Annotated in this window: 52 protein-coding genes, 1 pseudogene and 2 riboswitches (2 of these 55 cut by a window edge); of the genes and pseudogenes, 45 read left to right on the top strand and 8 right to left on the bottom strand. The window is 27.7% G+C overall.

Going from position 1 to position 57,671, the window contains the following annotated elements:
* From IR151_RS07235 to IR151_RS07320, 18 genes are all read left to right on the top strand, one after another.
* Positions 1–901: the 3' portion of a FecCD family ABC transporter permease gene (locus IR151_RS07235; RefSeq protein ID WP_413926636.1), read on the top strand. 110 nt of this gene lie to the left of the window's left edge; only the last 901 of its 1,011 coding nucleotides appear in the window; the start codon falls outside the window, past its left edge; the stop codon is at positions 899–901.
* 1 nt (position 902) lies between these two features.
* Positions 903–1,682, top strand: coding sequence for an ABC transporter ATP-binding protein (locus tag IR151_RS07240; protein WP_227433848.1), 780 nt, complete (start codon positions 903–905; stop codon positions 1,680–1,682).
* A gap of 19 nt (positions 1,683–1,701) precedes the next feature.
* Positions 1,702–2,790, top strand: a complete 1,089-nt coding sequence (locus IR151_RS07245) for an ABC transporter substrate-binding protein (RefSeq protein WP_227433849.1) — start codon at positions 1,702–1,704, stop codon at positions 2,788–2,790.
* A gap of 118 nt (positions 2,791–2,908) precedes the next feature.
* On the top strand, positions 2,909–3,604 hold the full coding sequence (locus tag IR151_RS07250; protein WP_227433850.1) for a GTP-binding protein: 696 nt from the start codon (positions 2,909–2,911) through the stop codon (positions 3,602–3,604).
* Entirely contained in the window at positions 3,594–4,649 is a 1,056-nt protein-coding gene (locus tag IR151_RS07255; protein ID WP_227433851.1) for an ATP-binding cassette domain-containing protein, read from the top strand. Before IR151_RS07250 ends, IR151_RS07255 begins: the two co-directional genes overlap by 11 nt.
* Positions 4,627–5,400 carry a Rossmann-like domain-containing protein gene (locus IR151_RS07260; protein WP_227433852.1) on the top strand — a complete coding sequence of 258 codons (774 nt, stop codon included), beginning with the start codon at positions 4,627–4,629 and terminating at the stop codon, positions 5,398–5,400. The genes IR151_RS07255 and IR151_RS07260 overlap by 23 nt, the downstream gene beginning before the upstream one ends.
* Positions 5,401–5,402: 2 nt before the next feature.
* Entirely contained in the window at positions 5,403–6,101 is a 699-nt protein-coding gene (locus IR151_RS07265; RefSeq protein WP_227433853.1) for a methyltransferase, read from the top strand.
* Between the two features lie 111 nt (positions 6,102–6,212).
* A riboswitch (cobalamin riboswitch) is annotated at positions 6,213–6,327 on the top strand.
* Between the two features lie 161 nt (positions 6,328–6,488).
* A complete protein-coding gene (locus tag IR151_RS07270) occupies positions 6,489–8,069 on the top strand; it encodes an ABC transporter substrate-binding protein (protein WP_227433854.1) in 1,581 nt (526 codons plus the stop codon).
* Complete coding sequence (locus IR151_RS20435; protein WP_227433855.1) at positions 8,069–9,016, top strand: ABC transporter permease; 948 nt, start codon at positions 8,069–8,071, stop codon at positions 9,014–9,016. Before IR151_RS07270 ends, IR151_RS20435 begins: the two co-directional genes overlap by 1 nt.
* A 1-nt stretch (position 9,017) precedes the next feature.
* Positions 9,018–9,854 carry an ABC transporter permease gene (locus IR151_RS07280; RefSeq protein ID WP_227433856.1) on the top strand — a complete coding sequence of 279 codons (837 nt, stop codon included), beginning with the start codon at positions 9,018–9,020 and terminating at the stop codon, positions 9,852–9,854.
* A gap of 14 nt (positions 9,855–9,868) precedes the next feature.
* A complete protein-coding gene (locus IR151_RS07285; RefSeq protein ID WP_227433857.1) occupies positions 9,869–10,819 on the top strand; it encodes an ABC transporter ATP-binding protein in 951 nt (316 codons plus the stop codon).
* Positions 10,803–11,567 carry an ATP-binding cassette domain-containing protein gene (locus IR151_RS07290; RefSeq protein ID WP_227433858.1) on the top strand — a complete coding sequence of 255 codons (765 nt, stop codon included), beginning with the start codon at positions 10,803–10,805 and terminating at the stop codon, positions 11,565–11,567. The genes IR151_RS07285 and IR151_RS07290 overlap by 17 nt, the downstream gene beginning before the upstream one ends.
* A 107-nt stretch (positions 11,568–11,674) precedes the next feature.
* On the top strand, positions 11,675–12,496 hold the full coding sequence (locus IR151_RS07295) for a class I SAM-dependent methyltransferase (protein ID WP_227433859.1): 822 nt from the start codon (positions 11,675–11,677) through the stop codon (positions 12,494–12,496).
* A gap of 119 nt (positions 12,497–12,615) precedes the next feature.
* Positions 12,616–12,795: riboswitch (Lysine riboswitch) on the top strand.
* A 148-nt stretch (positions 12,796–12,943) separates the two neighbouring features.
* A complete protein-coding gene (locus IR151_RS07300) occupies positions 12,944–14,335 on the top strand; it encodes a YfcC family protein (protein WP_227433860.1) in 1,392 nt (463 codons plus the stop codon).
* A gap of 13 nt (positions 14,336–14,348) precedes the next feature.
* On the top strand, positions 14,349–15,536 hold the full coding sequence (locus IR151_RS07305) for a M20 family metallopeptidase (RefSeq protein ID WP_227433861.1): 1,188 nt from the start codon (positions 14,349–14,351) through the stop codon (positions 15,534–15,536).
* 276 nt (positions 15,537–15,812) lie between these two features.
* The gene (locus IR151_RS07310) at positions 15,813–17,822 is read left to right on the top strand and encodes a sigma-54 interaction domain-containing protein (RefSeq protein ID WP_227433862.1); all 2,010 of its coding nucleotides are present in this window, start codon (positions 15,813–15,815) and stop codon (positions 17,820–17,822) included.
* Between the two features lie 245 nt (positions 17,823–18,067).
* Positions 18,068–18,820, top strand: a complete 753-nt coding sequence (locus IR151_RS07315) for a gamma-glutamyl-gamma-aminobutyrate hydrolase family protein (RefSeq protein WP_255606356.1) — start codon at positions 18,068–18,070, stop codon at positions 18,818–18,820.
* Between the two features lie 38 nt (positions 18,821–18,858).
* On the top strand, positions 18,859–20,178 hold the full coding sequence (locus tag IR151_RS07320) for an APC family permease (RefSeq protein ID WP_227433864.1): 1,320 nt from the start codon (positions 18,859–18,861) through the stop codon (positions 20,176–20,178).
* A 218-nt stretch (positions 20,179–20,396) separates the two neighbouring features.
* On the opposite strand, the gene IR151_RS07325 is transcribed toward IR151_RS07320, so the two are convergent.
* Entirely contained in the window at positions 20,397–21,152 is a 756-nt protein-coding gene (locus IR151_RS07325; protein WP_227433865.1) for a class I SAM-dependent methyltransferase, read from the bottom strand.
* Between the two features lie 179 nt (positions 21,153–21,331).
* Here IR151_RS07325 and IR151_RS07330 point away from each other — a divergent pair, with 179 nt between their 5' ends.
* From IR151_RS07330 to gatY, 5 genes are all read left to right on the top strand, one after another.
* Positions 21,332–22,480, top strand: a complete 1,149-nt coding sequence (locus tag IR151_RS07330) for a glycerate kinase (protein WP_227433866.1) — start codon at positions 21,332–21,334, stop codon at positions 22,478–22,480.
* 337 nt (positions 22,481–22,817) lie between these two features.
* On the top strand, positions 22,818–23,570 hold the full coding sequence (locus tag IR151_RS07335; protein ID WP_227433867.1) for a MurR/RpiR family transcriptional regulator: 753 nt from the start codon (positions 22,818–22,820) through the stop codon (positions 23,568–23,570).
* A 102-nt stretch (positions 23,571–23,672) separates the two neighbouring features.
* Positions 23,673–24,593 carry a 1-phosphofructokinase gene (locus IR151_RS07340; protein ID WP_227433868.1) on the top strand — a complete coding sequence of 307 codons (921 nt, stop codon included), beginning with the start codon at positions 23,673–23,675 and terminating at the stop codon, positions 24,591–24,593.
* Between the two features lie 2 nt (positions 24,594–24,595).
* Positions 24,596–26,536 (top strand): PTS fructose transporter subunit IIABC, encoded by a 1,941-nt coding sequence (locus IR151_RS07345; RefSeq protein WP_227433869.1) that lies wholly within the window; start codon positions 24,596–24,598, stop codon positions 26,534–26,536.
* A gap of 19 nt (positions 26,537–26,555) precedes the next feature.
* On the top strand, positions 26,556–27,425 hold the full coding sequence (gatY, locus tag IR151_RS07350; RefSeq protein ID WP_227433870.1) for a tagatose-bisphosphate aldolase subunit GatY: 870 nt from the start codon (positions 26,556–26,558) through the stop codon (positions 27,423–27,425).
* Positions 27,426–27,629: 204 nt separating this feature from the next.
* Here gatY and IR151_RS20440 read toward each other — a convergent pair.
* A pseudogene (locus IR151_RS20440) lies at positions 27,630–28,194 on the bottom strand (CD3073 family putative ECF transporter S component).
* A gap of 165 nt (positions 28,195–28,359) precedes the next feature.
* Here IR151_RS20440 and IR151_RS07365 point away from each other — a divergent pair.
* The 4 genes from IR151_RS07365 (at position 28,360) to IR151_RS07380 (ending at position 30,504) form a co-directional block, all read left to right on the top strand.
* On the top strand, positions 28,360–28,881 hold the full coding sequence (locus IR151_RS07365; protein ID WP_227433872.1) for a CD3072 family TudS-related putative desulfidase: 522 nt from the start codon (positions 28,360–28,362) through the stop codon (positions 28,879–28,881).
* Between the two features lie 432 nt (positions 28,882–29,313).
* Positions 29,314–29,976 carry an ABC transporter ATP-binding protein gene (locus IR151_RS07370; RefSeq protein ID WP_227433873.1) on the top strand — a complete coding sequence of 221 codons (663 nt, stop codon included), beginning with the start codon at positions 29,314–29,316 and terminating at the stop codon, positions 29,974–29,976.
* Positions 29,977–29,984: 8 nt separating this feature from the next.
* Positions 29,985–30,185: a hypothetical protein gene (locus IR151_RS07375; RefSeq protein WP_227433874.1), complete on the top strand. Its 201-nt coding sequence runs from the start codon at positions 29,985–29,987 to the stop codon at positions 30,183–30,185.
* Positions 30,169–30,504 (top strand): hypothetical protein, encoded by a 336-nt coding sequence (locus tag IR151_RS07380; protein ID WP_227433875.1) that lies wholly within the window; start codon positions 30,169–30,171, stop codon positions 30,502–30,504. The genes IR151_RS07375 and IR151_RS07380 overlap by 17 nt, the downstream gene beginning before the upstream one ends.
* A 183-nt stretch (positions 30,505–30,687) precedes the next feature.
* Here IR151_RS07380 and IR151_RS07385 read toward each other — a convergent pair whose 3' ends face one another.
* From IR151_RS07385 to IR151_RS07395, 3 genes are all read right to left on the bottom strand, one after another.
* The gene (locus IR151_RS07385) at positions 30,688–32,418 is read right to left on the bottom strand and encodes an alkyl sulfatase dimerization domain-containing protein (RefSeq protein WP_227433876.1); all 1,731 of its coding nucleotides are present in this window, start codon (positions 32,416–32,418) and stop codon (positions 30,688–30,690) included.
* A gap of 86 nt (positions 32,419–32,504) precedes the next feature.
* Positions 32,505–32,765, bottom strand: a complete 261-nt coding sequence (locus tag IR151_RS07390) for a DUF1254 domain-containing protein (RefSeq protein ID WP_227433877.1) — start codon at positions 32,763–32,765, stop codon at positions 32,505–32,507.
* 14 nt (positions 32,766–32,779) lie between these two features.
* Positions 32,780–33,553, bottom strand: coding sequence for a sulfite exporter TauE/SafE family protein (locus IR151_RS07395; protein WP_227433878.1), 774 nt, complete (start codon positions 33,551–33,553; stop codon positions 32,780–32,782).
* Positions 33,554–34,087: 534 nt separating this feature from the next.
* On the opposite strand from IR151_RS07395, the gene IR151_RS07400 reads away from it, so the two are divergent.
* The 7 genes from IR151_RS07400 (at position 34,088) to IR151_RS07430 (ending at position 41,239) form a co-directional block, all read left to right on the top strand.
* Positions 34,088–35,287, top strand: a complete 1,200-nt coding sequence (locus tag IR151_RS07400) for a S41 family peptidase (protein ID WP_227433879.1) — start codon at positions 34,088–34,090, stop codon at positions 35,285–35,287.
* A 327-nt stretch (positions 35,288–35,614) separates the two neighbouring features.
* On the top strand, positions 35,615–36,076 hold the full coding sequence (locus tag IR151_RS07405) for a helix-turn-helix domain-containing protein (protein WP_227433880.1): 462 nt from the start codon (positions 35,615–35,617) through the stop codon (positions 36,074–36,076).
* Positions 36,077–36,096: 20 nt separating this feature from the next.
* Positions 36,097–36,453: a DUF4180 domain-containing protein gene (locus IR151_RS07410; RefSeq protein ID WP_227433881.1), complete on the top strand. Its 357-nt coding sequence runs from the start codon at positions 36,097–36,099 to the stop codon at positions 36,451–36,453.
* 280 nt (positions 36,454–36,733) lie between these two features.
* On the top strand, positions 36,734–37,486 hold the full coding sequence (locus IR151_RS07415) for an ABC transporter ATP-binding protein (RefSeq protein ID WP_227433882.1): 753 nt from the start codon (positions 36,734–36,736) through the stop codon (positions 37,484–37,486).
* Positions 37,487–39,394, top strand: coding sequence for an FtsX-like permease family protein (locus IR151_RS07420; protein ID WP_227433883.1), 1,908 nt, complete (start codon positions 37,487–37,489; stop codon positions 39,392–39,394). It abuts the gene before it with no gap.
* 151 nt (positions 39,395–39,545) lie between these two features.
* Complete coding sequence (locus IR151_RS07425) at positions 39,546–40,220, top strand: response regulator transcription factor (RefSeq protein WP_227433884.1); 675 nt, start codon at positions 39,546–39,548, stop codon at positions 40,218–40,220.
* Positions 40,220–41,239: a sensor histidine kinase gene (locus tag IR151_RS07430; protein ID WP_227433885.1), complete on the top strand. Its 1,020-nt coding sequence runs from the start codon at positions 40,220–40,222 to the stop codon at positions 41,237–41,239. Before IR151_RS07425 ends, IR151_RS07430 begins: the two co-directional genes overlap by 1 nt.
* Positions 41,240–41,367: 128 nt before the next feature.
* Here the strand turns inward: IR151_RS07430 and IR151_RS07435 are convergent, their stop codons facing one another.
* Positions 41,368–42,342, bottom strand: a complete 975-nt coding sequence (locus IR151_RS07435; RefSeq protein WP_227433886.1) for an aromatic acid exporter family protein — start codon at positions 42,340–42,342, stop codon at positions 41,368–41,370.
* Positions 42,343–42,997: 655 nt separating this feature from the next.
* Here IR151_RS07435 and pepI point away from each other — a divergent pair.
* The 6 genes from pepI to IR151_RS07465 all read left to right on the top strand — a co-directional run bounded on the left by pepI (position 42,998) and on the right by IR151_RS07465 (position 52,127).
* Positions 42,998–43,879, top strand: coding sequence for a proline iminopeptidase (gene pepI / locus IR151_RS07440; RefSeq protein WP_227433887.1), 882 nt, complete (start codon positions 42,998–43,000; stop codon positions 43,877–43,879).
* Between the two features lie 397 nt (positions 43,880–44,276).
* The gene (locus IR151_RS07445) at positions 44,277–45,080 is read left to right on the top strand and encodes a hypothetical protein (RefSeq protein WP_227433888.1); all 804 of its coding nucleotides are present in this window, start codon (positions 44,277–44,279) and stop codon (positions 45,078–45,080) included.
* 12 nt (positions 45,081–45,092) lie between these two features.
* Positions 45,093–46,223 carry an AAA family ATPase gene (locus tag IR151_RS07450; protein WP_227433889.1) on the top strand — a complete coding sequence of 377 codons (1,131 nt, stop codon included), beginning with the start codon at positions 45,093–45,095 and terminating at the stop codon, positions 46,221–46,223.
* Positions 46,224–46,226: 3 nt separating this feature from the next.
* A complete protein-coding gene (locus IR151_RS07455; protein WP_227433890.1) occupies positions 46,227–47,636 on the top strand; it encodes a VWA-like domain-containing protein in 1,410 nt (469 codons plus the stop codon).
* 232 nt (positions 47,637–47,868) lie between these two features.
* Complete coding sequence (locus IR151_RS07460; protein WP_227433891.1) at positions 47,869–48,366, top strand: CarD family transcriptional regulator; 498 nt, start codon at positions 47,869–47,871, stop codon at positions 48,364–48,366.
* Between the two features lie 2,405 nt (positions 48,367–50,771).
* Positions 50,772–52,127, top strand: coding sequence for a peptide MFS transporter (locus IR151_RS07465; RefSeq protein WP_227433892.1), 1,356 nt, complete (start codon positions 50,772–50,774; stop codon positions 52,125–52,127).
* A 204-nt stretch (positions 52,128–52,331) separates the two neighbouring features.
* On the opposite strand, the gene IR151_RS07470 is transcribed toward IR151_RS07465, so the two are convergent.
* Both IR151_RS07470 and IR151_RS07475 read right to left on the bottom strand, forming a co-directional pair.
* A complete protein-coding gene (locus tag IR151_RS07470) occupies positions 52,332–53,213 on the bottom strand; it encodes a PhzF family phenazine biosynthesis protein (protein WP_227433893.1) in 882 nt (293 codons plus the stop codon).
* Positions 53,206–53,952, bottom strand: a complete 747-nt coding sequence (locus IR151_RS07475) for a TrmB family transcriptional regulator (RefSeq protein WP_227433894.1) — start codon at positions 53,950–53,952, stop codon at positions 53,206–53,208. The genes IR151_RS07470 and IR151_RS07475 overlap by 8 nt, the downstream gene beginning before the upstream one ends.
* 369 nt (positions 53,953–54,321) lie before the next feature.
* Here IR151_RS07475 and trxA point away from each other — a divergent pair, with 369 nt between their 5' ends.
* The 5 genes from trxA to IR151_RS07495 form a co-directional block, all read left to right on the top strand.
* Positions 54,322–54,639 carry a thioredoxin gene (trxA, locus tag IR151_RS07480; protein WP_227433895.1) on the top strand — a complete coding sequence of 106 codons (318 nt, stop codon included), beginning with the start codon at positions 54,322–54,324 and terminating at the stop codon, positions 54,637–54,639.
* A 170-nt stretch (positions 54,640–54,809) separates the two neighbouring features.
* Positions 54,810–54,935 (top strand): hypothetical protein, encoded by a 126-nt coding sequence (locus tag IR151_RS20165; RefSeq protein ID WP_255621538.1) that lies wholly within the window; start codon positions 54,810–54,812, stop codon positions 54,933–54,935.
* 704 nt (positions 54,936–55,639) lie between these two features.
* Positions 55,640–56,311 (top strand): response regulator transcription factor, encoded by a 672-nt coding sequence (locus IR151_RS07485; protein WP_227433896.1) that lies wholly within the window; start codon positions 55,640–55,642, stop codon positions 56,309–56,311.
* A complete protein-coding gene (locus IR151_RS07490; protein WP_227433897.1) occupies positions 56,299–57,363 on the top strand; it encodes a sensor histidine kinase in 1,065 nt (354 codons plus the stop codon). The genes IR151_RS07485 and IR151_RS07490 overlap by 13 nt, the downstream gene beginning before the upstream one ends.
* 57 nt (positions 57,364–57,420) lie before the next feature.
* Positions 57,421–57,671: the 5' portion of an FtsX-like permease family protein gene (locus tag IR151_RS07495; RefSeq protein ID WP_227433898.1), read on the top strand. 1,120 nt of this gene lie beyond the right edge of the window; the window shows 251 of its 1,371 coding nt (coding positions 1–251); the start codon lies at positions 57,421–57,423; its stop codon lies off the right edge, out of view.

Here is a 57,671-nt window from a genome sequence, read left to right on the forward strand (position 1 = left end):
TCAAGTATTTGGAATTTTAGTTTCGAAAATATGTAATATAGATAAGTTTTGGACAGATAGCATGGAAACTATATTTTTAAATGTTAGATTACCAAGAATAGTACTTGCATGTTTAGTAGGTGGGGCATTGGCAGCTGCAGGAGCATCATATCAATATATTTTTTTAAATCCTATGGCATCACCAGATATACTAGGGGCATCATCAGGAGCAGCATTTGGAGCTGCTTTAGCATTATTTCTTTATAAAAGCGGTAGAGAGGTTACAGTTAGTGCATTCATCTTTAGTTTAATTACTGTAATTTTAGTCTATTTAATAAGTGAAAGAACAAAGGGAAGTAAAGTGTTAGGCTTAATTTTATCTGGTATTATGGTAAGTTCATTATTTTCTTCAGGTACATCTTTTATAAAACTTGTAGCAGACCCTAATGACCAGTTACCTGCAATTACATATTGGTTAATGGGAAGTTTATCAGGTGCTAAAATATCTGACATAAAATTTGCAATTATTCCTATGTTAATAGGTATAGTACCTCTAATACTTATTAGCTGGCAAATAAACATATTGACTGTAGGAGAAGATGAGGCAAGAACGATGGGGATAAATACAAAGTGTATAAGATTTATTACTATTATATGTGCTACACTTTTAACTTCTGCAAGCGTTGCTGTAAGTGGAATGATAGGTTGGGTTGGTCTTGTAATACCACATTTATCTAGAAGATTAGTTGGAAATAATTTTGTTTATTTATTGCCAACATCAGCTATGTTTGGAGCATCGTTTTTGTTGTTAGTTGATAATGTATCTAGAAATTTATGGACTAGTGAGATACCTATAGGTATATTAACATCGTTTATTGGTGTACCATTTTTCATATATCTGATTACGAAAAGAGGGGATTAATATGATTTTAGAAGTTAAAGATCTCAGTTATTTTTATAAAAATCAAAATGTACTTAATCAAATATCCTTTAATGTTGAAGGTAGTCAGTTACTATGTATATTAGGACCTAATGGTGCAGGGAAAAGTACTATGTTTAAGTGTATACTTCAGTTATTAAAAGGATATAAAGGTGAAATATTATTGGATGGAAAAAACTTGAAGGATTACAAAATTAAGAATCTAGCAAGAAAAATAGCTTATATCCCTCAGTCTCATAATCCTGTATTTAGTTATTCTGTTGTTGAAATGGTATTGATGGGAACAACATCACAAATTTCACCTATGTCTAAACCTACTAAAAAACAAATGGAAATAGTTGAAGAATCTTTAGACAAAATAGGAATTTCTTATTTAAAAGATAGGAATTTTATAAATTTAAGTGGAGGAGAAAGACAATTAGTACTTATTGCAAGAGCTTTAGCTCAAAATGCAAAGATACTTATTATGGACGAGCCAACCTCTGATTTAGATTATGGTAATCAAATTAGAGTATTAAATACAGTAAAAGAATTAACAAGGGATGGATATATAATAATTCAGTCAACACATAATCCAGACCAAGCCTTTTTGTATGCAGACAAGGTTTTAGCTTTATACAATCATGAAATATTAGCTTTTGGTGTGCCTAAGTACATAATTAATTCTGGCCTAATTAAAAAATTATATAACATAGATGTAGAATTAAACAGCTTATATGATGATAAAATTAGAGTCTGCATACCAAAAAGTGTAACTATATAATTTACTTAAGGGGGATAAAATGAAAAAGAAATTATTATCATTGTTATTGGTACTAACTTTAGTAATAACATCTTTAGTTGGATGTACATCGTCAAATGGTGATGCTAAAGAAAAAAAAGAGGATAAAAATGCATCTAAAACAATAATGTTTACTGATTCAGTAGGTAGAAAAGTTGAGATTCCAGCAAATATTGAAAAAATAGCACCTTCAGGAAGTTTAGCACAAATCGTACTATTTTCAGTAGCACCAGATAAGCTAGTTGGACTATCAGGAGATTGGACAGAGGATTCAAAAGACTATGTGGATAAAAAGTATACTAGTCTTCCTGTTTTTGGTCAATTTTATGGTAAGGGAGATTTAAATATGGAAGCCCTTGCAGCAGCAGGACCACAAGTAATTATCGATATAGGTGAGAAGAAAGGTAGCATGAAAGAAGATTTAGATTCTATACAAGAACAAACAGGTATACCAACTATATTTATAGAAGCTACAACTGCTAATATGTCAGAATGTTACACTAAGCTAGGAGAAATCTTAAATGTAGAAGATAATGCAAAAGTATTAGCTGATTACTGTAAAACTACTTATGATACAACTGTAGAAACGATGAAGAAAATAGGTGATAAGAATAAAGTAAACTTTGCTTATTGCGTAGGAGACACAGGAACAAATATAATCGCAGAAGGGTCTTTCCACTCTGAGATTATTAATATACTTGCAAATAATGTTGCAAAGCTCAATGACCCATCAAGTAAAGGCAATGGAAATGAAGTATCGTTAGAACAATTATATTTATGGAATCCAGATGTAATAGTGTTTGCACCACAGAGTATATATAGTAAAGTAGGAAGTCAAGCTGAATGGCAAAAAATAAGTGCTATATCTAGTGGTAAATACTATGAAGCACCAAGTACGCCATATAATTGGATGGGATTCCCTCCATCTGTAAATAGATATATGGGTATGATTTGGCTATCTGAAATACTTTATCCAGAGCATTTTAATTATGATTTAAAAGAAAAAACAAAAGAATTTTATAAGTTATTTTATCATGTTGATTTAAGTGATGAACAATATAGCAAATTAACTAAAAACGCTATTAAATAATATATAGATATAAAGTTACTAAATAATGTGTAGGCATAAAGTTATTAAATAATATATAGACATAAATTAAAAGAAAGTAGGATTTTACCTACTTTCTTTCGTAAAAAGGGGAATTGATATGAAACTAATTACAGTAGCAGGGCCACCATCATCCGGAAAAACATCTGTTATTCTTCATCTAATTAAAGCTATGGAGGCAGAAGAAAATAAGGTTGGAGTAGTAAAGTTTGACTGTCTTACATCTTTTGACCAGATTAGATATGAAGAGAATAATATACCTGTTCAAATTGGACTATCTGGTAAAATTTGTCCAGACCATTTTTTTATAAGTAATATTGAAGATGCACTTTATTGGTCTAAAAAATTAAACTTAGATATTTTAATTACTGAAAGTGCAGGGCTTTGTAATCGTTGCTCACCCTATATAAAAACTATACCAGCAGTTTGTGTAATAGATAATTTATCAGGGATAAATACACCTAGAAAAATAGGACCAATGCTAAAATATGCTGATATTGTTGTAATTACAAAAGGAGACATAGTATCACAAGCAGAAAGGGAGGTATTTTCCTTTAATGTACGTCAAGTAAACTCAAAAGCTAAGATAATATTTATAAATGGAATCACAGGACAAGGAGTATTTTTACTTAAGAAATATTTAAGTGATATAAAAGAAATAACCACGCTTAGGGAAAAACAATTACGTTTTACAACACCAGCATCAGTGTGTTCTTACTGTACTGGAGAGACTAGAATTGGAGAATCTTATCAAATGGGAATGATAAAGAAAATGGAGTTTGACTATGAAATATGATAATTATGAAAATTTACTAAACATGTCTATAAAAGAGATAAAAGAAAACTACTCTATGGCCTTTGATTTTTTCTTAAATTACAATCTAAGTAATGTAGATGATTCAATTACTTTTAATAATCTAATAGAATCTTTAGATGAGGAATTTTATATAACTTTTGGGATAGAAAAAGAAGAGTTATACATTAAATTGGTGGAGTTTTTAAAAGAATTTGGCCAAGATGAAAAGAGTTTAAATATAGAAAGCATTACTATTAATGGTGGGTACAATAAGCTAAAAGAAAAAGAAGCTATCTCATTGAAAATAAAGACTGGAGAAATTATAAGTATTGTTGGACCTACAGGTTCAGGAAAAAGTAGACTGTTAGAGGATATTGAATGTTTAGCCCAGAGAGACACTCCTACTAACAGACAAATATTAATAAATGAAAGTATTCCAAGTGATGAAACTCGTTTTGTTATGGATGGAAAGCTAGTAGCTCAACTTTCACAAAATATGAATTTTGTAATGGATTTAACAGTAGAAGAATTTTTACAAATGCACTCTAAAAGTCGTTTCTGTGAAAATCAAGACGATATAGTAAAAAAATGTTTTTATTGTGCTAATAAACTAGCTGGAGAAAAATTTGAATTAACCACAAAGATAACCCAATTATCAGGAGGTCAATCAAGGGCTCTTATGATATCGGATACTGCATATATGAGTTCTTCACCAATAGTTTTAATTGATGAAATTGAAAATGCAGGTATAGATAGAAAGGAAGCTCTAAGACTATTATCTAAAAAGGAAAAAATAATTTTGATTTCAACACATGACCCTATATTAGCTTTAAACGCTAATAAAAGAATAGTTATTAAAAATGGTGGAATTTCAAAGGTAATATCTACAACAGATGAAGAAATAGAAAGTATTAAATACATAGAAAGCTTAGATAATATTTTACTAGATATTAGGCACAAGGTTAGAAAAGGTGAAGTCTTAAATAGAAAAGAAATAGAAAGTATTGTACAGGAGGAGGTAAATGACTTTGTGGGAACTTTATGATGATTTAATAGAAGGAATTCCTAAGGAGATAATAGTTGAAGATATAGCTGTTGGGCAACATAATATTTTAGTAAGAAGTAGTGTAGGTAGTGGTATAGGTTTTGTATATAGTGAAGATGGGCGTCCTCCAGAGTTTGTAAAATCTTTTAAAGGAAAATCTTTATATGAAATAGCTGGATGTATTAAGTCTTGGAATATCACAGAATCAGGAATTGGCTTGGCTGCAATAAATTCTTATTATAATTCTGTAAAAGTTTCAAAAGAAAATAATATAAAGTTAAATGAAAACAATTTTATAGAAGATAGAATTAATGACCCTTTTATTTCATACCAGAATATGATAAGGGGAAAAAAGGTAGCGGTTATAGGTCATTTTCACTATTTAGAACAACTATTTGCACCTGTTTGTGATTTATCCATAATAGAAAGTGAAGATATATATGGTGATTATCCAGAGACTTCAGCACCATATATCTTACCTGAACAGGACTTTGTAGTTATATCTTGTTACACATTAAGTACAAAAACTTTTCCTTGGTATTTAGAATTAAGCAAAAATGCTTATGTGGTATTGGTAGGTCCAGCAACTCCAATGGCACCTATATTATTTAAGTATGGAGTAAATGATTTATCAGGATTTGTAATTAAAGAACATGATAAAGTAATGAGCATAATAAGTGGAAATGAGAGAAATAGTATGTTTTACAGTACAGGTCAGAAAGTAAATTTAAAAGACAGTGGGGAAATTTAAATATGAGAATGAATTGGAATGATACTACAATAAAATCTTTTGTTGATGCAAGTGAATATACTGGTTTTCACAAGATATTAGCTAAAGAAATAATTCCGTACATCAAAGATAGCCAAACTTTTTGTGATGTAGGTTGTGGATTAGGTTTAATAGATATGTATTTAAGCAAAGAACTGAAAGATATAACTTGTATTGATATAAACCAAAATGCTATAAATTATTTAGAAAAATCAATAAAAGACAATAATATAAGCAATATTAGGTGTATGGTAAAAGATTTTAAAGATATAAATACAAAATTTGATACTATACTAATTTCTTTTTTTTCATATGAGAATATAGAATTTTTTACTGGGCATTGTGATAGATTAATTGCAATTGTTAATGATAAGTCCAAAACTCATATTCCAGTATCTAAGAAAAGAATGGATGTGGTGGAAAGACATAGTTCAAAAAATTTAAAAGTATTATTAGATGAAAAGAAACTTAGATATGAATTAATACCATTAAGTCTTGAATTTGGACAGACATTTACTTGTGAAGATGACATAGTTAGGTATGCTAAGTCTTATGATGAAGGCGGAGAGTATGAAACTATATACAATCATATTATGAAAAATATAGTTAAGGGAGATAAAGTAGCTTATTACCTTCCATATGAAAAAAATATATCTGTTTTTATAATAGACTTTAATAGATAGATAATTGTAAATTTTAATTTTGCATATAGTGCTATATTTTGATTTAAGTTGACAATTTATATAAGATTGCATACAATTAAACTAAGAATTGAATAAACGTATTTAAAGAGTAGGGAAGTTGGTGAAAATCCAACACGAACCCATCACTGTAAGCATGGATAAATTCTGCATAGCCAAAAGATGTTATTTAGAAAGGCTGAGAAAATGAAATGTAAGTCAGATACCTACATTAAATATTAGTAAATAAATTTAGGGGGGAGCAACTAGATTTATTGTCTTGTATATGGAATTTAGAATTTAAAGTATACATATTAAAATGGGATGTTATAGCATTATTTGCTATAACTTTTTTTATGCTCATATTTCTAAATAAGGGGGAAATGTATTATGAGGAAGATTTCAAAAGGGAAGCTGAGTAGTATAATTTTAGCAATTATGCTGATGTTATCATTGCTAACAGGGTGTAGTAAGCCAGAGGAAAATAATGATGTTAGTAAGATGAATAATGAAAAGGAAGTAGTTTTAGCAGCAGCTAGAGATTTGGCACCAGGTGAACAAGATGCTTATTACACAAGTTCTATACTCTATGTTTGGGAACCGTTAATAGGGTTGGGTGATGATGGAAAACCAAAGGCAGAACTTGCAGAAAAATGGTCAAATTCAGGTGATTATAAAGAATGGACATTTACAATAAAGAAGGGTGTAAAATTCCATGATGGTGTAGATTTGAATGCAGATTCAGTAGTAAAAAATTTTGAACGTTATATGAATATGAAAACGAAATCTTCACCTTTTTATTCGTTTGATATAGAAAAGACATATCCTAATTTACAAAGTGTGGATAAAGTTTCTGACTATGAAGTTAAACTTACTTTCAGTAAACCAATATCAACTTTAATATACAACATGGCTAGATTTGGAAGTGCTATGTATAGTCCAGAGTGTTTTGATGTAAAAACTGGAGACTTTACTAAGTATGCACAAGGAACTGGTCCATTTAAGATAAAAGAACGAGAAAAAGAACAATTTGTTTTGTTAGAGAGAAATCAAGACTATTATGGAGATAAAAGTAAAGTTAAAAATGTAAGAGTAAATGTAATTAAAGATGCACAAACTCGTTACACAGCACTTAAATCAGAGGAAATTATGGGTGTTATGGATTTAGGGGCTATTACTCCAGAGTTAGCTAGTGAGCTAATAAAGGATGAAAACTTTGAGATTAAAACATCTCCATCAACAATAACTCAATTTGTATCTACAAACGGTACTAGGGCACCATTTAATAATGTTAAGATAAAAGAAGCACTAAGCTTGTTGGTGGATAGAGAAACTATAGTAAATAAATTTTATGGAGGATATGGAACTCCGACTATGAATATATTGAACCAAGGTTCACCTTTTGCTAAGGAAATTAAACCTGTTTATGATGCAGAAAAAGCAAAAAAAATTATAAAGAATGAGTTAAAAGGGGAAACAAAAGAGTTAGAGTTTATAATACCATCTTATGGTGTAGACCGTTATCCATACAAAACTGTAGCAGAGTATATACAATCTGTATTAAGTGAAGTTGGATTAAACTCTAAAATAACTATACTTGATGGTGCTGCTTTTAAGGAAGCACAAAAAGCAGGAAATTATGACATAGCACTTCACACTCAAGGGCTTCCAAATGCAGAACCATTTTCTATATTTGATAGTTATATGAGAAGCACAGGGTCAAGTAATATAGCTTATTCATTGGGCTATAAAAATGAAAGAGCAGATGAATTAATAGGTCAATTAGAAAAAACAATGGATTTAGATGAAAGAAGTAAAATATATAATGAGCTTCAAGATATATCAGCAGAACATCCATCAGCTATACCATTATTTGAAGATGTTAACTTAATTGCCTATAATAAAAAAATAACTGGATACAAACCTACATTATATGGGACTACATTAGCAAATATGGAGTGGAGTAAGTAGTGAAAACACCATTTAAATATTTAATTAGAAGGATATTGATGACTATCCCTATTTTGATAGGAATAACTTTTCTAGGATTTATATTAGGGGTTATAGCACCTGGTGACCCAGCAGTTGAATATTTAAGCATGGATGGTATTTCTGCTCCTACAGATGAAGAAATAGAAAGAGTTAGAGAAGAATTAGGGTTAAATGATAATATTATAGTTCAGTATATTAATTGGACTAAAAAAGCTATGACTGGAGATTTAGGACTTTCCTATATCAAAAAGACATCTATTACAGAAGAGATATTAAGAAGGTTACCAATAACCTTCTCTTTATCTTTAATGGCTATGTTTTTTGTTATAGTGTTATCTATACCATTAGCTATAATCATGGCTTTAAAAAAGGATTCAGCGATAGATAAGATTGGCACTTTTGTATTTTTACTTATGATATCTATTCCAGGGTTTTGGTTAGCTATTATTATGTTAAGTATATTTTGTGAGAATCTTAGATGGCTACCTACGAGTGGGTATGGTACGATTAAACATTTAATAATGCCTGGATTTGTTTTAGCAGCTGGGACTATAGGAACTGTAGCAAGGTTAAATAGAGCAACTTTAATAGAAAGTATAGGACAAAACTATATAACAGTGGCAAAAGCTAAGGGTCTGTCAAATAAAATAGTTATTTTTAAGTATGCTTTTTTAAATTCATTAATGCCCATTGTAACAGTTCTGGGAAACTATTTTGGTGCTATTTTAGGAGGCTCCACAGTGGTTGAGGTTATTTTTAGTATTCCAGGTATGGGAAGTTATGTAATACAAGGAATAATGAGTAGAGATTATCCAGTGGTACAAGGATATGTGCTATTTACAGGGATTATATTTATAGTGTTTAATTTAATTGTAGACATATGTTACCTATTTCTTAATCCTAAAATGAGGGTGGGAGGTAAATGAGATGGATAAATTTAAAGAAATGTTATTTATACATAAACTAGCTTTTTTAGTGCTAATAATTATGATACTTGTTGCAATATTTGCACCAGAGTTAGCTCCATATGACCCTAATAAAGTACAAATGGATGATAGATTAATGGGAATTTCTAGAGAACATATACTTGGCACAGATACTCTAGGCAGAGATATTTTAAGTAGGATATTATATGGAGCCAGAGTATCAATATCTTTAGCTTTTTTAGCAACATTATTAACAATGCTATTTGGTAGTTTTGTGGGTATAATAGCAGGATATTGTGGTGGGATAGTAGATACGATAATACAGTCAATTGTAAATATATTTCAAGGTCTTCCAAGTCTTAGCTTTATGATTGCTCTTGCTGGAGTTCTTGGGCCAGGTATAAAAAGTTTATTAATTGCAATAGTATTCACTTCTTGGGCTGGTTTTTCAAGAATAGTTAGAGGAGAGGTATTAAAGGTAAAAGAAGAAAAATATGTTGAAGGTGCAAGAGCACTAGGGGCTAGTCATATTTATATAATTTTGCACTATATAATTCCAAATATATTTGCTCCTTTTATAGTACTATTTGCAATAAGGGTAGGAAAAAGTGTACTTTCTATGGCATCGTTAAGTTTTTTAGGTCTAGGAATACAACCACCACAAGCAGATTGGGGTGTTATGATAAATGATGCTAAGACTCATTTTAGAAGCTATCCAAATCTATTATTAGCACCTGGGTTTAGTATATTATTATTGTGTTGCAGTATAAATTTAATTGGAGATGCACTAAGGGATATGTTTGATGAAAAAAGCAACACTTTAAGCCAATATCTTTAGAAGGAATAAAAACTATGAATAGAGATATAAGTATAAAAGATTTAAAAATTCATTTTAATACTAAGGAAGGAAAAGTAAGAGCTGTAGATGGAGTATCTAGAACCTTTCAAAGTAGTAAAATTACAGGAATTATTGGAGAAACTGGAAGTGGAAAATCGGTACTAGGACTAGGGATTTTGAACCTTGTATCTAATAACTCAACTGTTTCAGGCAGTGTCTTATATGAAGAAAAAGATTTGCTAAAAATTAAAGAAAATGAAATTAGAGAAATCAGAGGGAAAAAAATAGCGTTAATACCCCAAAATCCATCAAGTTCTTTTAATCCAATATTGAAAATAGGAAGTCATATGAATGAACTTTTTTATTATCATAGAAAAGAAAAAAAGAATTCTTGTAAGAGTAAAAGTTTGGAGATATTAAAAAAATTTTTTTTCTCAAATAGTGAGTTGGTTTATAATTCGTATGGATTTCAGTTAAGTGGAGGTATGAGTCAGAGAGCATTAGCAGCTATAGGGACAGCACTAAAACCTAACTGGGTAATTGCAGATGAACCAACTAAAGGGTTGGATGCAATAATAAGAAAGCAAGTATATGAAGTATTTTATGATTTAAGAAGTAATATGGGTGTTAGCATGATACTTATAACTCATGATTTAATGCTAGCTAAAAAGCTTTGTGATGAAGTTGTAGTTATGTATGCAGGTAAAATCATAGAAGAGGGTACAAAAAATAGTATCTTTAATAATCCACTACATCCTTATACGAGAGGTTTAATTGATTCACAGCCAAATAAAAAATTAATACCCATTGAAGGGATAGCGCCAAGTCTAACAAACTTACCAAAAGGATGTAGATTTTCTCCGAGATGCAAGGTTGCAAAAAAAACATGTATTGATTATGAACCAAGACTATTTGATGTTAATGGTTCAAAAGTGAGGTGTTTTCTTTATGATAAGAGTTTATAACCTTTATAAGGAGTTTAAAAGCGGAATAATCAATAAAAAGATAGTTAAGGCGGTAGATGATGTATCTTTTGAAATCAAAGAGGGAAAAACCTTAGGTCTTGTAGGAGAAAGTGGATGCGGAAAATCAACTTTATCAAGGCTTATTTTAAGACTTATTAAATGTGACAGAGGTAAAATTTATTTTAATGGTAGAGATATCAGTAATTATGATTTTTCTCAAATGAGGGATTTAAGAAAAGAGATGCAGATAATATTTCAACATCCAGATTCTGCCCTAAGCCCTAAAAAAACTATATATGGCAGCCTTGTGGAACCATTAAAAATTCATAAACTCTACGAAAAGAATAAAGCAAGAGAATACATAATGGAATATTTAAGTTTTGTTGGGCTTAGTGAGGAAATTTTAAATAGATACCCACATCAAGTAAGTGGAGGACAAATACAAAGAGTTGCTTTAGCTAGAGTGCTTTTATTAAATCCTAAATTTATGATATTAGATGAACCTACATCAATGCTAGATGTATCTGTGCAAGCTCAAGTTATACAGGTTTTGAAGAAAGCTCAAAAACAGTTTAATATAACCTATTTATTTATATCTCATGATATAGACTTAGTAAAAGAAGTTAGTGATGAGGTTGCAGTCATGTTAAATGGCAAGATAGTTGAAATTATAGATGCTAAGGAATTGTATAAAAGTGCAAAGCATGCTTATACCAAAGAGCTTGTTGAGAATTTCACTAATTTTTAAAATATAGTAATCAATTGTTTAATCAATCATTACATTAGTAAGAGTAGTTTTTTGAGTATAGAAAATTACAAATCTCGCCCTAATATTTTTAGAAAGGAAAAGTAATTATGTACTATAAAGATATAGATTTTGAGAAAAAATGGCATGAGTATATTGAAAGTAAAGAAGGATATGCAAGAGAAAGAGCTTTTGATGATGAAGCGGAAAGAAAGTTTTTTAAAAAATTATCTCATAAATATGATGATAGACCAACGCTTTATGATTATTCAAAAGAAGTATTTAATTTTGTAGATAAGTTAATAGATGAAGGAAAAAATCTTATAGAAATTGGTGCAGGTACCGGAAAATTTACTATTCCACTTTCTAAGAAATGTAAAGGTATAATTGCTAATGATTTTTCAATAGATATGCTTAATGTGCTTGAAGGAAAGGCTAGGGAACATAATATAACTAATATAGATACAATACAAGGAAAATGGGAAGAGATTAATGTTGGGCATAGTGATTATATTTTATCTGTGAATTCTCTTTATCGAATTTGGGATATTAAAGATGCTTTGAGTAAGATGGATAAGCTAGCTAAAGAAAAAGTGATTATAGTGAGAACTATTCAAAAACCATTATTTAATGATTTGTATATGGATTTAGGTGATAAAGATAGAACTTGTCCAGATTATATATACATTCCAAATATACTACATTCTTTAAATATATGTGCAGATATAAAGTTTATTGATGTAGAAAATGAAATTGAATTCGATAGTGTAGAGGATATACTTTTTAAAATGGAAACAGAATTAAATAAAAAGATTAACTTTAGCGATATGTTGGATAAGTATATAGACAATATAATAGAAAAAAGAGAAAACAAATATATTTTTAAACATAAAACTAAAGTTGTAATTATATACTGGAATAGTATAAGCTAGATTTGTTAATATTATGGAAGCATATAAACTCTTCTGAAAATATTTACAATCTCGACATATTATGCTACAATTATTTAGAATAAATAAAATTTAATAAGAATTACCTCATCTAATAAAAAGATTGAGGTAGAGGTCGCATTTACTAAGATTAATATTGAAGAGGTCGGAAGCCAATGAAGCAATATAAAAGGAGTAAGTGCCGAAGTGCTAGTGTCCAAATCTAGTGCTGGGGCTGTATTTAATAAGTACAGTACTGTCATCAAAATTATCCCGAATTTTGATGGAGAGCTATCTTAACTAAGATAAAGGGAAGATGTAGGTATATTGTATTTAGCGCATTCAGCTCAACATGTATCCATGTTGAGCTTTTTTACATCTATATAAAATAGGATAGAAAAGGAAAGCAATAATAAAATATTTTAATTTTAAAAGTGGGGGAGATTAAAAATGAGCAGTTTAAAAAAGAAAAAGTTTACTATGCCACAGACACTTACTATAATATTTTTACTAATAGTAGTAATGGCAGTTCTTACTTGGATAGTACCAAGTGGAAATTTTGAAAGGGTAGATATAGATGGAAGGTCGGTTGTTGTAGCTGGAACTTATGAAAAAGCAGCATCAAATCCACAAGGAATTACTGATGTATTTACAGCACCTATAAATGGATTTATAGATGCAGCTGAAGTAGTTGGATTTGTTTTGATAGTTGGAGGAGCTTTTGGAATAGTTAACAAAACAGGAGCTATAGAAGCTGTTATAGCTCATACTGTAAATAAAATGAAAAGATTCCAATTCTTAATAATACCTATATCAATGATTCTATTTGGATTAGGTGGAACAACATTTGGAATGAGTGAAGAAACACTACCTTTTTATATGATATTTATTCCACTCATGACCAGTATGGGATATGATTCATTAACAGCAGTGGCTACAGTATTTATAGGAGCAACAGCTGGATTTGGAGCAGCTACTACTAATCCTTTCTCTGTAGGAATAGCACAAGCATTGTCACAAATAACACCAGGTTCTGGGATAGAGTTGAGAGTTGTTATGTTTATAATATATATGGCTATATCTATAGGATTTGTTATGATGTATGCCAATAAAGTTAAAAAAGACCCTAAGAAGTCTTTAGTACATGGTATATCATTGAATCAAGAATCAATGGCTAATACTGATACAAACATAAAAGAATTTACAAAAAGAGAAGCTATGGTAATAGCAATTTTCACAATAGGTATGGCAATTATGATATATGGAGTTTTAAAGCTAGGATGGTACATAACTGAAATTGCAATGATATTTACAGCTATAGGTATAATATCAGGAATAGCATCAGGGCTTAAACAAGATGACATAGTTAATTCATTTATAAGTGGAGCAGGAGATTTAATGACAGCAGGGCTATGTATAGCATTTGCACGTGGAATAGTAATAATAGCAGAAAATGGATTTATAATAGATACAATTTTAAATTCTGCCGCAAATTTATTAAATGGACTTCCAAAGACTATATTTATAAATTTAACTTTCTTAATAGAAGGTTTAATAGCATTTTTTATACCATCTGCATCAGGACTTGCATCACTTACAATACCTGTACTTGCTCCACTTGGAGATTTAGTAGATGTATCTAGACAAATGATAGTTACAGCTTATCAATTTGGTATAGGTGTAACTAACTTAATAACACCTACATCAGGTGTTTTAATGGGAGCACTAGCAGTAGCTAATATTCCTTGGTCAAAGTGGGTTAGATTTGTAATGCCTTTAATGGTAGTATTAACAATTACTGTAATGGTGTTTTTAACAATAGGATTATTTGTTGGATTCTAATAGGAGGTATATTATGATTGAAAGTATAAAGAAAAGAGCTTATGAGATAGAGAATGAACTGGGAAAAGAAATTGAAGAAGTATGTGATTTTATATTTAACAATCCAGAACTAGGAGAAGAAGAATATATATCATCAAAGTACTTGGTAGATAAAATGAAGGAATATGGATTTGATACAACTTATCCATACTGTAATATGGATACTGCTTTTAGAGCAGAACTAGGGGATAATGATGGTCCAACTATAGCATTTTTAGCTGAGTATGACGCATTGCCTGGATATGGAGAAAATAAAGAACCAGGTCATGCTTGTGGGCATAACTGGATTGCTGCATCTACATTAGGAGCTTGTATAGTACTAAGTAAGTTAAAAGAAAATTTTAAAGGAAAAATTGTACTAATAGGAACACCAGCTGAAGAAACAACAGGAGGAAAGTGTGATTTAGTTAAGGCAGGAGCTTTTGATGATGTTGATGTAAGTTATCAGATGCATATAGAAGCTTTTAATAACATAAACTGCAAGGCTTTGGCAATAGATTCAATAGAGTTTAGTTTTGAAGGGGTATCAGCACATGCAGCTAGCCATCCTCATATGGGTGTTAATGCATTAGATGCAGTACAACTTACTTTTGCAGGAATAAATGCACTAAGACAGCATGTAAAATCAGATGTTAGAATACATGGGATAGTTTCAAATGGAGGAGAAGCTCCAAACATAGTTCCAGAAAAAGCTGCCTGTGAATTTTTCGTAAGAGCTGCTGAAAGAAGTTATTTAGATGAAGTAACTAAAAAGGTTATAAACTGTGCAAAAGGTGCAGAGTTAATGACAGGAGCTAAACTTTCTTATAGATACTTTGAAAATTCTTTTGACAATATAATAAATAATAAGGTGCTTCAGAATATAACAAAGAATAATCTAATTGAGGCAGGTATAACAGATATATTAGAAGGAAAAGAAGGTCCAGTAGGTTCTACAGACATAGGAAACGTAAGCCAAGTTTGTCCTACTATGTATACGGAAATAGCTCTAGACATAAATCCAATGGTATATGTTCATGAAAAAGAGTTTCTAAATTATGCAAATTCTGAGGAAGCTTATGATAAACTTCACAAAGCAGTAAAGGCAATGGTAGGATGTGCATTAGAAATTTACCTAGAAGATGGGCTACTTGATGAGATTAAGAAAAATCATTTGAATTAATTTAAATTAAAAATAAGATAAAAAGGTATTACCAGAAAGTTGGTAATACCTTTTTATTTTTTGATAGGAGTCATGTTTTTGTAGATTCTATAGCTAAAGTTATATTATTTATCTAATCTTAATCATATAATAATATTTCTAGTTTAAGGTTAAATAAAAAATAAGAAATCTATCAATTTGGCATAACTTTTGCTTTATATAAGTTAAAAGATTTTGAACTATATTAGAACTATTAAAATTTTATATAATATAAACAAAAGAAAGGATAGATTTATAATGAAAACAATAGCAGTAGTAACTGATGGATTATCTAAATTAGAGTGTTTTTTAAATAAAAACCTAAAGCTGATATTTAAAGATAAAGTAATAATAAAAAACTATTATTTAAATAGAATAACAGAAGAAGAATCGATAAAAGATGACATAATATTAGTAATGATAGATGATAGAGTATTGAAAATAAAAAAATATGTAAAAGATGTCTCAAAGATAATAATTATAAATAGAACTATAAAGCAAAAGGATATATACAAGTTATTTTCATTACCAGAAGGAATAGATGTATTAGTAGTAAATGATAATAAGCACACTGTATTAGAAACAATATCTAATTTATACAATATAGGAATAAATCACTTAAATTTCATACCATATAATCCTAATGAAGAATATAGAAATATTAAGATAGCTGTAACACCAGGAGAAGCAGATTTAGTTCCAAAATATATTGAAGAAGTTATTGATTTAGGGCATAGGTATATTGATAGTTCAACATTTATTCAAATAATAGCAAAACTCAAACTGGATGATAAGGAAATTACTGAGAGGCTAATTAAGTATACAGATGAAGTGATTAGTTTATATTCAGGAATAAATACTAAATATAAAGAACTTACTATAAAAGCAGATGAATTGAATTCTATAATAAACTTATCAAACCTAGGTATGGCAATGATATCAGAGAAGGAAAATGTAATTATTTGTAATAATAGCTTGAGTGATATACTAGATATTAAAAATGATATTATAGGAAAAAATATAGATGAATTAGAGAATGAAAATATTAAAAAGATTTTTAGATTAAGTAAGGCACATGATGAAGTTATAAAGTTTAATAATAAATATTTAAATGTAAATAAGTATAATATAGAAAGTTTTGGAAGGGTGACTGGATATTATTTTTGTATTCAAGAAATAACTTACATAAGGAAATTGGAACAAAACCTATCAAAGAAGCTTAGAGAAAAGGGACAAGTTGCTAGGTATACCTTTGATGACATAAAAACAGTATCAGTAAAAATGGAAAGAACTAAAGAGCTAGGTATGAAAATAGCGGAATCTGATTATACAGTTCTTATAACTGGAGAAAGTGGAACAGGAAAAGAACTTATGGCTCAGTCTATTCATAATGCATCACCAAGGCATAGTCAGCCATTTATAGCGATAAACTGTGCAGCTATGCCAGAAAACCTACTTGAAAGTGAACTTTTTGGATATGAAGAAGGTGCTTTTACAGGTGCTTTAAGAGGAGGGAAAAAAGGTTTATTTGAGCAAGCTAATAATGGAACTATATTTTTAGATGAAATAGGAGACATGCCCATATATTTACAAAGCAAATTACTTAGAGTATTACAAGAAAATCAAGTCATGAGAGTTGGGGGGGAAAATGTAATAGACACTGATGTAAGAGTAATTGCAGCTACAAATAAAAATTTATTAGAAATGATAAAAAAAGATAGGTTCAGAGCTGATTTATATTATAGGATAAATGTATTGCCTATAAACATACCACCTTTAAGAGAGAGAAAAGAAGATATAGAAGTTATGCTAAAGCATTTTATGAAAAGGAAGAGGGAAATTAGTCAAGATGTTAAAGACATTATTAATTCATATGAATGGCCAGGGAATATAAGAGAATTAAAAAATACAGCTATGTATATTAACATTATGAGTTCTGAACATGTTATTTTAATTAATGACTTACCTCATAATTTACTAAATATAACTGAAGACTATAGTAAAGAAATAAGTACATTAAAAGATAGAACATCTATAGAAAAAGTAAGATTAGTAATGGAATGCTTAAAAAATGCCAATAACCTTAATAAAAACATAGGTAGAAATGGTATTGTTAATTCAATAAATGAATTAGGTTATAGTATAACAGAAGGTGAGGTAAGGGGAATACTTAATATACTTAAAGAACTAGATTTGATAATATGTGAATCAGGTAGAAAGGGAAGTGAGTTAAATAGAAGAGGAAAAAATATATTAAATAGTATTTAATAGGTTAATAAAAAGGAAAGTATGAATGCCTATTTTGCCTATTAATTAGAATTAACACTATTCAAAAAGTCGAATTAAATAGGATTAAAATAAAATATAAATCAATAGAGTGATTTATATAACTGATTCCTTAGAAAAAGTATTTTAAAAATAAATTAGAATTTTTAAACAATTAAAATATTGGTATGCTACTTGCTCTTTAAGAGAGAAGTAGCATTTTTTATTGTTCATAAATAATTTAAGGGGTGAAGAAAGTGATTAAAAAGAAATATCCAGTAATAGGAATATCAGGAAACTTATTAATTGATGAAGGGGGGATGTTTCCTGGTTATGAAAGGGCTTATGTAAATAATGACTATATACAGTCAGTAGCTATGTGTAAAGCTATACCATATATTGTACCAATTGTATATGATGATGAGATTATAAAGGAACAAGTATCAAATATAGATGGACTTATACTATCAGGAGGACAAGATGTAAATCCTCTTATATGGAAGGAGGAACCTCATAATAAGCTAGGTGCAATATCACCTAAAAGAGATGTTTTTGATATGAAGTTATTAAAGTATGCTTTAGATATGAAAAAACCAGTGTTAGGTATATGTAGAGGTGAACAAATTATAAATGTAGCTGAGGGAGGGAGTTTATATCAAGATTTATCTTTAATTGAAGGAGCTTACATAAAACATAATCAGCAACATTTATCTAATATACCTACACATACAGCACAGATAAAAGAGGGTACAAAGTTGTATGAAATATTAGGAGAACAAGAAATCCTAGTTAATAGTTTCCATCATTTAGTTGTCAATAAGGTAGCTCCAGGATATATTGTTTCAGCTACTGCTAAAGATGGTTTAATTGAAGCTATAGAAAAGGATGGGAATGAGTTTGTAATAGGCATACAATGGCATCCAGAAATGATGACTAAGGATTGTGATAATATGAAAAAAATATTTATGGCGATAGTTAAAGAAGCATCTAAAGAAAAATAATTATAACTATATTTTAAGTTGAGTTTGGAGGAATAACAATGAAAAAAAGTGTTAAGTTAGGTTTCTGGAGTATTGTATTATTAGGGATTAATGCAATAATAGGGTCAGGTATATTTGGCTTACCTGGAGATGCATATACAAGTATAGGTCCAGCGAGTATCTTAGTATTAGTTTTTTGTATGTTTTTAGCTGTCTCTATTGCTTTATGTTTTGCTGAAGCAGGGAGTTGGTTTGATACTGATGGAGGGCCGTATCTTTATGCAAAAGAGGCCTTTGGAGATTTTATTGGGTTTGAAGTTGGATTTATGAAGTGGATAGTTAGTATGATTGCTTGGGCAACTATGGCAAACTTTTTTGCAGTCACACTATCATCTATATGGCCTCAAGCAGCAGAGCCACTTATTAAAAATATAATAATTGGTATATTAGTTGGAGGGCTTGGGCTTATAAATTTTATGGGAATGAAGCAATCTAAGCATTTAAACAATATAATGACTATAGGAAAATTATTACCAATAGTTTTATTTATAGCTGTAGGTTTATTTTTTATAAAAGGCTCTAATTTTACGCCATTTATAATAATACAAAAAGGTCAAAGTACATCATCAGCTTTTGTAGCAGTATCAATAACTTTATTTTATGCTTTTACGGGGTTTGAATCTTTAGCTGTTGCAGCAAAAGATATGGAAAATCCTAAGAAAAATGTACCTAAGGCATTAGTAATGGTAATGTTTGTAGTATCAGTAATATATATGCTTATATTGGGGATAAGTATAGGTGTATTGGGAGATGGATTAAGAGGGTCAGCGACTCCTGTTGCAGATGCCGCTATTAAAATGTTAGGTCCTATAGGTGGATATATAATTACAATAGGGACTATAGTATCTGTTGGAGGAATAAATATTGCATCATCTATATTTACACCAAGGTCTGCGGCTGCTTTGGTCGAGCAAGGATTAATGCCTAAGTCTATAAGAAAAACTAATAAAAATGGAGCTCCATATATAGCAATTATAGTTTCTGTTATAGGAACTTTATTAATAGCATGGTCAGGGTCATTTACAACACTATCTCAAATAAGTGTTGTATCTAGATTTATTCAATATATTCCTACCTGTCTAGCTGTATTAATATTAAGGAAGAAGTATGCTGGTAAAGACATAAACTTTAGGATACCTGGAGGAGCGATTATACCAATATTTGCAGTAGCTATAAGTATAGTATTATTGATAAAAGCAGGTATTGATGAACCAATGAAGATAGTTTGGGGACTAGGTGGTATGGTAATTGTAGTTCCTATATATTTCTATATGACTAATGTATATTCAAAAAAATATAATGATATTGAAGTCAAGTAATTCTTATAATTATTAGAGAATAAAATTATAAAGATTGTAATAAATTTTCTATCTATAAATTGGATGTATAAATATAATCGTGTGTAGTTTTTGGAATTTTATCTCTAGTATTGAAATTCACAAAGGGCTATATTTATAGATATTTTATAAGGATTCTTTTAAATTTATGATAAGTGGTATAGCATTTTGGTGTTATACCGCTTTTTGTATAAATAGTTTTATTTTTTTACTGCTCTAGTTGCGTAAAATGATGGAATATTAAATTCATGAAGATTACCAGAACCATTTGTATCTTGATAAATATCTGTTAAAATAAATTCTGCTTGTAGTTGTCCACCTATTTGTTCTTCAATTGTATGAGAAAATTGAATTCCCCAATCATTTTGGATTGATTCATCATATATATTTTTATTTTTTAAAGGATTAAATGGAAGCCTATATTGGAATTCTGTTCCTTCTTCATTAAATACAAAATTGATGCCATTATCAAGTCCAGATAAAAGTATGCCACCTTTTTTTAGTATACGATAACACTCTTTCCAAATTGGTAATACATCTTCTACATAACAATTAGAAACTGGATGAAATATTAAGTCAAAACTTTCATCTTTAAAAGGTAGTGGCTTTGCCATGTCAGCTTGTACAAGTTCAATAGAATACTTTTCCCTTTCTGCAACCTTTTTTTCACTTAATAATTGTGAAGTTGAATAATCTAAAACTGTACATTGAGCTCCCAATGTAGTGAAAATTGGCATTTGTTGTCCGCCTCCAGACGCTAATCCTAGTATTTTTGTATTTTTCATATCACAGAACCAATTTTTCGGAACGGGTTTAGTGGGTGTCAGTACAACGGACCAATCTCCAGCTTTGGCTCGTTCAAAAACTTCATGACTGATAGGTTGTCCCCATTCCCAGCCTTCTTTATTCCATTTATCAAAGGTCTTTGAGTTTATTTCTGTATATTTAGATTCCATAGTTTTATCCTCCTAAATTATGATTTGACAACTTGCTAATTATGATAAAGTATAGCATATTTCTAGTAAGAGCTGGATGTAAACAAGAAACTGTATGTACAAAGAAAGGAGTAGAGTATAAAATAGAATGTAAATTAAAACTTATAAATTTTTATTTTTAAAATAAGGAGTAGATAAATATGAAAATATTAATTTCTATAGATTCTTTGAAAGGCAGTTTATCTTCAATTGAGGCAGCAAATGCAATAAAAAAGGGGATATTAAAAGTTGAAAAAGATGCAAAAGTAAAGATATTGCCACTTGCAGATGGTGGGGAAGGAACAGTAGACGCTTTAGTACAAGGTATGAATGGTGAAAAAGAAACTATAGAAGTCACTGGACCAATAATTACGAAAGTAAATGCGACATATGGATTATTAAAAAGTACAAATACAGCAATAATAGAAATGGCTCAAGCATCAGGATTAACATTAGTTCCAACTGAACTTAGAAATCCTTTAAGCACCACAACTTACGGTGTTGGAGAAATAATAAAAGAAGCAATAAATAAAGGCTATAGAAATTTTATAGTTGGAATAGGTGGAAGTGCTACTAATGATGCTGGGGTAGGTATGCTTCAAGCTTTAGGATTTGAGTTTTATGATGAAAACAACAACTTAGTAGGGTTAGGTGGAAAAGTTTTAAATGAAATAAGACATATAAAAATAGATAATAGGTTAAAAGAATTAGATAAATGTAGCTTTAAAATAGCTTGTGATGTGAATAATCCACTGTTTGGTAAAAATGGAGCAGCGTACATATATGGACCTCAAAAAGGTGCAACACCAAAAATAATTGAAGAGTTAGATAATGGCCTTAGAAATTTTGCTAAGATAGTTAAAAGTGATTTAGATAAAGACATAGCCAATATAGAAGGTACTGGAGCAGCAGGTGGATTAGGTTTTGCATTTTTAGCGTTTTTAAATTCAAAATTAGAATCTGGAGTAAAAATAATATTAGAAGAAATTAAAATAGAGAACGAGTTAAAATGTGCAGACTTTGTAATAACTGGAGAAGGTAAATTGGATAATCAAACAGCTATGGGCAAAGCACCAATAGGAGTTGCAAAGATGGCTAAAAAAAATGGGGCAAAAGTAATAGGTTTGGCTGGAGCAACGACAGAAGATGCAGTTAAGTGTAATGAAGAAGGGATAGATGCTTATTTTTCTATAGTAAATAGGGCTATGACCATAGAAGAAGCAATGGATAAGGAAACGGCAAGTAATAATATGACTGCCACAACAGTACAAATATTTAATCTTATAAAGGTATTAAAAAGTACTAAATAAAAAGACTGACATAGCTAGGGTTTGATATTGAAATAAGTCCTTTAGAGGATATATTAATCCATATTGAAAATAATTTTAAATATTCATAATAAGCTACTTGCAGGCTAAAAAATTTGTAATTACTCAATCTTAGTGATTAAGTAATTACTTTTTTATTGCAAAATAACATAGTAATTACAGAATAAATTAAAGTACAAAATTATAATATTATAAATTTATACTTATAGACATTGACTAAATCATGATTGTGTATAAAAATAAGTAGTTAAGAGGAAATATATTATTATATTACTTGATAAATTTAGACAAAAAACTTATATACAAGGAGAGAAAAAATATGATAATTGAGCTAAACAAAAGTAATTCTGAAAATCTAACGAAAACGGAACTTGAAATAATTAAATTTATAAATCAAAATGAGTCAATATTATCAGAATTGTCCATAGTAGAGATTGCTCATGAAACATATTCGTCTCCAGCAACTGTTTCAAGAGCAATTAGAAAATGTGGCCTAAATGGATTTAATGAACTTAGATACAGGTTGACAGTAAAAGATGAAAATAATGATATACACAATATGGGGGATATAATAAACAAGTCTTTTATAGAAGCACAACGAGTTATAGAACAAATATCCTTAACTACACTAATTAATATAATAAAAACTATAAATGAATCTAGTAAGATATACGTCTTAGCAAGAGGTCTTACTGAATATGTAGCAAAAGAGTTTAGCCTTAAGTTACAATTACTTGATTTTAATGTGTTTTTTATAAATGACCCTAATATAATGAAAATAAAATCTAAATCAATGAAAGAAGATGAACTTATAATCATATTTTCGTTGAATGGAAACACTAAAGAACTTGTAGAATCAGCACAAAATGCCAATTTAAGTGGAGCCAAAGTTATAACATGTTGTTGTAGTGAAAATGCAAAACTTATAAACTATTCTGATTTATATATTGTAGGATATAAACATTATCATATCTCAATCTCTGAGTATGAAGTGTCATCTAGGTTACCATTGTACATTATATCTAGGATAATTATAGATTATATGGTCAAATATAATAATTCTGAAAATTAAATTGAAAAAGTCTATGAAAATCTATTTTCTTTTTATGAAAAGATTTTCATAGACTTTTTTATTATAATGAAAACATACACAGCAGAAGCAAGGGGGAAGACAATGATATATACATTAACCACGAATCCAGCAATAGATATGAACATATCTACTAACGGTATAAAAAGTAAATTAGTAAATCGTACATCAAATGCTACATATTCTCCTAATGGAAAAGGTTTAAATGTGACATTTGTACTAGGTTATTATGGTATAGAGTCCAAGATATTAGGTTTTTTTGGAGGATTCTCAGGAAAATATATAGTTGAAGAAAGTGAAAAGAAAGGGTTTGATGTACTACCTACCTGGGTAGAAGATACTACTCGTATAAATATATTTTTAAATGATGGAAATGATGAGTTTAAATTTGTAAACTCTGGGTCATATGTAAATGCAAAGCAAAAGCTAGAAATGATAGAGAAGATAGAGTCATTAGAAGATATAAATTACTTGTCAATAAGTGGAAGTTTACCACCTGGTATTGATGATAATTACTATGAAGATATATTTGAGATTTGTAAAAATAAAAATATAAAAACAATACTTGATATAAGTTCACCGAAATTAAAGGAGTTATTAGATTATAATCCATACTTGATAAAACCAAATGATGAAGAAATCAAAGATATATTTGGAATTATTGTAAGAGATGAAGAGGATATTAAGGATGTGCTTAAGTTACTACATTTGAAAGGAGCTCAAAATATATTACTAACTTTAGGAGAAAAAGGTTCTTATTTTTACAATGGAGAAGCAATTTATTATGCTAGTGCTCAACCAGTTACAGTTGTTAGCTCTGCATGTGCTGGTGATTCTGCATTAGCTGCTTTTTTAAGTATATGGTTGGAAAATCCAGAAGATATTGAAGAAGCATTGAAAAGGTCTGCTGCAACGGGTGCAAGTGTGGCTGAAAGTAATGGTATCGGTAGTTTGGCGAATGTAGAAGAGTACATAAAAAATATAAAAGTCAGAAAGGTGGTATAAAAATGGGGAGAAAAATAATCCTTGGGGTAACAGGTTGTCCAACTGGAATTGCACATACATTTATGGCAGAAGAAGCATTAAAAAAATCAGCTAAAGAATTAGGATGTGATATAAAAGTTGAAACAAATGGAGCCATAGGAGTAGAGAATAAATTAACAGCAAAAGATATCGAAATGGCAGATGCAATAATAGTTGCTTGTGATAAAAACGTTGATATGGATAGATTTAATGGAAAACCAGTAATAGAGGTGCCTGTAAAAGAAGGTATACACAAAGCTAGTGAGCTTATACAAAAGTGTATTGATGGTAAAGTAGCAGTTAGAAAGGGAAATACATCAAGTAGCAAATTTACAGAAGAAGGGAATTTGTCGTTTGGTCAAAAACTATATAAAGACTTAATGAATGGAGTATCTCATATGCTACCTTTAGTAGTAGCAGGTGGAGTGCTAACTGCTATATCATTTTTGTGGGGGATTTACTCATTTGACCCAAATTCAGAACAGTATAATCAGATAGCAGCTACATTAAAATCTGTTGGTGGATATTCTATGAATTTGATGGTTCCTGTATTAGCGGCGTTTATAGCTCAATCTGTATCAGGTAGACCTGGTATGTTGGCAGGGCTTGTTGGAGGAATGATATCGTTTGACACAGGTTCAGGGTTCTTAGGTGGAATTATATCGGGATTTTTGGCAGGTTATGCAGTTAAATTATTTGTGTACTTATTGAGAAAATTACCAAGACAGTTAGAAGGACTTAAATCTATTTTTATAATTCCTATAGTCAGTGTGGGTGTTGTTGGTATATCTATGTTGTTACTTGGGGGACCATGTTCAGCTCTTAACAATGCTATGATGAATTTCCTTTCAGGGTTACAGAACTCAAGTCCTATAATCCTAGGATTAGTAATAGGATGTATGTCAGCATTTGATATGGGAGGTCCAGTAAATAAAGCAGCATATGTGACTGGAACTATGCTTCTAGGTCAAGGAAACTACTTATTTATGGCAGGTGTATCTGCAGCTTGTATAACACCACCATTAGTAATAGCTATAGCATCTACTTTATTTAAAAATAGATTTACAGAAGAAGACAGAGCGGCAGGATTAATTAATTATATACTAGGTAGTACTCATATAACTGAAGGAGCGATACCTTTCGCGGCAAAGAATCCACTGAAAGTGTTGCCAGTACTTATGATTGGGTCATCAATATCAGCGATTTTAACTTACATAATGAAAATAGAAGTACCAGCTCCACATGGAGGATTTTTAGTCTTAGGACTAGTAAATAAGCCACTTTTATGGGTAGGATGTATACTTGCAGGTTCATTAGTAGGAGCAATACTTTATATGATAGTTACACCTAAGGTAGTAAATAACAATAATACTATAGAAAATACAGATGAAATTAAAAATGAATATAAAAATGAATATAAAAATGAATATAAAAATGAAATTACAAAATCGGAAAACGTATCTAATAACATCTCTTTGTATAACGAAGAAACAGTAGTTTTAGATGTTAAAGGAAAAAATAAAACAGATGTAATTGATGAAATGGTTGAAATACTTGATAAATCAGGTGTTCTTCTAGATAAAAATAAATTTAAAGAAGAAATTCATAAGAGAGAAGAAATATCATCTACAGGTTTTGGTATGGGCATAGCGATACCACACGCAAAAACAGATGCAGTAAAAGTACCACGAGTAGCAGTTGGTGTATCAAAAGAAGGGTTTGATTTTGAATCAGAGGATGGAAGCCCAGTACATCTTATATTTATGATAGCAGCTACAGACAATGGTGATAATTTACATTTAAAGACATTGTCTCAACTATCTGCAAAACTAATGGACGAAGAATTTTTAAATGAGTTAATAAATAGTAAGACAAGCATAGAAATAGTATCAAAATTAAATAATGAAGAAATTAAATCATTATAAATATATAGGAGGATGAATTATGGCATTAGTGACAACTAAACAAATATTATTAGATGCACAAGAAGGGCATTATGCAGTAGGAGCATTTAATGTTGAAAATATGGAGATGGTTATGGCAGTAATAGAAGCTGCTGAAGAACTTAAATCACCTGTAATACTACAGACAACACCTTCAACAATAAAGTATGCAGGATTGGATTATTATTTAGCAAATGTAAAGGTTGCATCAGAAAAGGCAAGTATTCCTGTGGCTATGCACTTAGACCATGGTTCAAGTTTTGGACTAGCAATGCAGGCACTTAGAGTTGGATATACTTCTATTATGATTGATGGTTCTCATGAAAGTTACGAAGATAATATATCAATATCTAAAGCTGTTGTAGATGCATGTACACCTTCAGATATACCTGTTGAAGCTGAATTAGGTAAAGTTGGAGGTAAGGAAGACGATTTAGATGGTGGTGATGGTGGAGCATATACAGACCCACTACAAGCAAAAGAATTTGTAGAGAGAACAGGGGTATCATCTTTAGCAGTAGCAATAGGCACAGCACATGGGTTATATAAGGGAGAGCCAAAGCTTGATTTAGATAGATTGTCTGAAATTAGAGAGGTTGTATCAGTTCCATTAGTATTACATGGTGGGTCAGGGATACCAGATGAGATTATTAAAGAATCTATAAAAAGAGGAATTTGTAAGGTTAATTATGCAACAGAGTTAAGGATTGCTTATAGTAATGGGGTTAAGGATGTGCTTAATTCTGACCCAGAGGTAATTGACCCTAAGAAATATGGTAAAAAAGGTCTAGATTCGGTTAAAGAATTTGTTAAGAGTAGGATGGAAGTTTGTGGATGTGTAGGAAAAGTAGTAGGGGCAGTGGAGTGTTAATAAAAGAAAATAATAAGTAGGATTAATGTAAGGGTTCTATCATAGAACCCTTATTTTATTTTTTGATTAATAAACTGGATAGTCAAAACAATCTAAATACTACCTAATTAAGTTGTTAATATTAAAAATTAATAAAAATATTATACAAAACGAGTAGATGACTTCATTATAAAGATTAATAAGTCAGATGTGATAAATTACTTATTAAGACGAGCTAGATGTATTTCTACTATATTGGCTTATAAAACCTTTAGGCATTTTACATATAAAATATACCACCATAATGCAAGATAAAGGCTTGTCTACTATATTGCTAAGTATTCTTGGAAAGAATGCAGCAGTAAATATCTTCTGACCAGACTGAACTAAAAAACCGACTAATAAATCAGCACCACTTCCACTTAAACCACCAAACAATAAAACTGAAATAGGAGTACCAATTAAAGGACAAACAACAGATAGAATTAGTCCTGTAATAATAGCCTCCTTATAACCAAAACTTTTTTCTTAGAAATATAACCAACGATAAGACCAAGAACAATATTTACAAGGGCAAAAGGTATATTCGTAGGGCCTGATATAACTCCTAAAACCAAGTTTGTACAGCCACCAATAAGAGCACCCCAAAAAGGCCCTAATACTACAGATCCAAGCACAGTACAACCGTATCTAAAAATAATAATGGTATATTTATCATAGATATAGCTATACCTAAAACAATGTTAATAACTATACACATTGAAGAAAATGTTATTTTCTTAGTATTCAATTATAATACCTCCTAAAAAAGTGTATATATTTATCATAGTATAGATTATAAAAGATTACTAATTGTATATTTCTATATAGAATACTATAAATATAGAGCAAATGAATAATATAATTATCAAAATATGTAGTATTATTAAAAGTGAGAATACTTAAGGAGAATATTATGAAAAGAAACAGAGAGATTGTAGTAGTTTGCCATTGTATATTAAATTGTAACTCTAAAGTAGAGGGTCTATCAGAGTTTAAAGGTGCACAAAGTATAACAATAGATTTAATAAATAATGGATATGAAATAATTCAATTACCATGTCCAGAGATGATTTTGTATGGAATAAATGGGTGGGGACATGTAAAAGAACAGTTTGACAATTTGTTTTTTAGAGAACAATGTAGACAAATGCTAATACCTTATATAAGACAGTTTGATGAATATTTAAAAAATAATTATAATATAAAAAGTATCATTGCCGTAGATGGTAGCCCAAGTTGTGGATATAACAAGACCTGTAGTTCTAAAAATTGGTTTGGTGAATTAAGTGGTTGCAAGGATTTGATGAATAAAATAAATGATATCCAAATGGTAGAAGAGAAAGGTATTTTTATAGATGAGTTAGAAAAATTACTTAATGAATATAATTTAGAAATACCTATAGTTGGATTTGACGAACTTAGAGAAGATAAGTAAATATATTAAGGATATATTATAAAAGCTTACTATCTTATCTAAAAGAATATTAGATAGCTATAATAATATAAATTCAGATTCAAAAACTTCATATAAATATTTGTAATAGAAGCTTTTATATAAAAGGGTGATTATTCTGAAGAAGGAGAATAATCACCCTTTTTATGAATTTATATAGTAACCTAAAAATTGAAAAATACATAAGTTTAACCCCAGTTGTGTCTCCCAAATACCCACTTGTGCTATAAATATTGAACGTAGAATGCCTTAATGCTATTTTGTATTTAAGATAACTCAATTAAAAAAATAGTATATTTGTTGGAGTAATTATATAAATGTTGATTTATATAATTATCTTAAAGTCATATGGAATGTACATGTATATGATTAAAACTATAAAAAATAAAACAGTTATATTCTAAGGAGGGTAAAATGGGTATTTTACAAATAAAAAACCTAACTAAAATATATGGAAAAGATGAAACAGAAGTTAAGGCATTAAATAATATAAATATAAAAATAAACAAAGGTGAATTTGTTGCAATAATAGGCAAGAGTGGAAGTGGAAAGAGTACATTATTACATATAATGGCTGGTCTTGAAACTTCAACAAGTGGACATGTAATTATAGAAGATATAAATATCTCATCTCTTAATGAAAAACAACAATCTATTTTACGGAGAGAAAAAATAGGTTTAATATTTCAATCATACAATCTAATTCCTGCTTTAACAGTTGAGGAAAACATAAAATTACCAACAATAAATATCAATAATAAAAATGATAATTATGTTGATGAATTAATGCTATTACTAAGTATAAATGATAGAAAAGAACATCTACCACATCAACTATCTGGTGGACAGCAACAAAGAGTAGCAATAGCAAGAGCACTTATAAACAAGCCATCAATAATATTAGCAGATGAACCTACTGGTAATCTAGACACTAAAAGTGAATCTGAGGTTTTAAATTTGCTAAAAAAATCTCAGAAAAAATACAATCAGACAATAATAATGATAACTCACAACATGAATATTGCTAAGTATGCAAACAAAGTGATAAAAATAGAAGATGGAGTTATAAGAGAGTAGATGTAGCTATGGACCTAAAAAAACTAGCAAGAAAATATATGATAGGAGATAAGAAAAATACATTATTAATAGTTATAAGTATTGTAATTTCAACTGCATTATTTTTAGTAATGAATATAATAAGTGAAGATGTTAGAAATTTAATGATAAATCAATCTAAAAAAGAGTTAGGTACAAAGGATGTTATATACTTTGAACCATCACCATAATAATATCAGTATTAAAACCACTATATTACAAAATACAGTAAGTTATGATAAAAAAACTTTAAAAGAGATAGAAAATATAAATGGTGTTAAAAAAGTAAATGCTCATAGAAATAAATACTTTATCACGATGAATAGTATCGAGAATATAAATAAAAAATCAAAATATTGGAAGAAAAATAAAGATGCAATAGAACAGAATATCCATATTGAAAATGGAAAAAAGATAATGCCAAGTTTTATTGAGGTTTTAGAAGTTGAAGATAACGATATATTAAACAAGGTATTAATAGAATGTAAAGGAAATTTAAGTAAATTTTAACAAGTAGTTGTATAGTTATGAATCTTAACTGATTAAATAAAAACTAGGGAGTATTCTCTAGCTTTTATTTTAAAGTGGAAGACTAAAGATGCAAAGTAAGAGGCCAAAGATACTAAAAAATTAATTTAAATTACAACAAAGCGCCTATATTTGAATAATAAATCCAAAATAGGCACTTTAAAATTATTGTAACCAGAATGGCATATCTACAAATGGAGTAAATTCATCAAATAAGTCCAAATAATCTTGGGCTTTTTGTGGTTCATTACATTTTGCTAGACCATTTTCAATAGCTTCAATAATATTAACTTCTTTTGTTATTAGCTTTGCCCATATTTCTTTGGAAGCATCAATTGAAACATCAGCTTCTATATCACTATCTTGACCATGTATTTCAATAATTCCTCTACGTAACTCTAAATTAAACACTTCATTAGTATCAGTTACACATGCTAGTAGTGTCATATGAACAGCAGAACTTTTAGGACCATTTAGCTTAACTTTGAAAGATTCAAACATAGCTTTGGATGTTAGACCTATAAATGAATTTGAAAAAGGAGGGAATCCTGCATTGGCTCCACCTTGTTTTACTATCTGTTCAAAAGTTCCATCTAATGCCATTGCACTAGTTAGATACCAATTACGCCAAGTGGCATTCTCTGTTTGATATCCAAGCATACGAACAGCAGATGCCTTAAGGCTTCTAGCTTCCATATCGTTATTATTTATACGGATAGGATAGTTTAATATTTCTGCAGCCCATTCATAATCTTTGTCATCGATAGCCTTTTTAGCTTCAGTTAATATTACTTCACGACCACCCATAATTTTTATATATTTTTTAGCTGCATCTTTAGGATAAATAGGATTTAATTTACTTGCTTCACCATTAAACCAGCCTATATATTGGTCATAAACACCTTTAATGCCTTGTTTAAAAGTTCCATAAAATTCACCTAAACGTTCTCTTTGAAATAGATGCGGGGGAAGTTGTCCTAATTCATTTATTGCATAATCAGGAGTATATCCCATATTTATAAGTCTAACTGTTTGGTCATGAGTATACTGTATAGCATCTCTATAGTCTGTTAGAAGAGAAGTACATTCATCTTTACCATGTAGTGGTCTCATATGAGTTCCAACTAAATAATGTGGTTGATAATTACGAATTTTATCAATTCCTGCATACCATTTCTTAGCATCGCGAACAGTACCTCTAACAGTATATATGTTAGGAAATATTTCGCCTTGAACAGCATCTCCAACAAACATTATCTTTTCTTTAGGTAAAAATACACATACAGCATCTTCAGTTTCAGCCTCACAGTGGAATAACTCTAAATCAACACCTGATATAGTAATTTTCAATCCATTTTCAACAGATACAAATGTGTTTGGTGTAATAAATTTATTAGAACCTTTAGATAAAACAGGTCCACAACCTAAGTTAACATAGCCATGTTCTCCTTTGGGAAGTATAGAACCATACATCCAAACAGCTCTTCCCATTCTAATATCTAGTAGTTCCCCACTAGCTTGAGAGAAATGTTTTATAAATGTTTCATCGACAATAACTAAAACTTCTTTATTTTGGCTTTGTTCTTGACTTACACAGACACTCATACCGCCCCAATGGTCACCATGATTATGAGAAACTATGACTGCTTTGACTGGTTTATCAGTGATTTTACGAAAGCCCTTCATTATTTCTTCCATCATTTCTATAGTTTCAGCTGGGTCTATGATTATAATGCCATCAGTTCCTTCAATCATAACTGGATAAGATAATCCAAATCCAACAGCACTATATACATTTTCACCTGTTTTATAAATTTTTTGTTCCATTGTTTTAGAATGTTCTGTCAATCTAGGATTAACAAACTTCGATTTTTCAGTATAAGCGAAATTACTCATAGACATAACTCCTTTTAAATATTAAAAATTTTATTAGTTTACTCTAGTAACAACAGGAGGTAACCATTTACCACAAATAGCATCTATCAAGTGTTAGGTACTTCTATTATTACAGGTTCTTTACGTAAGTCAAGCCAAGCTGTTGAGTATGTAGTATCATTGTTTGGTGCTGGTATAAACGATGTTTGTGGTGATGCTACAGTGGCAGTATGAGCAAATTCATTAAAATTTGTTAATTTAGTTTGGGGATTCATAATCTGTGTATATAGCAATTCATACATACCTACTATTGGATATCCATATATATAAGTATTTTTAACTATTTTAAGTAAATCATTCTTATTCATTGAGAATTCCTCCTTTAAAATAACCTTACTATGTTCCATGAACATGTTATTATTACAAACAACATAACAGCATTATAAGCAATGATTAATTTTGCCTTACTTATTTTTTTATTAATAGCAGTACCTAACAACCCACCTAAAACTGCAGCAAGTATTATGCATAATAACATTGATATATCAAGACCTAAAGGAATAGAGTTTGAAATTAATAGAGTTATTATTTTTGAAGCTTGAGAGAATAGTATCAGTATTATTGAGTTAACAGATGCGTTCTTTAAATCCATCGAGAAAAACAACGTCAGGGCTGTTATGTTTATAGGACCACCACCTATTCCTAAAAAAGATGAAATCATTCCTAAAGTATATCCAAGTAAAATTATAAATATACGATTCTTTATATGGAATTGTTTTTTATTAGGTAGATTTATGTATATTAATATAGATATTAATAAAGTAAAAAGAAGTCCATTCTGAATTATTTTTACAAGTTTATCTTTGTTAATAAATTCAACTATAAATTCAAATATTTCAGTACCAATTAAACCTCCTAAAATTGCTCCACTTCCAAGCAATATAGTTGTTGGTTTTTCAAATTTAGTTTTATATCTAATATGTTTAATAACAGCTGAACAAGACATAGTAAATACAGCACAAGTTGATAAAAAACTTATAACTGAAGCATCTAGTGTAGTTACTGCATCTAGAACTGGTTTTATAATAATTCCTCCACCAAGTCCAGAAATTGCTCCTACAATAGATGCAATAAATCCTACGATGAAAAATATCATATGTGTTTCTCCTATCCTAAAGTTTTATGCTAATTTTATTAATAGTAAGTATGCCCTAAAACAGTAAAATAATTTATTTTTAATAAGGGTTAAATTTGAAATAATTCATATATTTTTACAAATACTATTATCTATAATGAAATATAAAACTATGTAATATTAATAGTAGAAAATAAAAAAGGATTATATAAAAAATAATTGACTTGTTAAAAGAAAATATAGAAAATTCTATATCAAATAAGATTACAGTATGTATGGTTGCAGTTAAAAATTAATTATAATATTTATGATAGTTTTGTAAAATAATATATGTACTTAGATATAAAAGAAAATTATTTAAATAGTAATTTTACTTTAGAGTAGCCATATTCAAGTATATTTATATATTTAGAGGCTTTTTATAGAATCATAAGAAGACGAATTTTAAGTATATTTGTGGAAATATAAATTATAATAAAATATAAGTATTAGTGTAGAATAGTTATAATAATATAGGCTATTAAAATATAAACTTGGAGAGTTGATGAAAATTGTATGAAAAAGAAAATATTGTTTTTAGGAATTATTTGTATATCTATAATTTTACTAAGTAATAATACTTATTCCCAAAAGAAGCAACTATCTGAGGAAGAAAAGATAGATGACTTTAAATATGTATATAATGTTATAAAAACAGGGTATCCTTACTTGGATGTAAATAAGAGACTTAATCATATTGACTGGTTAGAAAATAAGGACAAATATATAAAAAGAATTAAAAATACTGAAAGTGATGAAGAGTTTATAGAAGAAGTATCCTCTATATTATCAGAATTAAACAATAAACATACTGAGTTAATAGATAATAAAAACAGATATGAACTTTTTAAAAAATCATACTCTAATAATAATTGGTATGACTTTCTTAATGACAAAAAAGTTGTAGATAGATATAATTCTATAAATACTAAAATAAAAATACCAAATGATATTTTTGTAAAAAAAGAACTGATTTTAGAAGATATAATTAAAGGTAAGGTTGGATACATGTATTTACCATCAATGTCACCACAAAATGGGTCAATGGATAAGGATTTAAAAATGATAGGAGATTATGTTAATACTTTAGAAAAATATCAAACTCTAATTATTGATATAAGAGGAAATTCAGGCGGAAGTGATAGGTATTGGAAAGGAATTGTATCTAAACTTATAAAAAATGATATAAAAATAGATGGTTATAGACTCTATAGAAATAATAATAAAATAGTTAAAAAATACACCAATGCAAGAAATATAAAGTTAGAGCCTATAGAAAACCTACCAGTAGGTGTAAAGAAAAATGCACCAAAGGAAACTTTAAAAAATTTTAGTGATTTTGAAAAAACTTCTTATACCATAAATACTAATAATGATTTGGAATTTAAAGGTAATATATACTTACTTGTAGATGAAAAAGTATATTCATCATCAGAGTCGTTTTCTATGTTTTGTAAAGAGACTAAGTTTGCAACTTTAGTAGGAGAAACTACTGGAGGTGATGGTGGAGGAATAGACCCTGTGTTGTTTGAGTTAAAAAATAGTGGTTTAATAGTTAGAATGTCAAGTTGTATGTATTTAAACAAAGACGGAATATGCGATGAAGAATTTAAAACTATTCCTGAGTTTAAAGTAAAAGACTGTAAAAGAACAACAAATTTTAAAGATGATAACAGTATAAAAAAGGTATTAAAGCTTGAAAATATCAATTATTAAATAACAATTAAATGTTGCTGGATATTATTTTAGAGATTTATCTTTAGCATTAAAAATTATAGAAAAATTGTAAAAAAGTAACTCAAAATGATTTTAAATGATTTTGAGTTACTTTTTTATGTAAGTTTTGAAGTTTTTTATAAGATTTATTTGTCCTTTTAGAATTTGATTGGAACCTCTATACAAAGATTATAATAATTTCAATAGAGCATTAAAAAGCAATAAAATATAATAAATAGCAATAAAATACAAAATAAATTTGACTTTTTGATATTCTTAAACTAATATATTATTATTATTATTATCAAATGAAAGGTAAGTGTAGTTATGGAGGAAAAGTTTTATACAATAGACCAAGTTGCGAATATTTTAGAAATGCATCATAAAACAATAAGAAAGTTTATAAAAGATGGGAAATTAAAAGCTAATAAACTCGGTAAGCAGTGGAGAGTATCACAAGAGGATTTAAATAGTTTTATGGATGTAAAGAGTGAAAATGAAGATAAGGGTATAGAATTTAGGTTAAATGCATCTGAAAACTTAGCGAGCATCCCAAAAGTTAATGTATCTACAGTAGTTGAGATAAATAATATATCTAATAATGAATATTCACGTTTATCAAATTTGCTTTTGGCACTTACAAATAATCCAACTTCAATATCAAGTGGTTCTACCATTAATTTGAAGTATGCCGAAAATGAAAATAGGCTTAGGGTTATGTTATGGGGAGATATAAAGTTTATTGAGGAAATGTTAAGCTCTATATCTTTATTAATAGAAAATATTTAAAGTAGAAATGAGGAACTAAAATGAATTACGATATAAGAGAACAAAAGGATAAAAAATATATTTTTGTAGATAGTAAATTTAGTAATGAAGAAGAAATCATGGATATTATATCACTGTGTATGGAACATGGTACAGATTATTTGATGTTTAGTAAGAATTCACTTACAGATAATTTTTTTAATTTAAAGACAGGTTTGGCAGGTATTACAATACAAAAATTTATAAATTATAGGATACAAGTTGCTGCAATTGTTGATGATAAAAATAGGATAAATAAAAGATTTTCAGAACTAATGTTAGAGTTAAATAAATCAAATAATTTTAGACTATTTGATAATTTTGAGGATGCTAAAAATTATATTTTAAATCTAAAATGACGGAGATTAATAAAATAAATAATATAAGTAAGGCATTTAGAAGTATTGAATATAAAAATAAAATACATATATATGATGATTATTTAATAAGTAAATGATATTTTCAGAATTAAGAAATTAATATAAATACAAACTTAAGAAACATATTTATTAATAACCTTTCTATGTTACAAAAGTGTAATACTGGTAGATAAAATGTAATATTTACATAAGGATTTAACCGTACAAAACCTTTAAAATAAAGATATACTAAGAAATGAACAAGTGGAGGTTATTAATTATGAAAGAAATATTAAAAATAAAGAATATATCAAAAGATTATGGTATAAAAGGATTTAAAACAAATGTATTAAAAAGTATATCTCTCACAGTTAACGAAGGTGATTTTATAGCAATAATGGGTCCATCAGGTGCAGGAAAAACAACATTACTTAATCTAATGTCTACACTTGACAAACAAACCTCAGGAGAAATAATACTCGATGGAATTAACATATCTAAAGTAAAAAATAATGAACTATCAAAATTAAGAAGAGAGAAGATAGGATTTATATTTCAAGACTATAACTTATTAGATAATATGACACTCATGAATAATATAGCACTTCCTCTGGCATTAGGGAAAAAGAAAAGTAAAGAAATTGAAGGTAAGGTATTTTCGATAGCCAAAAAATTTGGATTAGAAAATCATTTAGATAAATATCCATATCAATTATCAGGAGGTCAAAAACAAAGAGGTGCAGCAGCGAGGTCACTAATTACAAATCCAGCAGTAGTATTTGCTGATGAGCCAACAGGTGCTTTAGATTCTAAATCAGCTTATGAACTTTTAAACTCATTAGAAAGAATAAATAAAGAGAATAATGCTACTATTATAATGATTACACATGACCCTCTAACAGCAAGTTATTCAAATGAAGTATATATGATAAATGATGGAACTATAAAGTGTAAATTAAACAAAGGAAGTAGTAGAAAAGAATTTTATGGAAAAATTATGGATATGTTGGCCTCTATGGGAGGTGAAATGTAAGTGAGTGTACTTGGAATTGCTTATAATAATTTTAAAAGTAATATAAGAACTTATCTGGCATTTTTTATATCTATGGTCTTTTCAGTAGTTGTACTGACTAATTTTGAACTACTAAGATATGGTGATGCCATAAATGTATTGCAAGGGGAAAATCAGAAATTCACATTATCAGTGTTAATATCTGTAATAATAATATTGTCAGTATTTTTATTTTTCTTTATATGGTATGCGACAAATATATTCTTTAAAAATAGGTCAAAAGAAATAGGGATACTATCTTTTATGGGGTTGGATTTATATACTATAGGAAAAATATATTTTGTAGAAAATATGCTTATAGGAATAAGCTCTTGTATCACAGGAATACTTATAGGGATAATAACATCTAGATTTTTCCAGGTAGTAATAATAAAATTATCAGGATTTGATATAAATGTATCCAATGGGTTTAGTATCAAAGCTATAATGTATGCCAGTTTGATATTTATTTCTATATTTATGATAATGACTATAAAAGGTTTTGTAACAATATGTAGAAGTAGTGTAATAAACCTAATTAACACATCTAAGAAACAAGACAAAATACCAAAAGTAGGTATAGGATTATACATATTAGCCATAATATCAATTTTAGTATTAGGATATGGTTATTATCTTTCTATGGATATACGCTCTGGAAACATAGCTAGTGTAATACCAGTTATAGTGATAATAATAATAGGTACTTATGGTTTATTTAAATCAGTTATGCCTGTTGTATTTCATATGATAATGAAAAATAAAAAGGTATTATTCAATGGAAATAATATAATAGCAATAAACAATATAAATTATAGATTAAATAAAAACTATAAAACTTACTCTATAATAGCTATAATTATAACGACTACAATATCAACCCTTGGTGCATCAGTTGCCATAAAACATATGCAACAAAATGCTCAAGAACAGAGGAATGTATATACTGTTAGTATAGTTTCAACAGATAAAAATGAAGTAGATAGAACACAAATAGAAGATATAATAAAAGATACTAATAGTATAAGATATTCAGTAAATCCAGAACTAATAGCTTTAGAAAATCCAGATAGCAAAGATGATTATGATAAATTAAATATAATAATGAAATACAGTGATTTTTACAATATTCTCAAAGTAAATGGAAATGAGAAGGAATTAAAAGAGTATGGCGAAAAATTAGTTGAAGGAAATAATGTAATGCAGTTAAAAAGTCCTCAAACGATATTAACATTAGCTAAAAAAGAAACTAATGTGAACATTGATGGACAAGTATATAATATTACAAAAGGGGAAATAAAAGTACCAGTATTGGGAACAGGGATTAATGACAGCATTATAGTAGTAAATGATAACATCTACTCTAAGTTAAAAGACAAAGGAGAACAAATATATTTTTATGGAGCGAAAGTATCTGAGGAAGAAAATAGCCAAAAGATGTTCGATAATATTGAAAAAAATTTAAGTATGAAAAGTGGCTACATGAGAAATGGATATAAAGCTCAAAACGAAAGTCAATGGATGAAATTTGCATATGTAGTGCTTGTATTTTTATTTTTAGTATTTACGCTTGTGGCTGGAAGCATAATATACATGAAAATATATAGTGATGCTTATGAAGATAGAGATAAATATAAAACTTTATTGAAGATAGGAACTACAGAAAAAGAAATAAATAAAGCTGTCTTTAAAGAAGTAGCTATATTTTACACTTTACCAATGTTAAGTGCAACAATATCAAGTTACTTTGCATTAAGACTAGCAGGCAGTTTACTAATGGCTGATTTATTTAGTATATATATATTAAGCTTAGTAATATGCTTAATAATCTTCATAATATATGGAGCAGTATCTATTAATAAGTTTAAGAAGGTAATATACGAAAATTAATCAATAAATTTGTTAAAACAAAGAGACTCTTACAATAAGAGTCTCTTATTAATTAGGTTTAAGCCGTTTGACTAATAAATGTATACAAAATATAATATGATAGAGATAATTTATATTATAATAAAATATTAAAATAATGGAGATTGCATAAATGTATAAAATTTTATTAATAGAAGATGATATTGATTTATCAAAAGAAATTGCTTTGGCGTTAGAACGATGGGGATTTAAAGTAGAAGTAATTGATAATTTTGAACTGATTTTAGAAGAATTTATAGATAAAAAACCAGATGTAGTACTTTTGGATGTTAATTTACCACTGTATAATGGATTTTACTGGTGCGAGAAAATAAGGGGTGTTTCAAATGTTCCAATAATATTCCTTTCATCAAGAGATTCTGATATGGATTTAATAATGGGAATAAATAATGGAGGAGATGATTATATTACAAAACCATTTTCTATAGATATCTTAGTTACCAAAATAAATGGGATAATAAGAAGAGCTTATAATTATAGCGACTCTAATAGTATTCTATACTACAAAGATTTAATGTTTGATGTAGGAAAAGGAATTATAAAACACAAGTACAAGGAAAAAGATATAGAATTGACTAAAAACGAAATAAAAATTTTAAACTTATTATTAAAAAATAAAAATAAAGTTGTATCAAGAGAAAGTCTTATGATGACTTTATGGGATAATGATGAATTTGTTACAGATAATGCTCTTACTGTAAATATAAATAGATTGAGAAGTAAGGTTAAAGAGTTAGGTGTTGATGATTTTATAAAAACTAAAAAGGGAATAGGATATATAATATAATGATAGTAAAATATTTAAAAGACAGATTCAAGTATATTGTGCTTTTTTTTATTATCATTAGTATAATAAATATTTACTTATTTGCTATAAATATATTTGAGAATCAATATGCAGAGTTAATATACTTAGATTTTCTAGCTTTACTCATAATAATAGTATTTTTTATTGTAGATTATATAAACTTTAAAAATAGCTATAAAGATTTATGTAAGTGTCTAGAAAATAATGATGATATAGACAACTACTTGATTAGTGGACAATCCTTTGAAGCAAATATCATGAGAGATATTATTGGAAATTTGAAATCAAAGAATAATGATGATACAAAAAATTACAAACAATCTCTAAAAGAATTAGATGAATACATAGCTAAATGGGTTCATGAAATAAAGATTCCAATATCATCTTTGAGTATAATTACAGATAGATTAAATAATATAGAAGATAGTATAGATATTAAGAATCAAATTGCAAAAATAAACTTTTTAGTAAATTCTATTTTATATAGTAGTAGAAGTAATAGTATGTTTGAGGACATATTTATGAATAAAGTTAATTTAGAAAAATTAATAAAATCCTCTATAAAGAATAACTCGTTTTTACTCATAAAAAACAATATTGAAGTTAGTTTAAACAACTTAAATTATACTGTTTACACTGATTCTAAATGTATAGCCTATATTTTAGACCAAATTATTAATAATGCTATAAAATACTCAAAAGAAGTTGGTAAAATTGAATTTAATGCAAAGCCATTAGAAAACGGAGTAGTGTTATCTATAAAGGATTATGGTATAGGTATAAATGAAGAGGATATATGTAGAGTTTTTAATAGAGGATTTACAGGAACAAATGGAAGAAATAGATTGTATAAATCTACTGGAATGGGATTATACTTTGCAAAAAAGATGATAGATAACTTAGGTCATAAGATTGATGTATACTCAGAAAATGGTGTTTATACAATTTTTAATATTCATTTTTATAATATATCTGATTATTTAAATCTAAATAATTAAATTAATAGATTGAGTGTATCCACTTTAAATCTAAAAAATATAGTAGTATTTTACTGTAGAATATAATTTGAAATAGTATTACGAATCAAAAAGCAGGGAGATTATCTACCTGTTTTTGATTCATAATACTATTTATAAAAATTATTATCTCTGAGAACTTGAGCACGTATACGGTTAATTAAAAACTGTTTTAATTTAGTTAAGCAGAAAAATAAAATAGCTCTATTTTCAAATTCTGTTCTATCAACAGGTAGAGGTTGATTTTGCATACTAAGCATTAACCTGCCCAATTCTTCAAGAAGAAGATTCCCTGTTTCGGCTTCAAATTCAGTATAACCTATCTTATGTATGAAAGCAGATAGAATATGAGCTTGTGGTGGAGTAGAGTCTAGTTGAGATACATAACTATACAAGTCTTCTAAGATATCCCGTTGGCTTTTTATAATATCCATATGCTCTAAGAAAAATTTAGTATCACTTAATAAAGTATTATTAATATTATCATAAGTTTCAGAAATGCTACTATCAATAAGTGAATTTAAGGTATATAAATCTCTACTGAACCTATTTTCTTTTTTAGGATTTACAATAATATCGGCAATATCTATAAGCACAATACTCACTTCTTCTTGTAACTTTTTTTGTACTTCATAGATTTTATGTATATTTGTTGGAATATACATATTTATTATGACACCTATTCCAGTACCTATTGCAAATATTCCAGCTTCATTTAAAATCCATTTAATAGATGTTTCTCCTTGTAGGAAGTAATGGGATGCAATTACTACACACATGGCAATAACATCTTGAATTTTTAATAAAAAACAAAGTGGTATAATTATGAATATAAATATTGAAAATGAAGTCAAATTATATCCTAAAATATTAAAACATAAATAGGAAAAAATAGTACATAAGAGAAAACCATAAACCTTTCCAATAGAACCCTTAAGCGTTTCTTTTTTAGTGTCCTTTACTGTAAGTAGTACTATAACTCCAGCGACCATAGAGTATTCTAATTTTAACAGCCAAGCAATAGATATAGCAAGAGAGCATCCAAGAGATAATTTTATTACTTTAAGTGAATTAATATTATTCAAATATAAACCTCCTGTAAACAAATATAATAAAGATAATTTTAACATAAAACTAATAGGGTTTGAAATGTAATTAATTATACTTAATTATTTTATTGCCCTATTTAGCTAAATACAATCAATATATTTTTATTTTATGAAAGTTTTTTGTATATATTATTTGCCAGTGTAAAATCTCATACATTTGATTGAGTTAAAAATATTAACAAGAATGATGTAATAATTGTTGCTTTTGATGATTTGCTAATAATACCAATAAATAGCGCTATAAAGCTCATACTGACAAGTACAACTGACTTTAAAATATGATTATGTGATTATAAGTATAATATGTTTATAAGAATATTAGAAATGCAAGAAAACTGGTATACATCATGATGATATTTTTTTTATTTCATATCATAATAACAAATAAAAATAGTTGTAGCAAATGAAAATAGTCAAAAATGTATATACTATTATTAATAAAAAATAAAATTATATAATTAATATGATTTTATAATTTGTTTTGTATGGTGATTTTTAACTTTTATGTTATACTATTTATAAAAGTAAGTATAAAGATAAAAATACATAATTAAATATGTATGAGAAGTTTTAAATAGCCTTATTAATGAACTTAATTATTGTTCATAATGACAAATTGGAGGAGATAAACATGAAAATTACTGAAGGATACATGCCTTTTGAAGGTTTTAAAACCTATTACCGTATAGTGGGAGAAGCTACAGAAGGAAAGAAACCATTAGTACTACTTCACGGAGGTCCAGGTTCTACACATAACTATTTTGAAGTATTGGACAAGATAGCTGAAAGTGGAAGACAAGTTATAATGTATGACCAAATTGGTTGTGGTAATTCATTTGTAGAAGGGCATCCTGAGTTATTTAATGCAGACACTTGGATAAAAGAACTTATCGAACTAAGAAAACATCTAGGGCTTGATGAAATACATCTATTAGGTCAGTCTTGGGGAGGTATGCAGGCTATTTGGTATGCTATTGAATATAAACCAAAGGGTATCAAGTCGTACATTCTTTCATCTACTCTTTCTTCTGCAAAACTTTGGGAAAAAGAACAAAAAAGAAGAATATCATATATGAGTGAAGCTGACCAAAAAGCGTTACTTGATGCAGTAAATACTGGAGATTACTCTAGTAAAGAATATAATGATGCATTAGAAAAGTTTATGGAGATGTATTGTGCAGGGGAAGTAACTGAAGATTCTCCTGAATGTTTAAGAAGACCTAAAAAGTCTGGTTCTGAAGCATATATTGTAGGATGGGGATATAATGAATTTTCTCCTACAGGTACTCTTTCTGGATATGAGTTTACAGATAGATTACATGAAATAAAGGAACCTTGTTTAGTAACTAGTGGAGCGATAGATTTGTGTTCACCATATATTGCAAAGACTATGTATGATAGGATACCTAATAGTAAATGGGAACTATTTGAATATTCAAGACATATGCCATTTGTTGAAGAAAATGATAAATATATAGAAGTTCTAACTAAATGGTTAAATGAAAATGATTAAGCTTATATAAATTTATAAAAGAGATTAAACTGATTGTTTAATCTCTTTTTTTATTATTTTATTATAAATTAGAGTATTTTTTATATATGATAAATTTTGAATAAGAATAATATGAACAATTGTAAAAAGTTTAAAAGTGTTTAAAGAGAAAAAAAGTCTTAAAACCTCAATAAATCATACAAATTATTAAAAAACTACTATAATTAACATATAATAATAGAATTTAAAAACACTTAGTTTTATGAGATTTTAGAAATTTTTTTTAAAATTGGTATAATTATTCTGTTTAAACTTGCTTAAAAAGTATATTTATTATAATAAGAAACAATTATATAAATAGGAATAGATTATTATATTAATATATAAATAAAAATAACTATAGAAGGAAAGGCATATTATGGAAAAGTCAAAAGTTATTGAAATGATAAAAAATAATCCTAATATTATAGCAACTATAAATAATCCAACTGATGAGATGAAACTATTAGCTATCAAAGAAAATGGACTTGTACTAGAATATATAAATAATCCAACTAGAGAGATGCAAGAATTAGCAATTGATAACAATATTAGAGCAATTAAATTTATAAATGACCCAACAGAAGATATGATGATAAAAGCAGTAAATGATGGATGGAGTATATTAGACTATATAAAAAATCCAACTGATAAAGTGATTAAATTAGCTATAAATCAAGCAGGGTGGGCTATTAAATATTCTAAAAATCCAAGTGAAGAGTTACAATTATTAGCAGTAAGAAAAAATTATGATTCGATAAAGTTTATAAAACAACCTTATGAAAGTGTACAAGAAGAAGCAGTAAAAATAAGTTATGATGCATTAAGATATATAGATTTTCCTAGTTATAATACAGAACTTATAGCTATTAAGAATAATGAGGCAGCTATTAACTTTATAACTAATTTAGATAAGAATAAAATATTAGAATTCCTAAAAGTAAATATTTTAGTGATTAAGTATATTGTAAAGAAAGTATCTAAAGAGGAATTAGAAGAAGTATTAAAAGAAGTACTATCAAAAGAAGATGTTGAAGAAAAGTATATTAGAGATTTTTTAAATTGTAATATTATAGATAGAAACAGTGACTATATAGCAATAGACAAAATGATGTTTATTTACAAATATGGAAGTAAAACAGCAAAAAAAATAGCTGTAGACGAAAAATTGAAAATTATGTAGGAGAGAGAAAAAATGAATTTTATAGATACATTAAAAAGCGTTGACTTAATATTATCCACTGGAGAAGTACCTCTAATAGTTGGTGAAAGTGGGATAGGAAAAACAGCTCTAGCAAAAAAACTTGCTAAAGACAATAATTGGAGTTTGATTGTAATTGATGGAAATCTACTTAAAGAGGGTGAAATAGGAGGTCTTCCAACTATAGAATCTTATGTAGGAATTAATTCTAATGGATATAAGACAGAAAAGAAAACTACAGTATATGCTGTTCATAATAAATTAAGAGAAATTGATGAAGAAATATCTAAAGGAAAAACAGTTCTTTTATTTATAGATGAGATAAATCGTTGTGAGCATACTGTACAACAAGAACTTATGAATCTAATTTTAAATAGAGAGATTAATGGATATAAGTTACATGATGATGTAAAGATTTTAGCAGCAATGAATCCATCAAGTAAATATGGTTCAGATTTCGATTATCAAGTTGTAGATATGGATTCAGCTCAAGAAAATAGATTTGTTTGGTTAAATATGGAGAGTGACCATACACAATGGTTGAAATGGGCAATAGATGAAGGAATTGAAAAAAAGATTATAGAGTTTATTTCAACTTTTCCAGAATATCTGCATAAAACAAATGAAGATGATGTAAGAGCAACTCCGAGAAGTTATGAGAGAGTTTCTAAAATTTATAAAGTTTATAAGGACAAAAATAAAGAAATTCCTAGATCAGTATTTCTAAATGTTATAAAGGGGAATGTAGGTAAGGTTATAGCAGAAGAGTTTATAAGTTTTATTGAATCAGATTCTAGTCCATTGATATCTTATGAAGATGTTTTTTTAGGTGATACTATTGATGAACATCTTGTAGAAAGAGTAAAAAATGAAAGTCATACAAGACTTTATTTATCAGCGATAAATATTCTAAAAAACTTAGAATTAAATATGAAAAATGATGAGTATGAATCAAAATATTATATTGATAGATTTATTGAGTTCTTAAAAATATATCCTATAGATTTAATGATAGGAATTATGAAGGATATTAGAAATAGCTATATTGAAGTGTATAAAAAAGCTATAGAAAATGAAGAGTTTGTAAAATCTTACTTTGAGTCATATCGTTTAATAAGGGGATAATATATGGAAAATTATTTTGATAAGCAGGCAAAAGAACTCTATATTAAAGCTAGTGAAATTATAAATACTCATTCTATGTTAAAGGCAAATCGTGCTAATGAGAAATTTGAGGTAGATATACCAAAAGATTTTAAAGATGAATTTTTTAGTCTTGTAGATAAAGTTAGCTTAAGCCTTATGGAAGAAAAAGATAATTTTTATGGCTATTTTTTGTTTCAGATGTCAAGAGAGATAAGATTTGATATAAGTAGTCCTACAGGTGTGAATTTTAAAGGAGCTAAATACGTCATATACTTTAATCCAATAATTTTTTTAACTCTCAATATAGAACAGATGGAAAGTACAATAAAGCATGAAATTTATCATATAGTATCTATGCATTTGGTAAGAGCAAAAGAATTAAAAGGAAAGTATAGTACATTAGCCATTAATATGGCAATGGATATAGTAGTAAATAAATATTTGAATAATTTACCACCATATGCTACTACTTTAGAATGGGTAAATCTAAAATACTCTCTAAAGCTAGAGCCATATGAACCTTTTGAGTATTATGTAGAAAAGATTCAAACTGAATTAGATTTGTTAGAAGAAGATGAAGATGGTGAAGAAGATGATAGCGACAAGTATGGAACTATAGAAACTGATTATAGACCAGAAAAAACTCATGATATATGGGAAGAATCCGATGATATAGATGAAAGAACTCTTAGAGAATTTACAGAGAAATTTATTGATAGTTCTCAAAAAGGTAAAATTCCAACACACTTAGAAAACATGATAGCAGCTCTTAAAAATAGTAAAGGCGAATTACCATGGAATTTATATCTTAGTAGGTTAATGGGAACTGTTGAAAACAATAAAAAGAAGACTATAACAAGGAGAAATAGAAGACAGCCTAATCGATTAGATTTAAGAGGAGAACTTAGAAGTCATAAAGCAGAAATAGCCGTTGCTATTGATATAAGTGGAAGTATTAGTGATGAAGAATTTAAACAAGCAATTAAAGAAGTTCTTAATATAGTTAAAAATTATAATCATGAAATTACTATTATAGAGTGTGACAGTGAAATTAGACGTGTATATAAAGCAAAAACTATAAAAGATATAAAAGATAGAGTTAAAATAGGTGGAGGCACAAAATTTACTCCAGTTTTCGAATATGCTAATAATAAAAAGATTAACTTATTAGTTTACTTTACTGATGGTAAAGGTGAAAATAAGCTACAAGTAATACCTAGAGGTTATAAAGTTTTATGGGTTATTTCTGGAAATGGAGATAAACTTTCACTGAGAGAGCATTATGGAGCAGTTAAAAAACTTAGTAAAGTTGAAACAAAAGATGATATATTAGAGATAAACGATATTAGAAATGATGGATACTCAATGAATAGTCAAGCACCAATTTTATAAATATTATAATGGGTATGATTGTTATGATTTGTTCGATTGTTATGGTTTACTTACTATCCAAATTAATGAAAAATACATTGATTAATAGTCAATGTATTTTTTATTATTTAAACAATAAAAGTTTTACTTAGCTTAAACTCTCAAAATATGGTACAATTAGTATATAGTAGATAGTTTTGATGATGTAAATTCAGTTGTCAAAACTATTTTTTGTTAAGGATGGTGAGGTTTTGTGTTTAAGATTGATGATTATATAATGTACGGAATGACAGGTGTTTGTAAAGTTTTGGACATAACAAACGAAAAAATTACAAATGGTGTACAAAAAGAATATTATGTATTAAGTCCCCTTTATTCTAATAATACAATAATAAAAATACCTGTTGATAATAAGAAAGTTCCAATGAGAAAGATACTTTCTGAAGTTACTGTGGCTTCGCTAATAAATGATATACCTAATATGGATACATCATGGATAGATAATGAAAAAATGAGAAGTGAGCAATTTAAAGTGATGCTTAGAAGTGGTAAGTGTGAAGAGTTACTTAAATTAATAAGAAGTATATACTGTAATAAAGAACATATAAAATCTCTTGGTAAAAAATCACATCAAGCAGACGATAATATGATGAAAGAAGCAGAAAGATTATTAAATGAAGAGTTTGCAACTGTTTTGAATATTTCTCCTGATGAAGTTACTTCATATATATCAAGTCATATACCGCAATAAAGTATTTTTTATATTATCTCCTACTTAAAAAGTATAGCATAGTTAAAACTATAAAGAAAAAGAAAATAATATTTAAATATAATTTTACAATAAGTATTTATGAATATTTTATTGCTATTTTTAATTATTTCAGAATATTATTTATTCGCATTGTTTTACTAAAAATTGAATATATAATATTATAGGAATTGTTAAAATGATGTTTATAATATACAATTCTTAAAAAATTAAATTATTATTGAAAATACTTTTTAATCAAGGGGATGATTGAATGGTAAGTTTAATAAGCATGTTGAAAATCTGAAGTAAAATTAATAATATTATAAGAGTATTATCATTTAAAATATATGACAATATAAAATATATTCTAGTGTTAATTGATAAGGTGACTACTATATTAAATAGAAGTCATCTTATTTAATTTTACCTACATCGTAAAAATTTATATTTTATTAAAGTAAAATAGGCTCATTTAAGTTACACATAGTTTTAATTTCTATGTAAAAAATCTTATTTTTAGCTTCATATAAACAAACTTTTAACTTAAATTTATCCAGATTATTATTTTTATATTATTGCTAGAATTAAGTATATTACGAAGATGTTTTTAAATATTAACATTAAATTATTTGGAATTATACTAATATAAACATAAGCTATATTTATTATAAATACTACAATTTAGCTATTTATTTAAGAAATAATTATTTTTTATAAATGAAAACATAGATTAGATAAATGCTTCTAGCTTAGAAGAGTACATTATAAATATAATCGACAAAATAAGACTAAATATATCTTTATAATTTGAATTGATATATTTGCTGTATATTTATAGTGTAACTTGAAAAATTATAGATATACAAAATTTAGAGTATTTCTAAAATAGTAATATATAATAATTACTATAGTTTGTTTTTAATCAAACTTTTTTATTTTAATTAAGTAAATATTAAGTTAACAGATAAAAAATGATGGATTTTAAAGAATTTAAATTTATTAAAAAAGTATTTACTACTTTTGTTGTATTTATTTAACAATTTCATTGATTGTGTATTTAGAATAATTATGATTAGGTGTAAATTTAGAATTTATAAGTTTAAGAAATAAAGTTATATCTTAAAGGTGAAGTATCTCTACTATTCTAAAAATTAATGAAATTTATTAAATTAATCAAAAAAATAACAATCGTTTAAAAGTTAAAAATAGTTAATTAAAATTGATTAGAATATCCTTTTTTTTAATTTTATCATTGATAATATTTCTTAAATAATAAATGTTCTTTGGTGGAGTATAGTCTAAATAATATAAGTTTCATATCAAAAACCTATCCAATAAATAATATGAATACATAGAACAACAAAATTTCATATCTAAAAAACTATTTTGAGGCTTAGTTTAACTTATATTTCCAGACAAAAAAATTATATAATATACTTGACAAGTATAATTTGATTTATTCTAATTATTTACTGTCGATTATTCGATTTTTTTCTTATTTTTTTGTTGCATATAAGTATGTGTTTATGGTACGATTTACATGGTGAAATAAATAAAGGGAGGTGAAAAATAAATATTCGTGAAAAAGTTTTCAAATTGAGGTATTTTATGGTTAATAAATTATAATAGTATCACCTCAATTAATAATGTCAAAGCGAATATCTAGGTAATCACTTTAAAACAACAGTTTTTATATTTAGGTTCACAGAATTCATGTGTATGTTTAATAAGAAATAAATTTAATCTGTGAAGAGATAGTAGTTTATTTATTTAAGTTGACAAGTAATTGAATGAAGTATTTAGAAATTTTTCAAAAAAATAAAGACAGTATTTATTTGTATAAATACATGTTGCTTTATTCAAAACTCCTTTAAAAAGGCAATAGTAAGGTGATTACACCGTTTGCCATAAAAGGAGGAATTTAGTTTGTAAAATACTATCAAGTAAAAAAATAAGAATTGCATATAGTAAAGAGTTTCACATTTAATTAGTAGTAGTTAAATTAGAAAAAATTACTAGAGTGATGAATTTAGAAGTTAGATATAAAATTATCCATTGTGTTATGGCAATATTGTATTTAAGCTAAATAATAATTAATGAACTAATAATTTATAGTTTGGTTTTTTGTGGTGTCAATTTATAAAGATAACAGGTTATAAATATACCTGAAAATAATGAATTTATATAATTTAAATTTATAGCTATATTATTTTGAATTTATTGACAATAAAGATGTTAATCTTTATTCCATGAAAACATCTAGATTCTACAAATAAAAACGCAATTATCTTAATAATTATTACGAATTGTTTTACAAAACAATATCACCATATCTTTCATTGAAAGAAAGAGTCTGGATAAAACGTAGAAAATATAAAAATACAATTAAGAAAGGATTTAAACTTATGAGCACAACAGTAAATAAAAAGGGTAAATTCCCTATAGGATTTTATATCTGTGCAACAACTTTCTCGTTTGAAAGAGCAGCATATTATTCTGCAAAGTTTTTAATTTATATATTCCTTACAACAGCAATTGTTAAAGGTGGTCTTGGAATAGATAAAGGACAAGCAGCTATAATGCAAGCTAACCTTGTTGCATTCACATATCTTGCGCCAATAATTGGAGGATATATATCAGATAGATGGATAGGAGCTAGGTATACTATACCTATAGGTATGCTTATCATGGGGATAGGATACTATCTTGGTTCTATTGCAACTACAGCTTCTATGGTAAATGCAATGATAATTCTAGTTTCAATTGGTACTGCATTCTTTAAAGGAAATGTATCAGCAGTAAATGGACAACTTTTTGATAATCAAGAAGAACTTGATACAGCATTCTCAGTACAATATTCTTTTGTTAATATAGGTTCTTTCATCGGAACAACAGCAGTAGGTATACTTTATGCTAATACATTCATGAAAAATGGAGTATATGGTTTCTCTCAATGTTTCTTCATAGCAGCTGTTCTTTGTGTAATTGGTGCAATATGGTTCACATATGGATGGAGATTCCTTGGAAATGCAGGAAAAAGACCTTTTAAAGAAGGTGTGGTAGCTGAGAAAGTTGAAGAAAAAGATAATGCTCCTCTTACAAGTATGGATAAGAAGAGAATTTGGGCTATTATACTTATTTCATTCTTCTCTGTAATTTTCTGGTTATTCTGGTACCTAACTTATCTTGCAGTTTATGATTATGGTGCAGCGTTTGTAAACATGACTATTGGAGGATTTGACATTCCTTTAGCTTGGTTTGACTCATTAAATGCACTTGTATGTATTGTACTAGGACCAGTTCTTGGAGCATTATGGTTTAAACTTGCCAGTAGACCACAAGGTGATATAAGTTTATTTAAAAAGACAGGTCTTGGATTAATATTCTTAGGTCTTGCATTCTTAATGCTTGTTGGAGCAGAGCTTACAAGAGGTGTTGGAGCTCCTGAAACTGTTAAAGCTAGTATAATATGGATAATTATGTTTGGTATACTTCTAAGTTTTGGAGAAATGTTATTCTCACCACTTGGGAACTCTTTCGTAAGTAAGTATGCTCCTAAAAAACTTCTAGGTGTTCTTATGGGAGTTTGGACATTTGCTACTTTTATAGCTGGTCAAGGATATGGATATATATATGCATTTACTCTTAAATTTGATATGATTAAAGTATATACTATAATTCCAGTGATACTATTTGTTGCAGCTATATTATTATTCTTATTTGACAAGACATTAAGTAAACTTGTTGAGGAAGATAACTAATCAATAAATAACTATTATACTAATGAGATTAATTTAGTATGGTTATATTGTATTAGATTGATATAAAGCTAATTGTTAATAATCATAAAGTGTTACTTTTTAACACGATATATGGTGAAATAAGTTTGTTAAATAAAATATATAAATAAAAATACTAGTCAATTAAGACTAGTATTTTTATTTATTGTTAAATCAGATAAAGAATTAATACACAATTTCTCCACTTAAAATAGTATAGGCGCTTCCTCCAATTTTTACAGAAGTGATATCATTGTTTTCTTTACATATATTTACATATACCTTTCCAGGTCTATTTATGAAGTTTCCTTCTTCACCAATAAAGTCAGTTTTATCTAAAATATTGTGTTGTACTATATAAGATGATACACAAGCATTGCCAGTTCCACATACAGGGTCTTCTGTGACTCCAACATATGGAGCTATAGATCTTAAATGATAGTCACAATTTTTATCTATAGTTTCTATACAAAATGGAGTTATTCCAATTAGATTATTATCAGCACTAAATTCTTTTATTTTATTTAAGTCTGGAGAAATATTTTCTAAATCATCTAGAGACTTTAATCCAAAAACAAGCCACCAAATTCCTGTATTTACTTTCATAATTGGATATTCAAGAAGTCTATCTTCTTTTACACCTATCATTTGTGCAATCTCTTTTTTATAGCTATTTAGATTTTCGAATTTAGGAGGATTTTGTTCCATCATAAATATGTTTTCATTATCTATTTCCTTAAGTTCTACAGATAGTACACCAGCTTTTGTCTCTTGATAAAAGATATTCTTATTAGTATTAAGTTTTCCTTCTTCTAAAAGAGCATGGAATGTTCCTATTGTAGCATGACCACACAAGTCAACTTCTAAGCCAGGTGTGAAAAATTGAACCTTGAAATCTGCTACATCAGATTCTGAAACAAATGCAGTCTCTGATAAATTCATTTCCTTTGCTATATTCTGTTTGATTTCGTCAGAAATATTGGATGCATCAGTGACTACACCAGCAGGATTTCCTCCAAAAGGTATTGTTGTAAATGCATCAACTTGTTTGATTTTAACTTTATTCATCTTTAAGACCCCCTTTTATTTTTTGTGAAATATAAATTTCATGTTGTATGTATTGATTTCCAATATATAAAATATTAGAATTTTTTGTCCAAATTGAAATAGCTTCATTACCTTCAGATAAATTTCCTGTTAATATTTCAGACTCATCTACAATTAAAAGAATACCTTTATAAAGTTTTTTGTTTTTAAGTGTAGTTTCATTACCTCCATGGATATGAATATTGCTTAGACCTTCTATCTTTTTATCTTCCAAAAGTAGTATTTCAACATTAACATTTTTTTTAGAAGCAGTTAAAAGCTCATCTTTTAGGTCTAGAATTTCTTCATGAGAACAAGAAATTATAATTTCTTGTTTGGCGTTATTTATCATTTCGATTGCTTTTTTTAATATATTTTTAGAGCTTTTTATGTTTAAAACATATTCTATACTTTTTCCTTTATTTAATATCTGTAAGTTGTTTTCTAGTTTGTCCATAGAATTATTGAATTCTTCTTTTTTACTTTTTAGTAATTCATTAGGGTTTATAGGTACATATTTTATAGGGTCAGTTTCAATATTGATAATTATATTATTGTTAAGTAATTTTGTTATATTTTCGTAGACTTTTGATTGTGGTACACCTGATAATTTACTTATTTCATAACCAGTTAGAGGATTTTCCTTTAGTAATGATATGTAGATTTGTGATTCATATTTGGTAAATCCTATGTTTTGTAGTTCGTTAACTATAGTATCCATATATAAACTCCTTTAACAAAAGTATAATAACTACCTTAGTAGGTACTGATATTATTTTATAATGTATATATATAATTGTCAATCATACAAAGCAAAAAATTAAGTTATAAATTAGAAAAGTTTTTTAGTATATTTTTGAAATGAAGCTCAAATTTAGTTAACATATATATAAAATTTACAGATTTCTATAATTACTACATAAGTAACTATTGAATTTTCATAAATAAGTTTAATTAATGTTTGATTATGATGATAATCTTAAGAGTGTTAAAAATAGATGGTTACAAAAAAGTGACTAATTGAACTAGTACATAAGTCGTAGTATATTAATATCAAGAAAACAATAAAATAATAAAGGAGATATATATTATGGCAAAAATAATAAATAACAATGAATTTATAAATGAAGTAAATAACAAAGAAGGATTAGTAGTGGTGGATTTCTTTGCTACATGGTGTGGACCTTGTAAAATGTTATCACCAGTATACGAGGCTTTAGGAAACGAAATGTCTGAAAAAGCAAATTTCTTAAAAGTAGATATAGACCAAAGTATGGAATTAGCCCAAAAGTTTGAAGTTTCTACAGTACCAACTGTAATAATATTTAAAGATGGTAAACCTATAGATAGATTAATAGGGTTTATACCTAAAGATAATTTGAAAAATAAAATTGAATCATATATATAACTAATTTCAATTATATATATAAATAAAAAACTCATCATAAAATGAGTTTTTTTATTTATAAGATTTATTTATGTAGTTACAAATAAGTGCCTAATTGTCAGTGATATTGGCTATTGATATTATATTTATATAAAAGAAAAAAGAAAGGTTACTAGAAAATAGGTGAGATTATGAGATACGACATTGAAATAATAGGAAGTGGACCAGCAGGACAAGGTCAAACTGCTGTATCTAGTGCAATTTCACATTTAGATAAACAGAAAATAAAAAAATCTGTACTTGTTGATACTTATTAAGTAAAAGTAAATAGTAGTACTAGTGGTTGTAACTATAAGTTTATATTTATAATATAGTTAATAAATTTTTACATATATTTGAAATTATTATAAGTATTTATTGTTGTTTTATACAATATTGAAAGAAGTTATTTCAAAATAAAGATTTGACTACAGAAAAAAGTGGACTTTATCAGATGAGTCCACTTTTTTTGTAAAGTGTTGAATAGTCTATATGTAAATAAAAAAGGGTATCTCATTTATAATTTAAGAATATTGTAAGACATCCCCTTTTTAAGTGTGCAATAAAATTGTCTTTTTAGCTATTACTTATCTATTACTAAAAAGGAATAAAAAAATTTTATTTAAAAGCCAAATTTTTAATAGCATATAAATAATTCTCTTTCGTATTTTTAAATTTAATAAACTCAAGTTTTAGTTATGAGCTTGTTTAATATAGGTTATGTTCTTGTAAAGAATTTTGTTAATTAATTCTTATTAATCTATATTTTGGAATTATTAAATATGATGAACAAGTTAATAGTTATATTGGTAGAGATATTAAATAGAATATTAATTAAGCATAAATTTGACAAGTATGAATATTTAAATAATAATAAGGTTAGATTTTATATAAGAATTAAATAATTATAATATAATTAACATTCAATAAACATTAATTATATATAATGATTAAGTTGATATTTTATTTAGGAGATGATTATATGAGAGTATTAATAATAGAAGATAATAAAGAGCTTTCTTATAATATGAAGATAGGGCTGGAAAATGAAGGATTAGTAGTAGATATAGCAAATTGCGGATTAGATGGAGAAGAGAAAGCATTTATAAATGACTATGATGCTATATTATTAGATTTAAATTTACCAGATAGAGATGGAATAGAGATATTAGAATTTTTTAGAAGTAATAATCTAAATACTCCTATAATAATTGTAACAGCAAGAGATGGAGTAAATGAATTGGCAAAAGGTCTTGATTTGGGAGCTGATGATTATATAGTAAAGCCATTTCAAATTATAGAATTGAGAGCTAGGATACAAGCAGTTATAAGAAGATTTTATGGTAGGACAAATTCAAATATAGAGGCAGGTCCTCTTACAATAAGTCCATCATCTAGAAAAGTGTATGTGTATAACAAAGAAGTAAACTTAGGAACTAAAGAATTTGATATAGCAGAATATATTGCAAGTAGATATCCAGATATTGTATCAAGTATAGATATATCAGAACATGTTTATGATGAATACTTTGACCCATTATCATCTGTATTAAGGGTGCATATAGCTAGATTAAAAAAGAAATTAAGAGAAGTTGCAGGAAAAGAGATAATAATAACTACTAGAGGGATAGGATATTCTATATGCAAGGATTAAAAGATAAAAAAACTATAGTTTTAATTTTATATTCTGTTATAGTCTTTATAATTTTTACAGTAGGTTTGAAATATATTATAAATATATCTAATACAAGTAAAGAATTAATAGCTAATGATTCAAATTCATATTATGGAACGAATATAGATAATACTTATAACACTATGGAAGATAAGACTTTAGATAAAAGATTAAGTTTTGATTATAATACTGTACTTAATAGTAACTTTAATATAATTATAATGTTATTTTTTGCCTTTACAGTAACCTCTAACTTTATCCTTTTATCAATATTGAATAGACTAGAGTTTAAAGAAAGAATGGAGATATTAAATAATATAAATAATATAGAAGATGAAGACGAAGTGTTGAGTATAGACCCTATTATGTCTAAAGTATATAAAGATTTAAAAGATAAATTTGATTCTCATATTGAAGATTATAAAAGATTAAATTCATATTTATCTCATGAACAAAAAAATGCCATAGCAATACTTAGAACAAGCTTAGAATTAAGCGGAAATGAAGAACTATTGAATACTCTCAATAAAGTTGCAAATAATGTAGAAGATGTACTTGCAATAAGTGATACAAAAAATAATGAAGATATGTATGAAGTTGACATAGCTTTAATATGTGCACAAGTATGTGACCACTATTCTAAAGTATATGCTAATTTAAGTTTTGATTTTGATGAAGATGAAAATATGAGTATCTATGGGAAAGAAAAGTGGATTTATAGAGGTGTATCCAATCTTTTAGACAATGCAATAAAATATGGTGAAGGTAAAGATATATGTGTAAATGTGAAAAATCAAAAAGGTAGTGTTATTGTATCAGTAAGAGATAATGGCATTGGAATGAGCAAACAGAGTATGAAAAAAATATTTTACGATAGATATAGAATAAATGAATTAAATAAAGATGGATATGGTATAGGTCTTAGTTTAGTAAAACATGTATGTAACTTATGTAATGGATTTATATGGGTAGAAAGTGAAGAAGGTAAAGGGTCAATTTTTTATTTAGTATTTAAAGAATATAAAGAATAAATTAAGATAGATATAATAACTCTAAGACACTATTGAATTGGTAAGAGGAGATGTGAAGTGTATATTTTAAATAATGCAATCAAAAACTTACTTAGAAATAAATTGCGTAATTCATTTAGTACAGTTGTTATATTATTGATGGTCTTAGCAATATTAATTTCCTCAATAATAAATTCAAACGTTAATGTGATAAAGGCGAATTATGAGAAAAAATTTGAATCAGAAGTTCAAATTAAGCTTGATGCTAAAAAGATTGTTCAAAGTGATTCAGGAGAATCTCTAATAAAATATAGTAACTTGAGTGTAAA

The sequence above is a fragment of the Clostridioides sp. ES-S-0006-03 genome, from assembly GCF_020662275.1.
In the GTDB taxonomy this organism is placed as follows: domain Bacteria; phylum Bacillota; class Clostridia; order Peptostreptococcales; family Peptostreptococcaceae; genus Clostridioides.

Coding starts and splice junctions, on each gene's coding strand:
- gatY (WP_227433870.1), top strand. CDS start 26,556: ATGGCATTAGTGACAACTAAACAAATATTATTAGATGCACAAGAAGGG.
- IR151_RS07430 (WP_227433885.1), top strand. CDS start 40,220: ATGATAGTAAAATATTTAAAAGACAGATTCAAGTATATTGTGCTTTTT.
- IR151_RS07390 (WP_227433877.1), bottom strand. CDS start 32,765: ATGAATAAGAATGATTTACTTAAAATAGTTAAAAATACTTATATATAT.
- IR151_RS07345 (WP_227433869.1), top strand. CDS start 24,596: ATGGGGAGAAAAATAATCCTTGGGGTAACAGGTTGTCCAACTGGAATT.
- IR151_RS07370 (WP_227433873.1), top strand. CDS start 29,314: ATGGGTATTTTACAAATAAAAAACCTAACTAAAATATATGGAAAAGAT.
- IR151_RS07285 (WP_227433857.1), top strand. CDS start 9,869: ATGAATAGAGATATAAGTATAAAAGATTTAAAAATTCATTTTAATACT.
- IR151_RS07450 (WP_227433889.1), top strand. CDS start 45,093: ATGAATTTTATAGATACATTAAAAAGCGTTGACTTAATATTATCCACT.
- IR151_RS07240 (WP_227433848.1), top strand. CDS start 903: ATGATTTTAGAAGTTAAAGATCTCAGTTATTTTTATAAAAATCAAAAT.
- IR151_RS07340 (WP_227433868.1), top strand. CDS start 23,673: ATGATATATACATTAACCACGAATCCAGCAATAGATATGAACATATCT.
- IR151_RS07400 (WP_227433879.1), top strand. CDS start 34,088: ATGAAAAAGAAAATATTGTTTTTAGGAATTATTTGTATATCTATAATT.
- IR151_RS07485 (WP_227433896.1), top strand. CDS start 55,640: ATGAGAGTATTAATAATAGAAGATAATAAAGAGCTTTCTTATAATATG.
- IR151_RS07470 (WP_227433893.1), bottom strand. CDS start 53,213: ATGAATAAAGTTAAAATCAAACAAGTTGATGCATTTACAACAATACCT.
- trxA (WP_227433895.1), top strand. CDS start 54,322: ATGGCAAAAATAATAAATAACAATGAATTTATAAATGAAGTAAATAAC.
- IR151_RS07310 (WP_227433862.1), top strand. CDS start 15,813: ATGAAAACAATAGCAGTAGTAACTGATGGATTATCTAAATTAGAGTGT.
- IR151_RS07270 (WP_227433854.1), top strand. CDS start 6,489: ATGAGGAAGATTTCAAAAGGGAAGCTGAGTAGTATAATTTTAGCAATT.
- IR151_RS07455 (WP_227433890.1), top strand. CDS start 46,227: ATGGAAAATTATTTTGATAAGCAGGCAAAAGAACTCTATATTAAAGCT.
- IR151_RS07255 (WP_227433851.1), top strand. CDS start 3,594: ATGAAATATGATAATTATGAAAATTTACTAAACATGTCTATAAAAGAG.
- IR151_RS20165 (WP_255621538.1), top strand. CDS start 54,810: ATGAGATACGACATTGAAATAATAGGAAGTGGACCAGCAGGACAAGGT.
- IR151_RS07290 (WP_227433858.1), top strand. CDS start 10,803: ATGATAAGAGTTTATAACCTTTATAAGGAGTTTAAAAGCGGAATAATC.
- IR151_RS07475 (WP_227433894.1), bottom strand. CDS start 53,952: ATGGATACTATAGTTAACGAACTACAAAACATAGGATTTACCAAATAT.
- IR151_RS07365 (WP_227433872.1), top strand. CDS start 28,360: ATGAAAAGAAACAGAGAGATTGTAGTAGTTTGCCATTGTATATTAAAT.
- IR151_RS07410 (WP_227433881.1), top strand. CDS start 36,097: ATGAATTACGATATAAGAGAACAAAAGGATAAAAAATATATTTTTGTA.
- IR151_RS07300 (WP_227433860.1), top strand. CDS start 12,944: ATGAGCAGTTTAAAAAAGAAAAAGTTTACTATGCCACAGACACTTACT.
- IR151_RS07405 (WP_227433880.1), top strand. CDS start 35,615: ATGGAGGAAAAGTTTTATACAATAGACCAAGTTGCGAATATTTTAGAA.
- IR151_RS07335 (WP_227433867.1), top strand. CDS start 22,818: ATGATAATTGAGCTAAACAAAAGTAATTCTGAAAATCTAACGAAAACG.
- IR151_RS07320 (WP_227433864.1), top strand. CDS start 18,859: ATGAAAAAAAGTGTTAAGTTAGGTTTCTGGAGTATTGTATTATTAGGG.
- IR151_RS07375 (WP_227433874.1), top strand. CDS start 29,985: ATGGACCTAAAAAAACTAGCAAGAAAATATATGATAGGAGATAAGAAA.
- IR151_RS07490 (WP_227433897.1), top strand. CDS start 56,299: ATGCAAGGATTAAAAGATAAAAAAACTATAGTTTTAATTTTATATTCT.
- IR151_RS07395 (WP_227433878.1), bottom strand. CDS start 33,553: ATGATATTTTTCATCGTAGGATTTATTGCATCTATTGTAGGAGCAATT.
- IR151_RS07305 (WP_227433861.1), top strand. CDS start 14,349: ATGATTGAAAGTATAAAGAAAAGAGCTTATGAGATAGAGAATGAACTG.
- IR151_RS07330 (WP_227433866.1), top strand. CDS start 21,332: ATGAAAATATTAATTTCTATAGATTCTTTGAAAGGCAGTTTATCTTCA.
- IR151_RS07250 (WP_227433850.1), top strand. CDS start 2,909: ATGAAACTAATTACAGTAGCAGGGCCACCATCATCCGGAAAAACATCT.
- IR151_RS07280 (WP_227433856.1), top strand. CDS start 9,018: ATGGATAAATTTAAAGAAATGTTATTTATACATAAACTAGCTTTTTTA.
- IR151_RS07425 (WP_227433884.1), top strand. CDS start 39,546: ATGTATAAAATTTTATTAATAGAAGATGATATTGATTTATCAAAAGAA.
- IR151_RS07245 (WP_227433849.1), top strand. CDS start 1,702: ATGAAAAAGAAATTATTATCATTGTTATTGGTACTAACTTTAGTAATA.
- IR151_RS07415 (WP_227433882.1), top strand. CDS start 36,734: ATGAAAGAAATATTAAAAATAAAGAATATATCAAAAGATTATGGTATA.
- IR151_RS07465 (WP_227433892.1), top strand. CDS start 50,772: ATGAGCACAACAGTAAATAAAAAGGGTAAATTCCCTATAGGATTTTAT.
- IR151_RS07265 (WP_227433853.1), top strand. CDS start 5,403: ATGAGAATGAATTGGAATGATACTACAATAAAATCTTTTGTTGATGCA.
- IR151_RS07445 (WP_227433888.1), top strand. CDS start 44,277: ATGGAAAAGTCAAAAGTTATTGAAATGATAAAAAATAATCCTAATATT.
- pepI (WP_227433887.1), top strand. CDS start 42,998: ATGAAAATTACTGAAGGATACATGCCTTTTGAAGGTTTTAAAACCTAT.
- IR151_RS07295 (WP_227433859.1), top strand. CDS start 11,675: ATGTACTATAAAGATATAGATTTTGAGAAAAAATGGCATGAGTATATT.
- IR151_RS07260 (WP_227433852.1), top strand. CDS start 4,627: ATGACTTTGTGGGAACTTTATGATGATTTAATAGAAGGAATTCCTAAG.
- IR151_RS07385 (WP_227433876.1), bottom strand. CDS start 32,418: ATGAGTAATTTCGCTTATACTGAAAAATCGAAGTTTGTTAATCCTAGA.
- IR151_RS07325 (WP_227433865.1), bottom strand. CDS start 21,152: ATGGAATCTAAATATACAGAAATAAACTCAAAGACCTTTGATAAATGG.